A 57671-nucleotide genomic window follows, 5' to 3' on the forward strand; every position below is an offset into this window, starting at 1 on the left:
TGTTTGATGGCTTTGAACGAAGCAAAAATCATCCTGAAAACTTGAAATTTGTTTCATTCACGCATTATAGCGATACAGTACTTGCTGAAGTAGCATTCCATAGCATCGATTTGAAAAATACGATTGGTGAAGTATTGTCTAACAACAACCTACGTCAATTGCGTATTGCGGAAACAGAGAAATATCCACATGTTACATTCTTTATGAGCGGCGGCCGGGAAGAGAAATTTGGCCTGGAAGAACGGATTTTAATCAACTCGCCAAAAGTAGCGACATATGATTTGAAACCTGAAATGAGCGCTTATGAGGTAACAGACGCGTTGGTAGAGGCGATTGAAGCTGATCGTTTTGACGGCATCATCTTGAATTTCGCCAATCCAGATATGGTCGGTCATAGTGGTATGCTTGAGCCGACAATCAAAGCGATTGAAGCAGTGGATGAATGCTTAGGACAAGTTGTGGATGCACTTCTTGCCAAAGGTGGCGCTGCGATTATCACAGCAGATCACGGTAATTCAGATGAAGTGGTGACGCTTGAAGGTATGCCAATGACAGCTCATACAACAAATCCAGTCCCTGTGATTGTGACAAAAGAAAATATTGTTGTAAGAAGTGGCGGAATTTTGGCAGATTTGGCTCCGACCATGTTAAAATTACTAGGAGTGGACCAACCACTTGAGATGACAGGAAAACCATTATTTTAAAACCAAGGAGAGTAAAAAAATGCCAATTATTACAGACGTACAAGCTCGTGAAGTATTAGATTCACGCGGTAACCCAACAGTAGAAGTAGAAGTATTTACAGAATCAGGCGCTTTCGGACGTGCAATCGTTCCATCTGGCGCATCTACAGGGGAATATGAAGCAGTAGAATTGCGCGATGGCGACAAAAGCCGCTACCTTGGCAAAGGTGTTTTAAAAGCTGTAGACAACGTAAACAACATCATTGCACCAGAACTAATCGGTAATTATTCAGTGCTTGACCAAGTATCTGTGGATGAGCACATGATCGCTTTAGACGGTACAGAAAATAAAGGTAAATTAGGCGCGAACGCAATCTTAGGCGTGTCTCTAGCTGTAGCACACGCAGCAGCAGATTACCTTGATATGCCTCTATACCAATACATCGGCGGCGTAAATGCAAAACAATTGCCAGTACCAATGATGAACATTGTAAACGGTGGAGAACACGCGGATAATAATGTGGATATTCAAGAATTCATGGTTATGCCTGTTGGCGCTGAATCATTCCGCCACGCATTACGCATGGGTGCTGAAATCTTCCATTCCTTGAAAGCAGTCTTGAAAGAATCAAACTACAGCACATCTGTAGGTGATGAAGGCGGCTTTGCACCAAACCTTTCTTCAAATGAAGAAGCATTATCTACAATCGTGACTGCGATTGAACGTGCTGGCTACAAACCAGGCGAAGAAGTAATGCTTGCGATGGACGTTGCATCATCTGAGCTGTATTCAGACGAAGACAACAAATATCACTTAGCTGGTGAAGGCGTGACAAAAACATCAGAAGAAATGGTTGCATGGTATGAAGAATTAACATCTAAATATCCAATCATCTCAATTGAAGATGGTCTTGATGAAAACGACTGGGAAGGTCACAAAATGTTGACTGAACGCATCGGCAACCGCGTTCAATTAGTAGGTGACGATCTATTCGTTACGAATACGAAGAAATTGTCTCGCGGTATTGAAGAAGGCGTAGGCAACTCAATCCTAATCAAAGTAAACCAAATCGGTACATTGACAGAAACTTTAGATGCGATTGAAATGGCGAAACGTGCTGGCTACACAGCTATCATTTCTCACCGTTCAGGCGAATCTGAAGATACAACAATCGCTGACATTGCTGTAGCTACAAATGCAGGACAAATCAAAACAGGCGCACCATCTCGTACAGACCGTGTCGCAAAATACAACCAATTACTTCGCATCGAAGATCAATTGGCTGGTACATCGCAATACAACGGTATTAAATCATTCTATAACTTGAAAAAATAATAGAACGATTATTTAAAGCCTCCTATATTTTATAGGAGGTTTTTTTATTTATAGTGGCGAAAGATAGCTTATTGTCTTTTTAAGAAGCAATACGGGTTAAGCAGTATGAAACTAATTACAAAGTGAGGTTGATCTAAATGGAAAAGGTGACTCCATTCTTAATGTTCCAAGGTGGCAAAGCAGAGGAAGCAATGAATTATTACACGTCACTTATTGAGGATTCCGCCATTAAAAGTATTGTTCGGTATGGTCCAGGCGAAAATGGGGAAGAGGGAACCGTGATGCAGGCATTATTTTCATTAAAGGGCCAAGAGTTCATGTGCATAGACAGTGCGCCTGTTCACAATTTTACGTTTACACCCTCCTTCTCTATCTTCATTACGTGTGATTCGGAAGACGAGCTGACTTATCTTTATGAAAATCTACTTGCAGATGGAGAAGCGTTAATGCCACTAGATAACTATGGCTTCAGTAAGAAGTTTGGCTGGGTGAATGATAAATTTGGTGTATCGTGGCAAATTAATCTTCCAAATGATTAATTGAAATAGAGTTTACAGAAGGGCAATATACAATTTTAAATCTCTCTAAAAGCTAAAAAATCAATCAAAGATTTTTCTTAGTACACATTTCTTTACAGCCTCCTATCATTTGTGGGAGGCTTTTATTATAGGGAGAGGGCAATATACTCTCTGTTAAGATGAGGAATAAAACGTCCGAAACTAAAATAGGAGTGATTGAATTGACCATTAAAATGATTTTAGACGATAGAACGATACAATTAACTAATTATGAAGAAGAAAAAGTAAATGGATTATATCAAGTGTTAGTTGAGTTTGATGTGACAAGTGAAGAATATCATGATGTAGCAACACTGCTTTACAAAGGGACGTTTGATGTAAAGATACCGGAGAAAGATATAGCTTTTCGAGGGACCATCCATAACTATTCCACTTCTATTACAAACCTGTATAACGAAGGGGAAGTAGGACAGTATAAATTGACTCTGTTAGAAGTAAAGGATTGAGATGAAATGAGGTTAAGCATACTAGACCAGTCACCTATTTCTTCAAATCAGACCCCACGTGATGCATTGAATGAATCGATGAAATTAGCACAAACAGGAGAAGAGCTAGGTTATACGCGATACTGGATTTCCGAACATCACGATCTGCCTGGGCTTGCATGTTCTGCGCCCGAAGTGATGCTAAGCTACATTGGCGCACACACGCAACGCATTCGTATTGGGGCGGGGGCAATCTTATTGCCATTTTACCGGCCTTTTAAAGTGGCAGAAACCTTTCATATGCTAGCCACATTATTTCCAAGTCGCATAGACCTCGGTTTAGGACGAGCTCCCGGAGGATCAGCAGAAGCGACGAATGCATTGTCCGATAACTATTTGCAAAGTGTTTATAAATTTCCTACCGCGGTGAAGGAGTTACTTCATTTCTTAGACGACGACTTCCCAGCGGAAGCGGAATACTCTAAAATCTCTGCATCTCCTTTACCGGAACATCCGCCAGTACCTTGGCTTCTTGGTACAAGTAAAAAAAGCGCATTGCTCGCAGCAGAGAATGGCATGCCCTATACGTTCGGCCATTTTATGAGTGACAATGAAGGAGCACCAATCGTCAAAGAATATAGGGAAGCCTTTATACCACGCAAAGAAGGGCAAACGCCACAAGTCATCGTCACCGTCTCTGCGATTTGCGCTGAGAGCACGGAAAAGGCTGAAGAAATGGCACTAAGCTCCCTCATCTGGTCTTTGCAAAAAGACAAAGAAGAAGGGCTGCAGGGTGTTCCTTCCATTCAAGAAGCGAAGCAATATCAGCTGACGGAAAAAGAAACGGAATCGCTAAATAGTACGAGACAAAACATGATTATCGGGAATCCGCATGAAGTGAAACAGAAATTAGTTGAATTGCAAACAATATATGAAGCAGATGAAATTATGATCAATACCATTGTATATTCTCCAGAGGATCGAATTCAATCCTATCAACTAATTGCGAAAGAAGTATTAGGAGAGCTCAATTCTTTCTTTTTAAAATAGTGGGGAAGTCAGGAAGATGTTGCAAGGGTAGATGCTAATTCGTTTGTAGGGGTAATATCCCGCTTTCTTTTATAACTTATAATTAATAAAATATATAAATTTGTGTAAAAGCACTCTATCCCATAGGGAAGAGTGCTTTTTGATTAATTCAAAATAAAATAATTGAATTTTAGGTACAAGAAATAATTAAAAAAAGATATTAGTTTGCTCATTTGTGAGATTTTTGATTGGTGTTCGTTGATTTTGTTATATAGTAAATTCTTGAATTTCTCTTAATTCATTTGCGTGCTGGTGTAAACAACAAGATGCTTTCTATTTATTATTTATTAATAAGCAACATATAGTCAAAAAATAAGAAGTTGATTCAGAATTGCAGCTATCAAATCAAGACTTTACCTAAATCATTTAAGATTAAGAATATTCATATAAACATTAATCTTTACTTCTTTATGCCGATATCTAAAATTGAGGAAAAGCTAAGGAATAACAGAGATAATTAAATAATTGAGGTGAATATATTGAGTTTTCTCGAAGGAGTTTTAAACAAACACACCGTAACTGCACAATCTATCTTTTTCAATGTTAAGTTTATTATATTTTCATTTGGATTAATTTCAGCATTTGGATTTTTAATGGTATATTGCTTTTTATATGGCTATTATTTTAGCGGGAATAAAGTTATGAGTATTTCAAACTTTAATATTATTTCAAACCTTGTCCCATTTAGTCTACAAATGATATCTATGACTATTATTTTTTTTACTTGTATCTATTATATTTTATCTAGTCTTCTTTCTTTAAGCAGGAAAACAAAAGAAAATAAGTGGTGGCTTTATTGCTTATTTTTACTAACAATAATACTATTAAATATATTTATAACTCTCTTTTTTGCAAATGAATTGTCTTTTATTAGTTTTTTAAGTTTTCTTTTAGTTTGGGTATTTATAGGATTAATTGTTTGGTCTTTATATGTATTGATAAATTTTAGTAATAACTTTTATATTATGTTGAAGAGTATGTTTTTTGTTGTGTTTATTTTGTTAGCAATTTTAATTATTTCAATTAGTTTTTTAAAAATAGAATCTAAAATAGTAGATTTAATTATTACTCTACTAATCATTCCTCTATTTCTTTTAACGATTACTATTTTTCATAAATTCTATACCCATAAATTAATTGCATTTTTAAGCTATCTATCTTTTTTCTTTTTTTTATTTCTGGTAATGGGGTATTTTATTAATACATATATAATCAGAATTCCTTTTAAAATTTCTTTTATTTTGATGTTATCCTTGATTTTTAGTCTAATATTTTTAAATTTCTTTTTTAAAAAAGAAATTGATTTTATTCATCCAAAATTTAAAAGTCAAAATAAAGAAGCCGATATTAAATCTAAAGAAGAAATAAATGGAATAGATACTAACGAAAATACAAACATGCTATACCAATCAATTATTATTTTTTATAATTCGGTAACCAATAAAACAGATAAAAGAGACAAATTTATTTTAGCCTTTCTTTTATTCTTAATCTTTGTAAGTATCCCTAGACTTTCATTATTATGTGGCCAAAATATAAGGAATTTAAATGTATCTACGGAAAACACCTTAGAAATATGCTATATATATCAAAATGGAATTGAAAAAGGGATGTTAGGTAAATATATAATTGAGAATAATTCAACACTCTATATTTCAAATAATGATTGGCAATTGGAAATAATTAAACCTATAAATTATCATGTTAAGTCAATAAATTCAAAAAAAGAAAAAGATCTAGAGTGTTTATGTGAGAACTAAAAGCAAAGCAAAGCAATCAGGTTTACAGTTGCTTTATGGCCTTTAATTATTTTAATTTTTAAATTTTCAATCAAAAAATCTAGCAATGGTACTTCAAATTTTTACTTTTTTGTCGTAAAAGCTATAGAAGAATGTTAAAATATAAGATAACTATAGGTTCTCACCGATGATTCATACAACATGACCGGAATAGTGTTTCGTTTTCCAGTAGGCATAGCTTTTGGTGTTGATCCTAAATTATCAAAACATAGTCTTCAAAAACTTAGTTTGCATTACATACAGCCAAAACTGTCGTGATGTTTTATCTGGAGGTGGAACTTTCTATGCATACAGTCATAATGACGCTTCTTCTAATTGTATCATTAGGTTTGATTATTCTTGTGTTGCTGCAATCAAGCAAAAGCGAAGGGCTTTCAGCACTTTCAGGTGGCGCAGAGCAGCTTTTCGGTAAACAAAAAGCACGCGGAATGGATCTAATCCTTGCTCGTATAACAGTCGTGTTAGCTGTTTTATTCTTTGTATTAGCCATCGCCATTGCGAAAATTTAATGCATAAAATCGCCTAGCCGCTTTATGGTTAGGCGTTTTTACATATTTAGCTTATAATTAGTGGAATAGAGTGCGATTTGCGCTAGCAGATGAATGAGTTAGAAGGAGTGGACGCTTAATGAAAATCGTATTACCAGAACCATTCTTTTTCGAAGCAGGCCCACGCGCCGTATTACTATTGCATGGCTTTACAGGGAATTCAGCGGATGTACGGATGCTTGGCCGATACTTGGAAGAGAACGGCTACACATCACTTGCGCCTCAATACAAAGGACATGGCGTACCGCCGGAAGAACTGATACATACCAATCCAGATGAGTGGTGGCAAAGTGTACTGGATGCCTATCACACATTGTTGGATGCAGGCTACAAGGAAATTGCTGTGGCAGGATTGTCTCTTGGAGGCGTTTTTTCGTTAAAATTAGGTTATTCTTTTCCGGTTAAGGGAATTGTGACTATGTGTGCCCCGATGAGTATGAAGACGACCGATTTGATGTTTGAAGGTGTGCTTCAATACGCGGAACGATTCAATCGTTATTTTGAAAAAAATGATGAAGCGGCACAAAAAAGAATAGACTATCTGAAAGAACAAGGAATGCCATCCTTAAAGGAATTACGTGAACTCGTGTATGATGTGCGCGAACATGTAGATGAGGTATATGCACCGATTTTAGTGGTGCAAGGCAGGAAAGATAACGTGATTGATGTTCAATCGGCACCGTATATTTTTGAGACGGTAGAGTCGAATGATAAAAAGCTCAATTGGTACGAAGAGTCAGGGCATATCATTACATTAGATAAAGAACGTAAACAATTGCAAGAAGATATTCTAGATTTCTTAGAAACGCTTGATTGGTATGAGTAAAAAAAGTGACTTTGCAAATGCTACTTAAAGGAGGGAAGAACGATGAATACAGAATCAGTATTTGAAAAAAAATTATTAGAATTAATGAAAGACGAGGATTATAAGCCGCTGACTGTCTCTGAGCTAGAGGAACAACTTGGCTTGCAGGATGCAGTGGACTTCAAAGAACTTGTCAAAACGCTCGTTCAACTAGAACAGCAAGGAATGATTGTGCGTACAAGAACCAATCGTTACGGCATGCCTGAACGCATGAACTACCTGCAAGGGAAGTTTATCGGCCATGCGAAAGGATTCGGCTTTGTTGCACCAGCAGAAGAAGGCATGGATGATGTGTTTATCCCGCCAAGCGACATTAACGGTGCTGTCAATGGAGACACCGTGCTAATCCGCATTTCTTCAAATTCGTCAGGTGATCGCCGTGAAGGTTCGATTGTGAAAATTTTGGAACGTGGTATCACGAAGGTGGTAGGTACATTCCAAGCGAATAAAGGATTTGGCTTTGTCGTACCAGACGAGAAAAAATTGCCAATGGACTTATTTATTTCGAAGAACCATACGCTAGGTGCGATGGATGGCCATAAAGTAGTGGCTGAAATCATCGAATGGCCAGAAGACAATCGTTCTGCCACAGGGATGATTACCAAAATACTAGGCCATAAAAACGATCCAGGCGTTGATATCCTGTCGATTATTCACAAGCACGATATCACAGTAGATTTCCCGCAGGAAGTATTAGATGCAGCGAAGGCTGTACCGGAAGAAATCTCAGACAAAGACCGTGAAGGCCGCCGCGATTTGCGCGACCAAATGATCGTGACAATTGACGGTGAAACAGCGAAGGACTTGGATGACGCCGTAACTGTGACGAAAAACGATGATGGCACATACCGCTTAGGCGTTCATATTGCCGACGTCAGTTATTATGTGCAGGATGGCTCAGCTTTAGACCGGGAAGCATATGACCGCGCAACAAGTGTTTATTTAACAGACCGCGTGATTCCGATGATTCCACACCGTTTGTCTAATGGGATCTGTTCATTGAACCCGCAAGTGGATCGACTAGCGCTTTCATGCGAAATGACGATTAACAAAAACGGTGAAGTGATTGACCATGAGATCTTCCAAAGTGTCATCAAAACGAGAGAACGTATGACATATACGAATGTGTATAAAATTCTGGAAGAAAGTGATGAAGAATTAAAAGAACGTTATGCAGATCTTGTTCCAATGTTTGAAGATATGAGAGACTTAGCCAAAATCCTTAACAACCGTCGTATGAATCGTGGGGCAGTGGACTTTGACTTTAAGGAATCATATGTCACAGTGGATGAAGAAGGCTGGCCAACAGATATTCTGTTACGTGAACGTACAGTCGCTGAGCGCTTGATTGAAGAATTCATGCTTGTTGCCAATGAAACAGTGGCAGAGCATATTGACCGCATGAATTTGCCGTTCATCTACCGGATTCACGAAGATCCTAAACCAGAGAAATTGCAACGCTTCTTCGAATTTATTACGAACTTTGGCTTAATTGTTCGCGGTACAGGGAATACAGTAGAGCCAAGAGCATTACAGGAAATTCTTGAGTCTGTAAAAGATATGCCGGAATATCCGGTGATTTCGACGATGATGCTTCGTTCCATGCAACAAGCCAAATACAGCCCTGAATGTCTAGGCCACTTTGGTTTATCAACAGAATACTACACGCACTTTACGTCACCAATCCGACGCTATCCTGACTTAATCGTCCACAGATTGCTGCGTACGTATCTGATCAATAATGACAGAAGCCGTGAAACAGTCAGCTACTGGGGCGGACAAATGGATGAAATTGCTGAGCATACATCCAGCAGAGAACGCCGTGCAGTTGATGCAGAACGCGATACCGAATCGCTCAAAAAAGCGCAATACATGGCAGACAAGATTGGCGAGAAATTTACAGGTATCGTCAGCTCGATTACAAACTTCGGCATGTTTATCGAACTTGAAAATACTGTCGAAGGCCTTGTGCATATCAGCAATATGACGGATGATTATTACAACTTTGATGATCGCCAAATGATCATGGTCGGCGAACGAACTGGCCGCATCTTCCATATTGGAGATGAAGTCGAAATCAGCGTCCTAGAAGTAAACGTTGAAGAATCAGCGATTGATTTCGAAATCGTCGGCATGCCAGAAGCAAAACGCCGTACGAGAAAACAAGCGCCTGTAGTCATCCGTGCGAAATCAAAAAGCGGTGAGCAAGGCAGAGAAAAAGGCAAAAACAAGAAATATCAACCAAGCGGCGCGAAAGTGAATGGCAAAACCCGCAAGCAAGAACGCAAAGCCTCAGGGAAATCCGGCGGCAAAAAAGCGTATTATGAAGGCATTGCCAAGAAACAACAAAAACGCCGAAGCAAGAAGAAAAAATAAGAGAAGAGCGTTTCGCTCTTCTCGCATCCATATTTTATAGAGGTGAGTTACTATGCCAAAAGGTTCTGGAAAAGTATTAGCACAAAATAAAAAAGCCGGATTCGATTACTTTATTGAAGAAACCATCGAAGCAGGACTTGTCTTAAACGGCACAGAAATCAAATCCATCCGCCAGGGGAAAGTCCAATTGAAAGATTCCTTTATCCTTATCCGTAATGGCGAAGCCTGGATTTCCAACATGCATATCAACACATATGAACAAGGAAACATTTTCAACCATGATCCGTTGCGCGTACGCAAATTGCTGTTGCACAAAAAGCAAATCAACCAACTACGTGTCGATGTCAAACGTGATGGCTACACCATTGTACCGTTAAAAATGTACATAAAGGATGGCTATGCCAAAATCTTAATAGGTCTAGGTAAAGGTAAGAAAAACTACGATAAACGTGCAGACCTGAAGAAAAAAGAAGCCAATCGCGAAATGGCTCGTGCAGTGAAAGCGAAAAATCAATTCTAATATTTACCGCTTGAAGGTTAGCGTAAGCTGTACTATACTCTAATTCCGGCCTTGATCAGAAACAGTTCAAGAGCCGATGCTAAAAGCGTATGACTTGAATTTCAGCGCGATTTATCATATACTATCACTATAGCAATGCCAGTTCATAGTATGTCCTCATACTATTCCGAAACAGCTGTTCATTCAGCACCTTAATGGTTTTCCGCCTCTGCAAGTACTACTTGGCAGAATAGACGGAACCTATATTAAGGGGACGTTACGGATTCGACAGGGATGACTTGGACTTGAGTTGCGCGTCGGAGGTCTCGGCTTCGTCAACAACGGAAGTTATATAATAACTGGCAAAACAAACAACAACTTAGCTTTCGCAGCGTAAGCTCGAAACTGCCTGACTGCTCTATCGCCCATGTAGCGTAGCCGGGCTCAACTTTAGTGGGATACGGTTGCTAGTGCCACTTGAGCTAGCAGCAAGAGACTTCCAAGTTAGCGCACAGGACGCCTGTTTGTCGGCATAATGCTTGCGCGAATTCGCAAATAGACAAACTACACGCGTAGTAGCTTGAGTTACAGTGTCTTTGGACGTGGGTTCGACTCCCACCGTCTCCATATTACGAAATCAAATGGTTTCAATGAGTGTCAAAATCCTTGATATTTAAGGGTTTTGGCACTTTTTACATTTCATTGAATTTTAATGAATGTCATTTGAACGTAGTAAAAACGTAGTCAATCTCAAATGTTGAGATAGCTTTCAAACTTTTGAATGGCTGCTTCTTTTGCTTTTTCGGTTACGTGTGCGTAGATGTTCATAGTTGTTTTAACGTCACTATGTCCTAAACGATCTTGAACTTCTTTAATGCTTGCTCCCGCTTCAAAAAGTAAGGAGCAGTGAGTATGGCGTAAACCATGTGTCGCAACCGTATCTTTGTAAAATTCTGAATTATGCAATTCGTGTTGGTCGAAACATTTGGTACAAAGTCTGTAACAAACAGTTGGTTTGGGGGAATTAAGATTTTTAACATTTCTCCAGCTTAATCCCAGTGAAGAAAATAAAATGTTGTTATATAGTTGTAATCTTCAGTTACATATACGAGCTCACCATTTTCAAAATCCCAAAAATTTTCATCGTTTCTAAAACCGTAAATGAAGTATCTTTGTCCTTCTTCATACTTATAATCAATTTTAATTGCTCCAAATGTTTTTTTGAACGTTTCCCACGCTTCCATTTCTATCACCTCTAATAAGAAATATGGTCAAACTTTTAGAAAAATAGACAATCTAATGATGAATTTTTTAAGAGTATTATTCTATACTTGTATTTCTTATGAATTTCTTTTGAGATCGATAGTGTCTTATTTAAATAAGGCTTGTTTTTTATTGTATGTTTATTATTAAAAATTGAAGGATTAAGCAAAGTAATTCATACAAGATTGAACTTAAAGTTCAAAGCTTAGTGAATAAAATAAGAATTTTAATGAAAAGAAGGTCGAATTTATAACACCTTATTTTTCTCATTTTTTCTTATATTATTCTGTAAATGAAATTAACTTCTTTATTGGGATACAAGTATATTATTTATCATCTGAAAGAATAGGGGTTCCCTATGAAATTTTTAATATTTGTAGCAAGGTAATTTAAGAAAATGTAAAAAATTTTGTGGGGAAATTTTATTTCACCAGAATTTTGAGTATTGGGATGATGACTAAGAAAGTAGATACCCCTGCTATGCGTGGAAAAGGGGTATTTTTTTCTTTTTTATAATAGGGGGAAATATTTTAAGATTTCCATTTAAACTTTAGTAACTTCTAAAGATTAGCTACCAAGAAGTTAATGAATTTCAAAGTATGAGTTATCTAAAAATGAATCCTAATTTAAAGAAACTTATATCAAGTACAGTGGAAATTTATTATTTTATTACATTTGTTTAATGGTAAAATTTATATAGTGTCTTTAGGGGTTGAAAACTGCAAATACCAGCAAGAAGAGGTGAATTATGTATGGTAAAAGTATTTGATAGTCGCATTGAACAATTAAGCGATGATGTGGAATTTCACTATATTAATATTAAAGAATTTGATAAGGATTTAATAGATTATATTAATGGAAATTTTGTGAGAATTTGCAAAGGAAAAAATAATAAAAGTTCTTTAGATATTGTAAAGAAGAGAGCGGCAAAATTTTTTGAAAAAAAGGATGAAAGAACAAGAAACGGAGCAACGGCTGAATTTTTTTTACACTTATACTTAAGAAGTATCGATTATCAACAAGAATGTATGTTTTTAAATATGGAAGAAACATCTATTAAAAAAGGTTTTGATGGTTATTATTCTAAAGAAAATGAAGAATGGATTTTAGAAAGTAAATCGGGCAATTCTAAAACAAAAGGTATTTCTCATTCAAGTAAAATAAGTGAAGCTTACGTAAGTTTAAAGAAACAATTAAGCGGAGATTCAGAAAATGATCCTTGGCAAAACGCCTATCAACATGCAAATTCAAGGGATGTGGATACGAGTGAATCAATTGTTGCCATTTTACAAGGCTTTTCAGATGATTTTATTTCTGAAAAATTCTACTCTACAGAAAATTTCAATATTCTACCTGCTGCCACTGTTTTTTTAAATGGTGAATGGAAGGAATTTGATTTTGAAGAACTAATTCGAAAAGTAAGAAAGGCAGTGCAAAATTTTGAGTATAAAAAGTTAATGATAATTTGTTGCACCAAAAAATCTCTAGAATTATTTATGGATTTTCTAGGCGTTTCTATAAGGGAGGATAATAATGGATCGAACGGAAAAGATGCAATTAACATTAGTGAATAAAATCCCGATATTCAAAGAAAGTATAAGGAAGTTAACTATTGGAAATGAATTAAATCATAGAGAAAAGACTTATATTTTATCTGTTGCACTCTTATTTATAAAAAGCTTTGAATCTGATAAAAGGCACACTTCCTTCGTTGAATTTGGGTATTATATAATTTTAAAATATTCAACATCATACGATGATTATAAACCCTTGTATGATTTTGCAATAAATTTTGGCTTTTTTCCAATAGCTAAGGATATTCAAAATAAGGAATTAATTGAGGATTTTAAGTTAGTAGATGATTTAACCAGTTTACAATTGAATGATTATAATCACGAAAATTACACAGAAACATTTGAACAACAAAAAATGAGATTAGAATTATTAACACGAAGTGATCAAAATTTTATTAGTTATATTGCTCCCACTTCTTATGGGAAAAGTTCGTTAATTATAGAACACATTAGAAATAATTTAGATAAGTATCAAAAAGTAGGAATAATCGTACCTACCAGATCTCTTTTAGTTCAAACGTATAGACTGATAAGAGAAGCTAATATAGATCGTAGAATAATTACGCATGATGAAATGTATCATGGAGAAATAAGTTTCATAGGGGTATTAACTCAAGAAAGAGCATTAAGATTGCTAGAAAAAAATGATATATCCTTCGATATACTTTTTATTGATGAAGCCCATAATTTATTCGAAAGAGATTCTAGAAGTATTTTACTTTCAAGGCTAATTAGATATAATTCTAAAAAAAATAATAATCAAAAAGTAATATACCTCTCTCCATTAATTAGTGAGAGTAATAACTTGAGATTAGATTTTCAAGATGAAATCGTTGAACAAAAAGTCCAATACAATATGAAAGAACCAGAAATTTATGAATATAGGGAAAATAACGAGGTTTTTAAATACAATAGATTTGTTAACGAATTTTATTCAATTAGTAAAATTAAAAAAGTTGATAAAGAGCCTGAATATATAAATTATATAAAATTAAACAGTAATAATAAGAATTTTATATATCATAAAGCACCTAGAAAAATAGAGAACTTTTCTAAAGAATTATTTCAATATATGCCTCATTTAGATTTAAAATTTGAAACAAGAAATTTAATAGATGAATTAGAGGAATTAGTCCATAAAGATTTCTATGTTATAGAATTGTTGAAAAAAGGAATAATTTATTTGCATGGAAGAATGCCAGAGATTATAAAAGAATATTTAGAGTATCAATTTAAAAAAAACCCAGATTTAAATTATGTCATTGCAAATAAAGTAATATTAGAAGGCATAAATCTTCCTATTGATAATCTTTTTATTATGCATACTAATGGTTTAAAAGAAAAAGAAGTAACAAATTTAATAGGTAGAGTTAACAGGTTGAATGAAATTTTTGGTACAAATACAAATCAATTATACAAATTACTACCCACAATTCATTTCATAAATAGTAAATATAATAAAAAGAAAATTAAAATGGAAAACTTGATAAAGAAATTAAGAAGTAGTGTTTTTTCTGATGATATTAAAAATCCTATTTTATCAAAATTTGATACAGACAAGATAAATGAGGATAATGTAAGAGAAAAAATCAAAATAATAAAAGAAAATGAAGATTTAATCTTGACAGAATTAACGGATAATTTAGATGTTTTGAAACAAATTTTTATAAAATCTGGTTTAGAATCAATGTTGTCTATAAAAAAATATTATTTAGAGAAATTATTGAAGAGAATCGATAATATAAAGGTATCCATTAAATGGGGAAATTTAGATATTATAGATAAAATTTATTATTTTTATATATATGGTTTTAATAGAGAGACAATAATTGATTATGAGACTTATAGACTTAATTTTAATGATGCACGTAACTTTTATCGAGGGCATATACATGCTCGTAAAACAAAGAATTTAAAAGAGAATATTAATGGGACTTATAGGTATTTTAAACAGCGTATTTCAAATAAAAATGCTGTATTTTATATAGGTTTAAGCTATGGAGAAATTGCTATTTCAACAGACAGTTATCAAGATAAAAATAAAGAAGTTTATGTAGATTTAGCAACTAAAAGTGATGCTGAATTAATTAATTTGGCTATTATTAAACTAAAATTAGAAGATGATTTTATAAATTATAAATTAAATAGATTGATTGTTGTTTTATTTGAATTAAATTTAATTTCGGAAGAAGAATATAATAATTCATTATATGGAACTAATGATAAGAATAAAATTGATTTGATAAAAACAGGTCTATCTTTTAATTTAATCACAAAGCTAAAAAACGACGATCAATTGAAAAACATTACATTGGATGAAAATAATAATTTAGTGTCAAATTCAGAATTCTTCGATTACAAGAATCGTTTAAACGGTCTCTACAAATTTGAAATAGAAAAATATTTAACTTTTTAAAAGTTTATATAAAGGGCTCTAGTGCAAGTACAGGGCCTTTTATTATATAAGGAATATTAACGCTTTTTATTTTGACCACGAGTGAGTAAAACTCTATAAAGTCTGATGTTTTATTAGAATAACTTTAAATTATATCAATATTACCCTTAATAATTTTCAATATAGTGGTTATTTGAGCTGAATAACATTGTGAAAACACTTCTTCACCCCTGCAAAAATTTGGGTTGAAATAATTTAATAATAACAAGAAAAGTTCAGAGAGCCTTATTTTATAAGGTTTCTTATGAGCTTTTTATTTATAATACCATAATGATACCAAGATTATTTTTTATGTGAAATTTTCAAAAAATACTTAGGGTTTTAAGGGGGATAAATGAGTTATAACGACTTTTATCATTCTATTTAGAATAATTTTTAAGGAAATAAACTAGAAGACGAAGATGAAAAAAGAAGCTTACTAGGCGATCTCGATTTTTCGAGTGCTTTTTCTTTTTGCCATGTTAATCTTGATTAAGAAAGAGTTATTAAATAGTTTTTGAACAAACGTCTATACTGAACATAAAAGTAGCTTTGATGAGTTGCACCATAACAAGAAAATACCCTCAGCAACTATGCCAAGGGTATTTTTCTGTTATGTAAGTATGATGTTATCTTGTTCTATAATTTCGCAATATTGTTTCATCATCTTTTTGGTCATCTGGATTCATCGAATAGAAAAAGCTTACTTCCAATTGATTTTCAAAAACACTATAAATTTCAGGTCTTGCAAGCTTTGTTTTCTCATCATTAAAAGGACTTCGCTTCCCGCCAGTTTTTCTTACATCGAACAAATACCTTCTATTGGGGTCTTTCGGGTCATTTTCTACTACATAATTTAATAAATTATTCTTTTTTAACCCTTCATCTTTTCTGGCATGATTAAACGTTTGAGGTATAACTGTTCCTAAAGCCTCATAAAGAGCTTGAAATAAATTGCCATTTTTTGAGTATTCAATGCCAAAAAACTCTCTGATTTTTTTTACATCATTTTCGAGAAAACCATTTGAGTTTGTCCATGTTTCAAACTTATCCCCTATATTTTTGTTTTCTGTTCGTAAAAATATCAATTTAGTAAGTGCAAAATTCGGTTTCTTGTCTTGATTAAAAACTTCTACTACAACAAAATAACTTTCATTTTTATATCTAAATTCAAAAATATCAAAATTTTCATTTTTAGAAACCATGTCATCTCTCAACAACTTAAGATTTTCTAGTAACGCCATTTATATTTCCTCCAAACATTCAGTATACTCTAATCATATTTTATCAGTTTAGGAAAATTAATCAAATAGACCTATAAAACGATTGCTATGCTTCCTTTATTCTAATGAGCTATATACTTACCTTAAAAAGAGACAACGCAGGTCCTTTTGCTAAAATAAAATATTAATAAGAGTTATCCTCTAACGACACATTATGTAAAATATTGTGTATGGAGTTTGTGTTATACTCTTTCAAAAATAGATAGAGGTGTTGTATGAATTTTATTGACGATGATTATCAGAAAATAATAAGTGATATTATTAATGACACTTTTTATATTAACAGTTCAATTAGAGGTAAGTTAGCTGGAATTAGAACATATAGTGAGGTACTTATCAGAAAAATTTTAGATATTGAACCTAATAGTTCATTAACGTTAGGTAATATCACGTATATTCCTCCCCGCCCAAATCAGTCAAATCCTTATCGAGAACGAGGTATCGAAAAATTAGGTAGAGAACGTTTTCAATATTTGGTTGATATTGTGGAACGAATAAAACCACTTGGAAATCAGGGGACACATACTCAGCGTATCGAAGAATATACCGAAGCTGAATTAAATTCGGTAATTGATGCTATGTTTGATTTACTTGCATTCTTTTTTATCGAGTATTTTATAAAATATTCTATGACACTTGATACCCAAAATGAAGTTTTACGTGATTTTTCTTTGTTACCACCTGTTATTAGATATAAGACATTAAAGTATTTGTACGAAAAGGACTCCTCGAATATTCAGGTTCTCAACAAATATATTTTAGCGATTATTAAATATAAAGATAAAAATGAGGCATATACATGGCTCAAAAAACGAGAAAAGAATATTAGGGCGATAGACTATCTCAATGATGAAGAAATAAAAAATTATATTGTAAATCATGGAGTTGAAATTAAGCCAAATATTTATGCTTTAAGTATTAAGTTCCCTGAGTTTGATAATATGTATGATTTACTTTTGGATAAAATAAATGATTCTAGAACATCAATTAATGAAAATGGAAAAATGTATAAAAATTTTGAGCAAGCCATAAGTCATTATAAGGATCAAAAACATAGTTCAACGTCTCAGGAACTTAAGGAACTTCATTCTATTATGGATTTTGTGTATCTTGGTAGAAGTTCAAATTGATGTGATTTATCAATACCTACTCAATATATTTTTGTAAAATATGATACGTAAAGAAAGAAGCTGATTTATTATGTCAGCTTTTTTTTTGATTAAAATTATAAAACTAAAATCAACAGAATAAGTAAATAACATTGAAATGTTGATTGTACTCTTTATGTTTTATAAAGCTTATATTATAATCGAAGGGAAATATTGTATATATTTTCTGGATATACTACTTTAACTAAAACTACATAGATAAAAGAGGTAAATATATGAGTATTAGAAACGCTTTACAAGATATAATGATAAGAAAACAGAGTGGAGCTAGTGTTGATGAATTAGTTACAGAAACACTTGTAAAGGAGTTAGAAGCTTTACCTGTAGTCATGGCAGATGGAAATTTACATATTTATGGTCGTACCGCAACAGGTGGGCAATCGTTTGTTCCTTGGGTGGGAATAATGAATAAAAAATTAACAACAACTGTTACGCAGTCAATTTATCTAGTTTTTTTATTTTCTCAAAATGGAAAAAAAGTTTCTTTTTCATTAAATCAGGGCGTAACTTATCTTGATGAATTAAGAAAAGAGATAAATGATAAATCTGTAAAAAAATTAGACTTTTTTGAAGCAAGTTCAAAGGTTTTATTAGAAAAAATTGATGATCAAGATGGATTAGTCACTGGGAAATTAAACTTAGTAAACGATCAAAAAAAAAATTCTAGTGGTCGTAGTTACCAACATTCTAACATTATAGCGAAAGAGTATGAAGTAAATAATTTACCTAGTGAAGCAAAAATTATTAATGATATAGAAATAATGCTTAGAAAATATGAAGAACTTCAAGGGAAGATAGGAGATTATAATTCATTTATCAAGAATAATTTTTATAAAGCTATCCGTTATCTTGATAATAAAGCAAAACAAAAAGAAATTAGAGAAAGTGAACTTAAACTGACTAGCCCAGATGAAGTAGTTGTATTGTCTACTGAAAATACCTTTGATGAAAATAGAAGGTCTAATAATTCGGGTGGAGGTTCATCGGGACGGGGAAATACTATTTCTGATAAGAACTTAAAAGTACAACTAGATCAACAAAATAGAGTCGGGGATTTAGCCGAGTTAGAGGTTCTAAATTATTTTAAAGAGAAAGTTAGAGAAAAGTTTGGAGAAGATAAGGCCAAAGAAGTCGTTCAAATGTCAAAAAAAGTAGGACATGGACTTGGCTATGATATCAAAGCGTTCGATTTAGATAAAAATACTGCTCAAGAAATTCATATTGAAGTTAAAGGAACAACGTCTAATAGCTATAAACAACCTTTTTTTATGAGTATTAATGAAATAAGAAAATTAGTGGCTAATGAACGTTTACGTATTGTTAGGGTATTAGGTGTAGGCAGTGGACAATCTAAATTTATGATTTATGGTGGATTTGAGAATTATGTTTCGCTAGATGAACTATTAACTAATAAATTTAACGCTGAGCCAATTAACTTTAAAATAAATGGCATCAAAATTAATTAGAAGTATTTCTTCCTGTAATTTATTTTACTGTAAATAAATAAGATACTTTCGGTCTGAAAACGTAAAATGACCGATTCCCTAATTAATAAAGTTGCCTCTACCAACCACATGAATTGAAGTTACTAACGAAACGATTCTATTTGGTAATACTAATACATTTAATAGACTTTTTAGAGAGTATAAAAATACAAATCCTATCAATAGGATTTGTATTATGCTCATAATATAAAGATAATAACAAAATTTGCCCCCCAACAACGTTAATTTTGGGTAAACCGTAGTCAAAATCGTATTCAATGTATTGAGAAAAGTACTGTAAACCCTCGAAAACACTGTTATTATGGCCTTTTCTTAGCGGATTGGTTCGACTCCCACCGTTTCTACACATTGGAAATATTATAGTTTCAAAAAGTGTCAAATTCCTTGATTTATCAAGGTTTGGCTCTTTTTTTTATTTCAAAAACTTTTAACTTATATCAAACGGGGTCAAAATTGGGTCAAAGATTTAGCGTGAATTGATGTATGAGAGTGTGAGGTAGGATTGTACCTTACATACTTATCATATTATGTATTGGGTTTGAAGACAAATTAGAGTTTGCAGAAAAAAAAGAACAAGTCTAAAAAAACGTAAGCCCTTAATCAAACACGCATATAAATAGTTTGGCACTCCCGGAACGACATAATAAACGAAGGAGGTGCCATTCTTATGCCAACACTGAATAGTAGCATACTTTATGGAATGAAAAGAGCATGGCTGTAAGAACCATGCTCTTTTTAAAAAATATATTAAGAGATTTTTTTATCGGTGTGATGAGGAAATAGTTCTGCAATTTGTCTCTTCCAGCCATCAAGATGCACAAAGCGATGCTTATGGATATCAGAAGCAATAATTTCGGCTTTTGTCATTTTGGAAAGCTGTTTCCAATCGCCTTCAAATACATACGTGGCATTGCCATATTCAGCGTTTTCGAAGATATAAAGATTCTCCCTCGTAAAGCCAAAAATGATGTATCCTTGATAACCATTGTCTCCGATTGCATGGAAATCTGGATTGTATTTAGAAATTGTTTCAAGTCGTTCAGCAATAATGATTTTTTTACCCTTCGATTTACTGTTGAGTACAGGTGTAAGATGATGTTTGAATGTCTCCCACGGCATTTCTCCCTCAGGAAGTATATCCCAGCCAAGTTTGACCGTTCTTGGCACTTCGTATCGTTCCAAATTCTCCTGAAAGATTTCAGCTTGTTTAAAAATCGCCAACATAAGATTGATACGATGGACGATGTCCGTTTCTTCTGTTTGACCTTTAGTAATAGTATCTCCAGCAATCACAAACTTGTTTTCACCTGACTGTACAATCATCAACTCTACCCATGGGGCTGGAATCCATTTTCTCGGATAACGTTGGTAGGGAATATCCACGGTACGAGAGTGAGAATTTCCATCCCAGTCAGTCCATGACCAATATTGCTGACGGTAAACAGTTTCTTTGGGCTTGTCCTTTTGTGGCACATCTTTTCCGTTTACGTTGAATTTACTAACAGGACCAAATTTTGGTGCGGGTACTAGGGATTCACCTGATAGTAAAGTTTTAAATCCAATTTCTTGTAGCTTCACTGCAATTTCTGCCGTGATAGCAACTCCAATATTTGCCTTACCACCTTCATTGATGTGAGACATATATTTCTCTGAATTTCTAATTCTTTTTTTTCCTGTAATTTTCAAGTTGCATTCTCCTTAAAATTTAATATTTTAAATGGAGTAAGCAATGTATCTATTTAATTATAAAAATCCAACCCTCCTAATTCTGCTCCATTAGAGGGTTATTTCAACTAATCATATGTATTTTACATCTATAAGTAATACTCGAACGAAAATCGAACGTAATGTGAAATTTGCAAATAACACAAATTACCTCTTGCTTTCGATCTTCGTTTTATTATAAGATATAAACGTATTATCCTACATAATAAATTGAGTTAGAAAATAACCAAATCTGATGTTACCAGCATCAGACCAAATGAAGAAAAGATTTAATAGAGTACATTTTTACTCCATCTTATAATATATTATAAGATGGCTATTTGTGTTGTGTCAATATTAAAATATGAATTTTCGAAATTTTTATGCATAAAACTTCTGTGCGATTCATAGGAGTTTTTTGCCGATTTTAGGGGCTGTTAAAGTGAATAAGTAGTACAGACGCAACAAAAAGGGTGAGTTGCATAGAATGCATAGAATACCACTTTTATTCTATCTGCTATGAAAATGATATTCAATGCATTAGGGATGTAAGAAAAGTATCTCCTTCAAATTGATACGTACCTAGAGACACTGCTCATTTTTTTATGCGTTGGTTTGATTACGTGCTTACAAAGAAACTTGTTTTAGTAATTCATATATCGAATATAGTTTTCAAACGCATTATTCTTGATTTCATTTATATTTTTTTTGAATTTTATTGCACCAGTCCCACGCTTTTAAAGGAAAGAAATATTATTTTGTTTATCAGAAAATACAAGGTTATCAGTACTTATATTACAATGCAAATCAGATTGAATTTGCTTCCATTCATTTAAAATTGTAAGTGTGCGATCATCAATCTTTAATAGTCTATGATCAGATGTTTTAGTAGTTGAAATAATTAATTTCCCATTTTCATCATAGGTGACAGCTTTGTTAATTGTAATTTCCTACTTATAAAAATTGATGTCACTCCATTGTAAGGAAAAACCTTCTCCTCGCCTAATACCTGTATAGCATAGCAGCCGTAAATATGCATACTTTTTTATATCTTCATTTTTAGTAGCTTCTAAAAACTCTATGAAATAGATTTTCCTTGTAGCTCTTGAATATTATCGTTTTTGTTTTTGTAAAACTTTATGTCTCCCATTTTAAATCTTCCACATTAAATATCTATTTATTTTTTAACTTCACTCTCCAAAGAAATTCTCCCTTAACAAGTAAAAATCCTTTGTGATAGATGGCAGTATACTCGTTATCATCAGCATCGAATAATATTACTTTATATGTTAGTGTTTTTTGGGTAACTCCATCTTCATCAACTGCTAATGGAAAGCATTGTGATGAGGTGAAGCCAAAATGAAAGTCAGTTACAATTTCATCTTTAGGTGTTAATTTTAGTTGGAAGTCTGCGCCTTCGTGGTTGTCTTTTATCCCGTATAATCTATGCTCAGTTAGTTTAGTTTCACCTTCGTATATCTCTAAACAGCCCCACACGATTGTTGTTGTTTTATCACTGTGGTTACTTAATATGCATTTTAACTCAGCGTAGCCCAATTCAGGTTTTGTTGCATATAAGAAGCCATCTGAAATCTGTAACTTCACTTGTCCCTCGTTGTACATTTTATCTAAATCTGCGCGGGTGGTGAAATCGTTTGTAGCACCGCGTCTAATTTTCATGAAGCCTTTATTTAAAGTTCCATATTGTTTCTTTAAAAGATAAGGCCGCTTTTCAGGTCTGATTTCTATTACATGAAATCGCTTTTCTTGATAGGAAATAGCATGCAACTTGAAGGATAAGAAAGGTTCAATGTTTTCGAAAATTAGTTGTTCTATTATAGACTGATCTGTGAATGAGTCTAGTCCAACTAAATCCTTAACACCATTCCCCTCTTTAACACCACAGACAATATATTTAGAATTTTTACTGTGAGCATTCGCAAAAGCAATTACATCTGTAAGTAGGTCTACATAACGCTCCTTTACATAAAACGTCTTCTTGAAATCCAAAATTTCACTTTCACCTAACGTTAATAATTGCTCGAATTGGTCCATATTCACATTGCATCATTCACTTTCTAATTATTATTCGATTAATCGCATTTTTTCTATATAATAGTAAGTATACTAAAAAAGAAATATTAAATGTAAAAGTTATGAAAAAAGTAGGTAAATAGGAGCGCAACAACAAACTTAGGCTTAAATTTAGTTAACAGGTGAAATATAGCTGTTTAAAAAACCTTAGTTACCTTAAATAAGGAAGCTAATGTTCTATATTGGTGGATGCCAAAAGCAGGAATAAATGATAAAAGCTATAAGGAAATTATTAGTTTCTCAAAGCTGATGAAGAGGATTGATTATTTTTATAGGGTTTAATTTTATTAGTCATTTCAATTTATCTACAACTTTTACAGTTCATAGTAGTATTTATGAGAATGCATTAAAATAATATAATAAAGAAATTGTTTTACAAAGTGATAAGGAGTAAAGAAATGACAGCTATCGAAATACTATCATGGCCTTTTGTACAAGAAAGTATCAATCAAATCAACAACAAAGAACAGTATTTAAATTACCCAGTCATTTATGTTTTAAATGGCAATAAAGAAGCTTATATTGGTGAAACTGTTTATTTTAAAAATCGGATGAAAGCTCATTTAAAGGGACGTAAAAATATTAAGCAAGTAAATTTGATTAAGCATGAACAGTTCAATCGTTCAGCAACGTTTCATCTAGAGACAAAGCTGATTAACTACTTTCTAGGTGATGAAAAATATACGCTTCAAAATAAAAGTAAAACGGCTAGCGATTTTACTCACAACTACTACAACAAGTCTTACTACGATCAACAACTATTTAAAGAACTTTGGCAAAAGCTACATGAACAAAAGCTTGTCGACAATGAGCTGCATGTGATTGAAAACAAAGATATTTTTAAATTATCTCCATTCAAAGAATTATCTTTAGAACAACTTGATTTAAAAGATAAAGTACTCGAGTTTTGTGAGAAACGAGTAATTCAAAACTCAAGTGAATATGGAAGTCTATTAGTTATTGAAGGTGAAGCAGGGGTTGGTAAAAGCGTTGTGTTAAGTTCTATTTTTAACACGATTCAAGAAAGAGTAGAAGAAGCATCTTCAAATTTATATCGTACAGAAAATTATTTAGCTGTGAATCATGAAGAAATGTTTAAAACGTATAAAAATATAGCTAAACAGGTGAAACATTTAAAAGGAAAAAACTTTGCAAAGCCTACATCTCTGATTAATACGTTACAAAAAGAGGGAAAAAAGGCTGACATAATTTTCGTTGATGAAGCGCATTTATTGTTAACAAAGCCAGATACTTATAATAGCTTCTATGGCAATAATCATTTAGAGGAGCTATTGAAACTAGCGAAAGTAGTTGTTATCATCTATGACCAAAACCAAGTGCTGAAACTAAAGAGCTTATGGGGAGCGGTAACATTAGAAGAGCTCAAAAAATTAAGCACTTTTCATGAAGAATACCAGTTAACAAAACAATTCCGTATGCAGGCGAATGATGACGTAATCAATTGGATAAACGAGTTCAAGCATAAAAAATTAATGCCGCTTCCTAAAGATACTAACTATGAATTTAAAGTATTTGAGTCGATGAAAGACATGCATTATGAAATTAAAGCCAAAAATACAAAGTACGGTTTAAGTCGTGTTGTATCAACGTTTGATTACATACATAAAAAAGACGGTGGGACATACTACGTGAAGGAATCAAATGGTGAGTATCAACTCCCATGGAATACAACAAGTACAAAATATACATGGGCTGAAAAAGCAGAAACTGTACATGAGGCTGGTTCAATTTATACGATACAAGGTTTTGATTTAAATTATGTTGGGGTCGTGCTTGGGCCCTCTGTTCAATATGATACTGTTAAAGATGAAATCATCATTAATACGAGTAAGTATATGGATAAAGGTGCGTATACAGGTATGGATGGAATTGAAAATATAAAAGAAGCAAAGGAAAAAATAGTCCTTAACTCAATCAATATCTTATTGAAGCGTGGAATTAAGGGTCTGTTCATTTATGCAAGTGATGAAGCATTGAGGAATAAACTTTTAGAATATCAAAGTAGGTGAATAGGATAAGTGACCTAGATTTTTTTTCTTATGAGAAAATTATCTAGAATGATAAATGTTTTGATTATAAAGACGCTGATTAATAAATTTTACTGAGTTTAGTATTATCTAAATGGGATTTTTTTAATATAGGATTTAAAGAGAAGAAGGAGATTAATTATAAGTGAAACTTTTAATAGATATAAAAAAAATAAAAGATGCTCCCGTAGAAGCAACACACTTTTCCGATAGTGAAAATTTCACGAATTTAAAAAATGATTTAATTTATGGAAATCCTTCAACTTATTTAATTTCAGGGTATCGAGGTGTTGGGAAGACCTCATTCATAAATGCATTGAAAAAAGAAGTGGTAAGTGAGTTAAAGAAATTAGAAAACGATAATAATAATAACCTAGTGGAAAGAAAAAAAATATTTATTAATCTTAATATAGGAAAGTATAGTAGTTTTGCAAATATTTTAAGGAACATAATTAGAGAGATTTACTGGGGAATTACAAATAATGAAATTTGTAAAGAAATCTTAGAAGAAGATCCACAATTGTTTGTGGAATTAAAGTTAATATATGATCGTACTTTTGAGAATGTTGAAGCAAAAGATATAAAAATTGAATTAGAAGAAAATTTTAAGTCATATGTTATTAGTTCAGATTTTAAACAATTAGTTTTAAGAATGTTAATTATACTATCTGGAAGTGTCTCTTTAGTTAACTTCATTAAAAACAATGATTGGAAAACATATTTTTTTTCTATAATATTATGTGTTATTTTTATTCTTAGATATGAGTATTCTATTAAAAGAATGGATTCTAAAACAATGGAAATAAATCGGACAACATTTTACGATGATGAGGTTGCAGAATTTCAATTAACACGAATAATTAAGGAATTATATAAATCAGGTATAGAATTAGTGTTTATTATTGATGAATTGGATAAGCTTGAAAAAGAAGAAGATATTATTGCACTAATTAGTGAATTGAAACCTCTTATGCTTTCGGGATATTCAAATTACTTATTAATATCTGGACAGAAAATGTTATATAGATATTTAATGGCAGATGTTTTAGATGATAACGTTTTTTCAAGTATATTCTCTCGAAATATACATATTCCTCTTTTGAACAGAAAAGGTTTTGAGGAGTATTTTAGTTCTTTAATAGGACATTCTATAAATGATAATGATAATTACGTTATCAAACAGTACTTAGATTCAAATATATTACTTTCAAATAGAATATTAAGAAAGTTTATAAGTTTAATTAGGAATGACATGAGATTCGATGGAAATGGTAATAGTTATATTGAGATAAAAGCTGATAACGAGATTTTAAAAACTAACGCGAAAATTTCAGAAATACTATATGATGTAGAAAAAGAAATAAGGGACAAGACAAACGATAATTTAGAAGATGGAATTAGAGATTTTTTGATATCTAATTTATATATAATTATTAAAAATATGAAAAGAATTCGTCCACTTAGTTTTGAGATTGAGAATATATTAAAAAGTAAAAGTTTCAAAGATGATGAATTTGCTTCAGCATATATAAGTTATTTAAAAGGTAATGCACAACTCATAATCGACAAAATGTTAGAGGTTAATTTATTAGAGGTTGTAGATAATGAAGATACCCAGGAAATAGATAAAAACATAGATAGTACTAGGTATAGATGGACAGAAAATGCTGTTTTTAATCAACAAATTAATCAATATGGATATTTAGAAGAGTTTATTAAATTTGAAACATGGTTACGTGATATATCTAATCAATTGGTAAGTAATTCGATTGTAAGGATCAATCAGCATTCTAATTTTTATGCTTTGAATGGAATTTTTAAAACATTAATAAATCATGGAATTATTTCGAAAGAATTAGAGGAAGATTTTAAATATTTGCAAAACATTAGAAATAACATAGTTCATGGTCATAAACTTAATAAAATTGAAAAAGAGCATTTAATTACATTTAGTAATGATTTGAGAAAAATTAAAGGCATTACATTTGAACAAATTATGATATCAGTTTTGAAGGAAGTTAATGATAATAAACTCGTTAACTCGAATAATCACTTTTATGCAGTCGATGCAGTTATTAATGATGTGGCATTTGAATTTAAATATTTTAAGTATAAAATAAGCTTAGTGCAATGGATTGAGAAGTTTACTAAGCAGGAATTTATAAAAAGTTTAAAAGAGTTAAGAATAATAATATTGTATGAAGGAAATGGAAATATAGAGATGGAAAAGAGAGAAGTCAGATTAATTTTAGAAAAACAGAATAATATTAAAATAGAAATTTTTAGAGAAATTGAATTAACAACATTAATACAATATTTAAAAGTTAGTAATGATTAATAAGAGTTCACTTTGTATATCCAAATCTTAATTATTGATAGTCTATAACATCAATCTCATCATAAAGATTGTTAAATAACTACTGCAAGCGAGTATGGAGTTCAATAAATTGTGTTTTAAATAAAAATTAATATCAAAAGGCTTAATTGGTCGTATAGAAGACTTGCATGTATTTATTGATAAATTTGGTTGCGATAAAATGTCTGATTTAATTGCAAGGTTAATTAAGAAGAAATTAGTAGAGTATACTATTCAACAAAGTGAGAAATATAATATAAAAAGAGATTTTGAGATAACAAAAAATATTGGAATCACAATACACATCGCTGGGACGAATATACGGCATACGTGCCTAGTATAAAAGGCCATGATGGGAGAGCATTTCCTGACGTACTTGTACCAAAAAGATATGTAGTAACTTCATACTTATATGATGCAGATAAGTATTGGGAAAAGATAGTCAGCCGAAGTAGACAAGATTTTCACAAGACAGAACAAACCTCTCTTTATATTAATAAGGCTAATAGTAGAGGTCAACTTAACAAAAGGGATATTTTGGAGCATGAATCTCTAGGCAGGAGTCCAAAAGAATATCTTATAGATTATACGATTAATGATTACCTGTTATAAATAGTTTTAGGCAGGGAATTAAAAATACTCAAAGATCTAATGAGAATAATGCTTTAAGTGATGACGAAATAGATCTAATTATTAATGAATCTTTAGGGGATTTTCCATCAAAAGCAATTACGAAATAGTACCCTTTATAGGTACTATTTTTATTGTTTTAGCTGAATATTCATTGACCTAATAAATGATTAGAGCTTCTTTAGATGTAGAGTTACTGAACCTTTTAACGTAAAGTTTAGGAATATATTTTTGAAAAGCTTTTTAAGGAGACATACTAAACACGAAGAAACAAAAAAGGATGTTAATGAAGCAGGAAAATCAATTGCACTTTCTGAGAGTGTTTTTAAAATTGTATTCAAGAGATTTCTAATCTTAACTACCTAAGCCACTCTGAAATGTTGGTTTTATGTGAATCATGCAAAGTGGATTATACTGTTTTTTTTGTATAGGGTTTCTAGAGATTCAACGAATGATTTAATTCTTTTGATATATTAAGGAGATTAGCTCTTTTTTAAGCTGATATATTACAAATAGTTAAATCAAAACCTTATTAGCTGTTAATACATCTGATAGAACAGTTGTGAAATATTTATCGTTGGATTTTGTAGTTTCTCCATTTAATGTATAAAATAGAAAGATAGATTATTAGGTCGGAGATGAAATAATTGAGTAATTATATAGTAATGCAAGGCCGTACATATAAAGAAGAAAAAGAGGTAGGTATTATCTGGAGTCCCCAGTTTGATAAAGCTGGGAATACTCCACACTCATGGAGTAGAATGAAGGATGTAAAAAAAGGGAATGTGATTTTCCATTATGTAAATGGCTTTATTATTGCGGTCAGCATAGCAACAGCAAATTGTACGGAAAGCGAAAAACCTACTAACTTACAAAAAAAAACTAATTGGAATCAAGAAGGCTATATGGTAGCGCTTAATTATCATGAATTAGAAGTACCGCTTCGTATTTCCGAACATTTTAAAACTATTCAACCATTATTGCCTTTAAAATATTCTGCATTTCAGGCCAGTGGCCAAGGAAATCAAGGATATTTATACCCCTGTAATGAGGAATTAACGATCCAACTATTAGAGTTTATTGGGGTGACGAATTTAATTGCTCCCAGTAAAGAACAATTGAGCTTTTCTATGGATGCAATAGAGATAAATGATGATAATCCATTATCACCGATAATTACTAAAACTGAATCAGAGGCAAAGGCTAAAATACGAATTGGACAACATAAATTTCGAGAAAAACTAGAACCAATATGGAACAACACCTGTCCGGTTTGTGGAATTAACCTAAGAGATATTTTACGTGCCAGTCATGCAAAGCCTTGGAAAGATAGTACAAATGAAGAGAGACTAGATCCATACAACGGAATACTACTTTGTTGCAATCATGATTCTTTGTATGACAGGGGATATATCTCGTTTGACTCACACGGAAATATATTGATCTCAAAAGAAATTGCTGAAGACGATTATTGCAAATATGGTTTAAGTAATAATATTAAAATAACGACAACAACTCAACATAAACCATATTTTAAGTGGCATATTAAAAATATATTCAAAGGATAATTTTAGACCTAACTAAACAAATGATATAACTTTGTGTTTTATTAAAATTTAAATTAGGAAATTTCTAATAGTGTAAATCCGATTAATTTATCTAAAGAAGGAATGAGTTAGATGAAGAATTTTAGGACTCTTGATCAAGCAAAAAAAGATTTATTAGTAATCCAACGTTATATTGATTTAGTTGAATCATATGAACCAATTACATTTACTCAACAAATTATCCATACGTATGCACTACTGGGAAGTATTCAAAAAACTGCTGAAGCAATGAGTAAGAATGGAAATAGAATTACAGCTGAAGAAGTAACTACACATATAACTAGTAGTACAGCCTCTGACGATACATTACATAAGCTTATAAAAAGTCTCTATCGAAAAAGAACTAGAAAAAACAGATAGATAATATTTTATATATCTTATCGATTTTAAATAATAAACTTATGAGAAACTTCATTTAAAGGATTTGATGGCTAACTCTTAAAAAAGCTCTTTCTTTTCTATGCTCTTTTAGGACTTATTCGAAATAGTTGATTTAAGAAATCATCAAAAGTCTCAGCAATTATATGAAATTCCCATTCTTCTTCACCTGAAAGATAGTTCTCAACTATATATACAATAGTTGGATGTTCCTTTTCCTTTCGATAGTCTAGAACGAGCCATTCATGAAAGTCTGTCCAAAGAACAATTAATCCTAGTGGAAGATTTGCTTCTTCCAAAAACTCTTGGGAAGTTAATAAACTTATATCATCTTTTTCAAAATGAATTGGCTCTATGCTAGGAAGTGCGTCTTTGTATTCCGTGTAATAAGGAAAGTTTAATTCGCCGCCATTTTGCTCTTTCATCAGTTGAATAAATGATGATGGGAAGTGAACATCCAATATATTTTCAGCTCTTCTTATTATTTCATCGTTAATAGGGTATTCGATACGATTATTTTTCGGTTTTTTACTCCAAAAATTCTCGCCTCTATAAAAATCTTTATTCAACATATGAATCACCAGGCATTTAATATTTCTACTGATTATAACGTACTATAAGGGTTTTAACACATTGTAAAGCAGGTGTTATATGTCTAATTCTTCAGTGCCAGGCATCAAAATAAACGTGAATGTTATAACATGCATGTTTGTATTAACAATCAGTACAATTTAAATATCTTGAATCAAAATAGATGAGAGAAGAAATGCATACTCAAAGGTGTATAGTAAATAACAAAAAAAGATGGATAAAATATTTTATGAATCCATCTTTTCTGATTTTTTTGAAATAGTATAGTTTGGGATCAAACGAATTACACCACCCATTTGATAGATCGTTCATGGTTAAAGAACCTTTCGCTAGAGGGATTCGGAGCAGTACCACTTGAACTTCGGCAATAGGCTCCCGCGTTAGCGTCATAATGCCTTTATATCCTGTTTTTTTGCTAAATATAAAACTCTAAAGTTGTCGAAAAAAACCATAATCTAGTATATATTTAGCACTATTTTGGTATTATTCAATTACATAGAAAGGGTTTTTCTTTATAATGAATGGTAATAAATGAGAGAGGGTGTAAAAAGGTGAAGTATATTAAATATGTATTAGGTTTAACCAGTCTCCTAGTAATACTTTTCATCGAAGCACAACTGCCAGCTTCCGCAACAACTTTCCCTGCCCAAGGATTAATTGCCGATACAGACGGCGATATGGGTGAAATATCAGGAAACTTTATTTTTAATTGGAGCAAGTCGGACTGGTATGATGAGGAAGATAATCCAGGAAACGATCCCATGCAATTTAAGCTTTTCTTAAATAATGGGTCAACAAAACCATTCAAAACGTATACCGGCTACCGCCATAATGATTACCATTTTGTTTATGCCATTCCTAAAAATACAAAGCTCCCAAAAAATGAAACAATATATTTTAGAACTTATTACGCTCGGGATAACTCAGGGAAATACTACGAAACTAGTTATGACCCTTATAAATTCCAGGTTATTGACAATATCGACAATGAGAAGTTAACACGCAGCGCTTCCGTAAAATTTCCAGAGGGATTCAATGTCAGAATTAATCCGCGAAAAACGATTTCGATGATTTCACATGATCGCTCCTTTAAAGTGTTCATATCTTATGCTGATAAGAATGGAAAAACGATTGAAAAACTAGGCGTCATGTCAGTTACATTCAAAAACAAAGTAATTCGAATGCCAAAACTTCCGGCAAAAGCCAAATCATTAAAAATCTTTGCGATTGAAGGAAACAGGATTTCGAAAGATCCAATCGTTGTACCACTTTCTAATACAGCCAAAATAATGGAGAGTTATCCGAAGAACCGTTCCTTCAAAGATATCAATAAAGAAGCAGGTATCTATGCGGGAAAACTCAAATGGGATGGCATGGGCAATGAAGACAAATTCTCAAAGTACACCATTTATTCATTTGAGCCACCACGTGTAACTAGTAATCTATGGAGGGCTGCCGCTAATAACCTAGTCAAATTAGGAGAAGTGAAAGCAATGGGGAAAAAACGTTATCAGTTTACATTGCCTCCAACGAAAAAGCCTTATTTAAACTGGTGATTCTTCCCGAGATTAAAGGACAATATATATCAGCACTAGATGTGGATATCCATCAAACGAATAAATATTATAATCAAAGAATCCGGCGCTATAAAGTAACAGATAACTACTCTTCAACAAAGGAAAATCTAACCTTAACAAAGAACATGTTGTATTACCTTGATAAGACAAATTTCCTTGGATTCCAAATACCGGAAGACCAATACTTCCCTATTACGTTAAAATTATATGACTCAAAAGAGGGTACCGAGCCATTCCAAACTTTTACTCAAAAACCAAAAGATAAATATTATTTGGGGTCCACTCGATTTCCGCTAGCGATCAAATCTAAAGACCTGTATGTCGAATTTTCAAATAAACTGGGACATACTAGTAACCGAATTCACTACAAAGTCGATCCAAAAGAAACCCAGGTCACGCCAAAACTAACAAGTAAAGACGTTGTATTCTTTAACAGAAAAAATCAAAGCGATTATATTCTTGTAAAGAATGTGACACGCGGAGATGTCGTTTACGCTGGGTATGGCAGGGCAGAGGTGAGAAGAGAGCAAATCCGCAAAGATGGCTCTTTTAAAATTACAACAAGCCTAGACGATAATGGCGGCACACTCAATATTAAGTATCAAAGAAATGGTTACTTTACCTCTGAGGAAGCAGCGATTCCTTATGGAAAAGCGAAATAATAAAGAAGGATAGCCGCTTAAGTGGCTATCCTTTTTTTGCATAGTTGGAAAACAATCATAGCTTTTCAATAGCTATAATCCCAGGTGTCCCCGCGATATCTCATGTGATTAAACGTTTATTTTAAGAGAACTTCTGTAACTCTTTTCGCATACCATTGGTAAAATCGTTCTGCATCTTGGATTGGTATGTCTGATAGGGATTCGTATCGCACGGGTTTTGCTCGGTTGATAAAGCCGATTGTGGCAAGACCCATCCATTGTTGCAATTTTGATCGTTTCACCGACACTTCAGCAATTTTGTCGCGCCGCGTGATGAACGTTGTTTTTTCGAACATTCCTTGGCTTAGTTGAATTTGACTGCCCGTAAGCGCATAACGTGTGTTGTGATAAACAATCAACCGCCTGGCTACTATGAAGGCTAGCAAAACGGCAGATGCGATGGCCCAACCATATGTAAAGTCCAACAATGCAGGTTTGAAATACACAAGAAGGATAGTCGCAATCAGCCAGAACCAATACGGTTTTAGGAGTCGGGCGGCCAATGATTTGCGCGGCAGCTTCTTCATTTGTTGGCACACTTCGTAGTCTGGCAGCAATTCGGAAATGATCGAATATGTTCGTTGCATAGGCAAAAACGGATAGAGTGTGCTGACTTCGTTGTCATTATCCCCGAGGTCTCCTATGCTAATCAACTTCACTTCTGCTAGTCCGAGCAACCGTTTCATAAACGATTGTGTAATTTCCACAGCTTGCACACGGTCTTTCGCAATCGAAAAAGCTGTTTCATCCAATACCCCTTTTGAAATATAAATCCGTTTGTCATCAGAAGCAATTTCATACTTTCCATACTTCACGAACGTGATAAGAATGCCCACACTGATAGACAGCATTATTACGATTGCTAGGAATCCTGCAATCATCCATCCAGATGATAGAATTGACTCGAACCAACCTTCTGCGGCTTCTTCAAGATGAAAAAGTGCACCGATTTTTGCTAATAATGAAGAAGCAATGGCAAGGAAGAATAGGAAACTGAGTGAAGTAAATGATGCTTTCACAAGATCTTGGTGTGTCGGCGTAAAATGAATTACTCGCTCCGTTTCGTTCCAACGGCCACCATCGGGCTGTGGTTCATCATTCATAATTTGGGAATCCGGATGGCTAGTCCTTTTCACCAAACTTTCTAATCGATCTGCTTCTGACCGGGTCAGCACGGGAAAGGGAACATTCGCATTCACACCTGACGTGCCTGTTTCAAAAGTGATGGAAGTCATACGCAATAGTTTATGCAAAAAGGATGTATATCGTTGTACGTTCTGGATTTTTTCATAATTGACCGTGCGTTCTGTCTTTTCAAATATGCCCGATTTCAGATGAAACGCCCGATCATCTGTGCCGTATCGATTCGTAAACAGCTTCCATATGCTTGCGACTACTGTGTAGACAAAAGAGACAAGCAAAACCCAGCCCATAATATGGAAAAAGGTAGAATCTGAGCCTTTATTTAAAAAGAGAATCACAGCAAGAATTCCAAAGTTCTTAAAAAAACCAATGATATCAAAAAGTACTGTCAGTGGGTGGTAGTGTTTCATATCCATTAATCATCCACTTCCCTGATTTTTGCCATCCGTGCAATCTGGTTTCGAACTTCAACTGCTGTATCCTTTGGCAGAGCCGGAATTTCATGGCTCGATCCCATCGTCTCAATAGCCAGTGAATACAGGCCAAATTTACGTAAAATGGGTCCCTGATTCATTGAAACAGCTTGAATCTTTGCCATCGGTACCAATTCATGACTCTCGTAAAATGCTCCTGCTTTTAATTGCAAAAATTCCTCGTCGATGCCATAGCGGAAATGGCGCACTAAGAAAACAGGACGTAGCCCCACAGACCAAACCGCAGACAACAGAATCAATTCGGCTAATACAAACAGTACCCAACTCACCCAGTTCCACCACGAAAAATAGGTTGCTATACCATACAAAAAGGCAACTACACCAAGCGAAATCGTATGTGAAACCGCCGATCCCCAGCGCAGGGCGGGCACGGCTTCTTTTATTAACCGCATTTCTGGTGCTTTAATTTCATTTTCCATTGTAACCCCTCCAAGCGGTCATTTCTCCTTATTACAACAAATTTCGCAGTTGTTTTCAAGGTGTGTTGAAGAATAGAAGGGTTTCCAGGATTCTGTTTCCCTAACAAGTTTTGCTATAAATTATGAAGCTAGCGTAGCGGGGGCACAACTTCATTTTGCGATTGTAAATAGAGGGGGAAGAGTTGTAAAACTTGTGAGAACGGTTGTAAATACGTGCTGAGCGGTGGTAAATATCCCGAATTCGGCTGAAAGCATACGCTGGCATATCGAAATGAGCTGACTTTTAGTAGTTTACCAGAAATTTCTGTATAATTAGAATATACATTCAAAGGAGGAGAATGAAATGGAGCAAACAAAAGAATACATACAAACTTGGGATTTGGATCAGATTTTTACTGGGGGAAGTCAATCTCTGAGCTTAAAAGAGACCATATCAAAATTAACGAAAGAAATATCGAAGGTAGATGAAAGTATCGAGCGTTTTGTTCCTGACAATGCTTCAGCAAATGATTTGGTAGTAATCCTCAATCAGTTGGGATCATTACAGAAACAATTGCGTGATGTCTTTGCCTTCATTGGCTGTCTCAGTGCACAAGATGTAAATGATTCAGAGGCAACAGTATTAGTAGCAAAGTCTGGAGACTTAAGCGCAAAAATGGGGACAGTAAGCTCTAAACTAAATCAAAAGCTAAAAGATATTAAAGAAGAGGCTTGGGCACAAATGATGCAGTCTCAAGAATTAAAAGAGATTGCTTTTTCACTCAGCGAAGCAAGACGTAAGGCAAAAGAAATGTTGCCGATAGATCAAGAAGTATTAATCAATGATTTGGCTGTTGATGGCTATCATGCATGGAACCAGATGTACGATACGATTGTTGGCAGTATGTTTGTCACTGTGGAGGAGAAGGGTGAAAGTAAACAGTATTCTATGGGACAAGCATCCAATATGATGTCTAATTCTGACCGCAATGTGCGTAAAAAGACATTTGATTTAATCCAACAGGAGTGGCAGAGAAATGCTCCATTGTTTGGGCAATCATTAAATCATCTGGCTGGATTCCGACTACAAGTGTATAAGCATCGTGGATGGGAAGATGTATTAAGAGAACCACTGGAAAATAATCGAATGCAAAAAGAAACGCTGGATGCCATGTGGACGGCGATTGAGCAGAATAAAGAACCATTTGTAGCATTTTTAAATAGAAAAGCAAAGTTACTCGGTGTGGAAAAACTGAGTATGTATGATATTGGCGCCCCTCTCGGAAAAAGTGAAACAAAAGTATCTTACACCCAAGGAGCTAATCGGATCATCGAGCAGTTCCAGAAGTTTAGCCCCCAAATGGCCGATTTTGCGAAAATGGCATTTGAAAATCGCTGGATTGAAGCAGAAGACCGAGCGGGGAAACGCCCAGGAGGATTTTGCACAAGCTTTCCAAATAAAAAACAGACACGAATCTTTATGACATATTCAGGAACAGAATCTAATATTGCGACACTGGCCCATGAACTCGGACACGGTTTCCACCAACATGTGATGAACGATTTGCCAATCCAAAATCAACGGTACGCTATGAATGTGGCAGAAACTGCCTCGACTTTTGCGGAAATGATTCTGGCAGATGCAGCAGTCCGACAAGCAACATCAAAAGAAGAAAAAGTAGCATTGTTAGAAGATAAAATACGCCGAGGTATCACCTTCTTTATGAATATTCATGCTCGCTTCTTATTTGAAACAAACTTTTATGAGGAACGTAAAAATGGCATGGTCCCGGTAGAAAGGCTCAATGAATTAATGGTTACCGCACAGAAAGAAGCATATTGTGATACGCTTGATGAATATGATCCAATGTTCTGGGCTTCCAAGTTACATTTCCATAAGACGGGTACGCCATTTTATAATTTCCCTTATACATTCGGTTATCTGTTCAGCCTTGGCATCTATGCACATGCCTTGGAACAGGGCAATGACTTTGAAGATGAATATATCGCACTACTACAAGACACCGGCCGTATGACGGTGGAAGATTTGGCGAAAAAGCATTTAAATGTCGACCTAACGAAACCAGACTTCTGGGAAAAGGCAATTCATTTATGTATTGAGGATATCAATGAATTCATGCAACTTACGGAATAATGGGAGTAAATATTGTGAAACAAAAGGAGTAACTAGAAAATTCCAGTTACTCCTTTTTGTTAATGGTATTTAAAAATCCTCAGTTTTTTCATTTGAAACGGCAGAAGAGTTATTTTCTAATGGCAGGATTGATGAAAAGAAGTTTATTGATAGAGTTCCAGACTTAGAGTGGTAAAATAATACATGCAACTAGCTTGAATAGAACTTTTTTATAGAAAAGAGTAATGAGCTATTAAATCAAGGAGGCAACTATGAATAATGATTGGTCTAAATTAAAACGCTCTTCAAATGGAATTCCTACGTATGATTCATTAATTCCTTATATTTTAGAAGTTATAAAAAATGGGGAAGAAGCGACCAACGTGGTTATAAAAAAGAGGGTTTGTGAGTATTTGAATGTACCTCAACACATTTTAGAAGAGAAATACCCCAATTACCCTGATAGCGAAAGTATACTACATAACCGATTTAGTTTTGCCTTTAGTGATTTATCTAAAGCTAATGCAGTTGACCGCGTTAGAAGAGGCGTTTATAAAATAAATAGTAATGGGGAATTTTTATTAGATAAATATGGAGATCAATTAACTAAAAAAGTCTTAGAAGAACGTCCTGAATACATGCAATATATGAATGAATTGAAATTGCGTAATGAAAGAACGGGTGGAGCCACAATTGAAAATGTGGAGGAAAATGATAAGCCGAAAATTGAAATTGGGAGCCTAGTTCAGACTATAAACAATGAAATCGCGATTGAACTTCTGGATATTGTTCGTGGGAGCGATCCTATATTTTTTGAAAAGCTAGTAGTGGATTTACTAGTAGCCATGGGGTATAGCGGAGAAAATGGCGAAGCTAAAGTAACCAGCCAATCAAATGATGGTGGGATAGACGGTATTATCAATCAAGACCCACTAGGAACAAGCACTGTATACATACAGGCAAAGAGGTATAAAGAAGATAATGTGGTTGGAAGATCAGCCATCCAAGCATTTTATGGAGCTCTTGCCGGTGTAAATGCAGATAGAGGGGTGTTTATTACAACTTCTCATTACACTAAAAATGCAAAAGAGTTTGCCAAGAACCAAGGGATTGTATTAATTGATGGCATCCAGTTAACTGATTTAATGCTGAAATATCGAGTGGGAGTAGAGGTAGCTCACCAATATACAGTATTTAAGATAGATGGAGATTATTTTGAGGAATAAACTAACCTAGCTTATTATTATAAAATCTGTACATACGAAAGTGCTCTATATAAAACAGCCTAATTTTTATGATTAGGCTGTTTTTTTTATAGAAATTAATTTTTAAAAAACTTTATTTAGTGGGCAATATATTTCAATTTTTAGTTTGGTTTAATTATTTTTCATTTTTTGACGTTATGTATAAATAGACATAAATGATAAAATCAATTGTTAAAAATGATAAACCTATGATTAACGTATAGTATTTGAAGAAATCTCCAGTAGAATAGCCACCTGCATAGAATGCATAGAGAAAGATGAAAACAATTCCTAATACAGCACAAGCCCTTTGAATTTTTTCCATGGTGTGTTCTCCTTTAGGTTAATAATTGAAAAGTGAGTATTATTTATAGATATTGGTAAATCAACCACCTTTATTATATATCACCTCTAACCATAAGAAGTACCAAAAAACTTGCAATAGCATGTGATAGAATGAAGCGATAAATGAAATTACATCTTAAGGAGCATACGAATGATGCGAGAATTAATTTATCCATGCACTGAGGATACGAATGAGGAAATTGATGATGCTCTAGAAAGAGAAAAGGTTAATTACGAAGTAGGGATTGCCCTTTTTGACACGGGAAAAGATATACTGGCGTATTGTACATTGCACGTGTCGGAAGAAGAATACAATAAAGCAGCCAGTATTATTGAACGCTATTTTTCTCTCGAACAATCAGTAATTGAATATACGCATGCTGAGAAACTGGATCGTCGTCATAATAGATTGGTTAGTTTTAAACTATACGGTAATTTTTTCCTTTTATGGTTTGGAGTTATATTTACTATCAGCGGATTATCAGGCGATCCGAACGTATTATCATATGCAGGAGCCCTAACAATTTTGATTTGGTCTGTTCTGGTTGGATGGTGTGCGATTAAGAAACGTTCAAAATATCATCTTCTCTGGAACATTCTAATAGGAATAATTGTAGTAATTGGTCTTTCGTTTAGCTTGTTCACACTTTATGCCATGTTATTTATGTCTTAATTGTTTTTGTCTCTTATTTTGGCCTATGAATATATTCTGAGGAGGTTATCAAAATGGAAACTCAATGTTGTTCAAAGTGTAAGGGAGAAGATATAAAAAATGGATTTCTTGGTGCAGGTGTTCAAATGGTACGAATGTTTCCTGAAGAAAGAAGAGGAGCCTCATCACCTGTATCAGCGGAATATTGTTGTCATGACTGCGGATATATAGTGTCTCTCTTTGTTGATCAGCCAAAGAATGTGAGATAGTAAAAGAAAAAGGACATGGCTTAATACCATGTCCTACATACAGATAGTTTAGCCCCGTCCAGCTTGGAATGAAGGATATTTTGTCATACCGCCATCCACAAATAAGGTAATCCCTGTTACATAGCTTGCTTCTGAGGATGCTAAGAATGCAGCTACAGATGCTACTTCCTCTGGCTTACCGATGTAACCCATTGGAATCATGCTTTCAACGTCAGCACGTTGTACAGGATCAGCAAATTTTTCTGCGTTGATTGGCGTATTCATGGCACCTGGTCCAATATTATTAACGCGGATTCCTTTTGGCGCGTATTCAAGAGCTAATGTTTCAGACATTAATTTAATACCGCCTTTACTTGCTGCATAGTGAACAAATAATGGCCAAGGAATCATTTCATGCACACTAGACATGTTAATAACGTTCCCTTTAATATCATTTTCAACAAAATACTTGATGGCTTCACGGCTTCCTAAGAAAGCGCCTGTTAAATTTGTATCTAATACTTTGTTCCAGTTATCTAAGGATAACTCATGCGAAGGTGATGGATTTTCAACACCTGCGTTATTAATCATAACGTCTAAGGTGCCAAATTCTTTAATAGCCGTTTGCACAAGATTTACGACGTCTTCTTCTTTTGTGACGTCCCCTTGAACAGTAATGGCTTGTCCGCCTGCTGCTTCTATTTCTTTTTTGACCTCTAATGCTTCATCTTTACTTTTGTAATAGTTAATTACAACTTTTGATTGCTCTTGGCCAAAACGAACGGCCATAGCGCGTCCTAAACCTGTTGATCCACCTGTGATGACAACTACTTTACCTTTTAAATCAGTATACAAAATAATTCCTCCTCGTGTTAATTTGATTCATATTCCATCCTTAACTTTTCGCTAATCCAAGGAAGACTCCACCTAAAACAATGAGTACAATCCCGATATAAATAGCAATCAGCTGAGTTTTTGTCTTCTTCTCTCCAAGTAAGAAGATACCGCCAAGCGTTGATATAACTATTCCCATTTGGGACAATGAGAAACTTGTGGCGACGCCAACTTTAGGTTGGGAGATGAATAAAAACATGTTTCCTGCCGCCCAGATGAGACCGGGGATAATATTGCGAATGGCATATTTATTAAAGGGTTTATGCTTGTACGTCAGGATTAATCCACCAATAACCATACCGATGGCTTGTGGGAATAAGGCCGACCATCCGCTGACATCAAACAAGCGAGCGACTACTACATAAACCAGATATCCGATGGTTGAAACAATCAGTGTCAAAACACCTTTTTTAAATTGTCCTGATTGTTCTTCATTTTTTCCTGATTCTAGTGACGTTAACACGATACCAATCACAATGAAGATAAGGGCTAAAACACCTAAAATAATCGTTTTTGCCGTTGACCATTCATGGAAAACGATGACGCCAAACAAAGCTGTGGATACCAACTGCATACCAGTCGAAATGGGCATTGTTTTGGAAACGCCGATATAGTCAATCGATTTTAGCTGATTACTTTGTCCCAGTGCCCAAAATAAACCGGAAACAACGCCTACAATAAAAATTAGCGGCGTTAATTCGGGCCGGACTACTAGATAAATCACAGCTGAAAAAATCAGTGCGCCTAGTGTAGTCCCTAGGGTTTGCGTGTATGGGCCTCCACCTAACTTGACATTGAACAAAACGATGCTTCCCCAGAAAATAGCGGGAAGTATGGCTAAAAAGATATCCATTTGATAGTAACCTCCTTTCCCAAACGAATTATTATCTTTTCCTAGAATAGACACCGTTATGTATCTGGTGTTTAAATTCTTTTAACGTGCGGGTCATATTTACAGGAATCAGATTCTACTTTCGTATTATTTGATGCATACAAAGAAACAATGCAAATATGACAGGTAAATGTTTCTGATTCTATAAAAAAAGAAGCACTCCTATTGATTGCCCATAAAGCCATATTCTAAAACTTAGTCTTAGGCTTAAACAGGAAATCAATTTGAGAGCTGTAAATTCATTCATATTTTTAGCGGGGTAAACTCTACGTATATAATGCTTTGTGAATGACATATTTGGCTTCTTCCACATTTTTTTTATTGACCAAGATGGCATACTGCGTTTGATATTTCGAGTTAATCCCGAAATTTCCAAAGCTTCCTCGACTCGATCCAAGGCCAAACCAGCCAGAAGACAAGTCTTTTATCTTATACGTATATTTGATGCCTCCTGTTGCTAAGGCACCTCTTACCTTTGCTAAATCTTCTAGAGAATATGTAGCATAAACTTCTTCTTTGAAGAACGCCATATAATCCCTCCTCTAGTGAAGATTATTCGTTGCAGTTTTTAAAGATACCTCTCCATTTTCCAGCTAAGTTCAACTAATCTGCAAAAAATTATAAGAGCTGCGCATGATAAAAAAGGAATTCTCCATTTTCTTAGAGAATATATAGTACTAATGTTTTCAGCAATACACTGAAACAAATTCCATCAGCTTTCGAGGAGGTTCACCATGACAAAACCAATTATCGGTATTACTAGCTCATACATAAAACAGGGGATGTATATGGAAGGTACTTATGTACATCACGATTATCAAAAGGCCATTTTTGAAGCGGGAGGCGTGCCGATCGTTTTGCCTGTTGCGCCTTCTGATGTACTGGATCGTTATGTGGATATGTGCGATGGCTTTATTTTTAGCGGCGGGGAAGACGTGGATCCACGATTTTATAATGAAGATCCTCATCCTAAACTGGGCTTCTTTTATACAGAACGCGATGAGTCGGAGCTTTATTTGATCAAAAAAGTGTTAGAAAAGAAGAAGCCTGTATTTGCGATTTGCCGTGGAATTCAGCTGCTCAATGTAGCATTGGGCGGGACTGTCATTCAAGACATTCCTTCTCAAAGAAAAAGTGCCATGCAGCATTCTCAAACAATCCAACGTGATAAAACGAGCCATGTGGTTCAGATCAATGAAGACAGTAAGCTGCATCAGCTGTTAAACAGGGAAACTGTAATGGTCAACAGCCTGCACCATCAGGCGATCAATCAGCTAGCCGATGGATTGATTACTACAGCGACTGCTCGAGATGGCATGATTGAAGCGGTAGAACTAGAGGGGAATCCATTTGTGATGGGCATTCAGTGGCATCCCGAATCTATGGTGCGGAAAGATAAAACCATGATGGTGTTGTTTGAGGAATTCGTTCGAGAGGCAGGCTCGTCTACTAAATCTTAAGTCAGAAGGAGAAGATCATGGACTGGATTGTCGGGATAGCACTCATCGTCCTCGTTTTCTTTTCAAGCAGTATTATTGAAAGGCATTTGAAGGATATTAAGAAACAAAACAATGAATTGATCAAACTTTTAAAAGAAAAGAATAGTGAAAAGTCATAAGCCTTTCCGCTCTAGCGAAGGCTTTTTTTATTGATAGTTGCTTCGCTTTTATAAAAATCAAATGTTTATCTCTGCATACAAAGAGGCTATAGAAGGAATAATAGGGATAATGTATTCTTTATGCTGCATTAACGGACAGTGAATCGAAGAGATAAACTTCCCGTAAGCCCGATTGGTTCAACTAACACTCCATAGAGGGTGAGGTTTCACTTTATACAAATTGTGAGGAGATGATTTTTTGAAGGCTGTAACGTTTCAAGGAATAGAAGATGTGAAAGTAAAAGAAGTTCAGGATCCAACTATCCACAAAAAAGATGATATTATTGTTCGCATTACTTCCACGGCAATTTGCGGCTCTGACCTACATATCTACAAAGGGTCAATGCCAGCTCAAAAAGATATGGTGATTGGACATGAGCCAATGGGGATCGTGGAAGAAGTGGGACCTGACGTGACACGCGTGAAAAAAGGCGACCGTATTATCTTGCCTTTCAACGTATCATGCGGGGAGTGCTACTATTGTAAAAATGAAATGGAGAGCCAATGCGACCATGCCAACGAAAATCCAGAAGTAGACGCGGGTGCTTACTTCGGCTATACAGAGCGGTATGGTAACTATCCGGGCGGACAAGCGGAATATTTACATGTACCATACGGGAACTTCATGCCATTTGTCATTCCTGAATCATGTGAGCTTCCAGATGAAGCATTGCTATTTTTATCTGATGTCATTCCAACAGCTTGGTGGAGTGTTGAATCAGGTGGTGTAAAAAAAGGTGACACTGTCGTCGTATTAGGCTGCGGACCTGTTGGCTTAATGACGCAAAAGTTTGCATGGATGAAAGGTGCTAAGCGAGTAATCGCAGTCGATCATGTACCGTACCGCCTGCAGCACGCGAAAAAAATGAACAATGTAGAAATTGTCAATTTTGATGAACAAGACGAAGCTGGATTATATATCCGTGAAATTACAAAAGGCGGAGCGGATGTAGTCATCGACTGTGTCGGCATGGATGGAAAGAAAAACGCTCTTGAAGCAGTTGGACAAAAGCTGAAAATCCAAGGTGGTACGACGAGCGCATTGAAGATTGCAAAGGAAGCCATCCGTAAATTTGGTACACTGCAAGTAACTGGCGTGTACGGCGCGAAGTACAATCAATTCCCACTCGGCAATCTATTTGAACGAAACATCATTATGAAAATGGGCCAAGCACCTGTCATTCATATGATGCCAATGCTGTTTGATATGATTACGAAAGGTGAGTTTGACCCGACTGAAATCATCACGCATAAGATTGCATTGGATGAAGCAGATAAAGCATACAAGATTTTCAATGATCATGAAGATGAATGTATTAAAGTTATCTTACAACCGTAAGAAAAACAAAAAGGGATCTCACATTGATCCCTTTTTGTTTTGGAGAAATTTATTATGCCATTTGGTGAAAATAAGGAGTGCTAAAATAGTGCCGATAAGCGCCATGGTCATATCCCATTCCGAATCCCACTTGTCACCCTGTAAGCCAAGGAAGCCTTTGGCAAATGATTTTCCTTGGATCATCTTATAGGTAAGCATTTCCACGATTTCATATAGTGCAGAAATCATCATCAGAATGCTAAAGCAGTAAAAAGTGAGCCAAAACCCTTTTCGAATATGAGCAATACGTGTTAAGACTTCACGAAAGATGATGGCTGATAATCCCATCATCAAGTGGCCTAAGCGATCATAGTAGTTGCGCTTTAAATCATACTTCTCTTTTAACCAATGAAAGAACGGCTCGTCTTGAAAGGTGTAATGTCCGCCGATGAATTCTAGGATGGCAAGAATAGCCAGAAAGGTATAGGAAAGAGAAGTAAAGGTAAATTTTTTATATGTAAAAAGAGCAACGATTACAATAAGCGCAAAAGGACCAGCATCCGCAGCCCAGCCGCCATAGGATTTTGGATTAATTAAGGACCAGATCATAAAGCCAAGAACAATAATAGCTAAAAAAAGGTGATAATAATTCCTTTTGTTTTCTTGCAAGGTGATCCCTCCTCTTTTCTTTCAGTATGCCCATATTCACATAGGGTAAGTCATTTAGTTGGAACAATGGGGAGGTCACAGCGTCTTATAGAAATAGCTAAACTTTTGTCTGAATAGCCCCAAGGTACTCCTTATGGCATAATAAAGTTAACTAGTTGTAAGAGGTGGAAATGTGGAAAAAAGAAAACGATTATTACAAGGTATTTTAGTGATAGCAATTATAGAGATTTTAAGTTTTTATTTTATTGGCAGAGACTATCTGTTTATCAACGGTTTAGATAATATGATTGCCTATGTGGTGACAGGCGGTATATTCTTTGCGGTGAGTTACTTTTTATTAGTGGAAGTGAGCAACTTCCGTAAAAAGTATATATTGATCGGGATTGCTTATGTGTTATTGGTAATCGCTCCGTTTGTTTATAAAAATCATCTCCCGCACTTCAAAGTGGAGGATGCTGAGCAAATCATTCTACGTACAGAAGGTGGACGCGTAGTGAAAGACCGAGAGCTGGGACAAACCATGTTGAATTACGCAGGCGAAGAAGTATACATTATTGCATTGAAGAAAGACGGCAAATTGAAACGCTTTGCCTTTAACCCAACAACAGAAAAGTACTTTTCAATTACGGATTAGAGAGGGGAACATCTAATGGCAGAACATCTATTTAAATTAAAGGCAAACTGGCCAGGAGGACGTAACGAGGTAGGCGAGATTGAAGCGGGACAACTGAAAACCCAAATTTCAATCCCACCTGAGATGGACGGACCTGGAATTGGCACCAATCCAGACGAAATGCTGCTGGGTGCTGCTGCTACATGTTATATTATCTCACTAGCAGCCATGATTGAACGAGCAAACCTCAAAACCATCTCGCTCAACATGGAATCAGATGGAGTGGTGGACGTCACAAACGGCGTATTCACCTATAAAAAAATCACCCACAAACCCAAAATTATCATCCCAAGCTCCTACACAGAAAAAGAAGAGCGCCATATCGTAAAACTAGCAGAAAAAGCAGAAAAAACCTGCATGATCAGCAAAGCTATCCAAGGAAACGTAGAATTGGCATTAGAAGTTACGATAGAGGTAGAACAATAACAGCAATTAAATAAAACGAAAACATAGCATGGCCATTCTTCGTGATGAGCCATGCTATTTTTGTGATTGAAAGCCGCGAATTAGCATTTATCATTTGGAAATGAATTGAAGTGGAAATAACGTAGACTCCTGCGGGATGGCGAGATAGGTGAGACCCCGCAGCGTAGCGAGGAGGCTCAACGCTCGCCCGTGGAAAGCGAAGTTGTTACCTCTTCTTCTCTAACCATTTTTTTAGTTGCCTTCAACTTAGAGGCTTACGCCATGCTCGTGGAAAGCGACCGCCTGTAGCGGAAATCAACATGACATAGCCAACAAACCCTTCCAATTCTTCATTTCACCCCTTTAACACATTAAAAAAGCAGTCTGCTAGCATGCGACAAATTTTGCCTATTTCCATAGAAAAAGCAGAAAATTTGTGTAATGATAGGGTTAACAATACAAAGGGGGTACTGTTATGGGAATATCAGATGAAAAAGTAATTCGTTACAGAGGGAAAGAACTACATACAAAAGGGTGGCTACAAGAAGCAGCACTTCGCATGCTCATGAACAACCTAGATCATGAAGTAGCAGAGCATCCAGACGAGCTAGTTGTCTACGGGGGCATTGGGAAAGCCGCTCGTAACTGGGAAGCATTCGACGCTATCGTCAAATCACTGAAAGAACTAGAAAACGATGAAACACTACTTGTACAATCAGGCAAGCCAGTAGCCATTTTCAAATCACACGAAAATGCACCGCGCGTTTTAATCGCCAATTCAAATATCGTGCCAGCCTATGCGAATTGGGAAACATTCCACGAGCTAGACAAAAAAGGCTTGATGATGTATGGCCAAATGACTGCGGGAAGCTGGATTTACATCGGCTCACAAGGAATTGTACAAGGCACATACGAAACATTCGCAGAGCTAGCAAAACAACACTTCAACGGCTCGCTTGCACATACGATTACAGTAACAGCAGGCCTTGGCGGAATGGGTGGAGCACAACCTCTAGCAGTCACAATGAATGGCGGGGTATGTATCGCAATTGATGTCGACGAAACAAGAATTGACCGTCGTATCGAAACACGTTACACAGATGTGAAAGTCAAAACATTAGATGAAGCTATTGAAATGGCTGAAAAAGCAAAAGCAGAAGGTAAAGCGCTTTCAATTGGTTTGCTAGGAAATGCTGCTGAAATTCTGCCAGAAATGATTGCACGCGGCTTCAAACCGGACGTGTTAACAGACCAAACTTCTGCGCATGACCCATTAAACGGCTATACACCTGTAGGCTATACACAGGAAGAAGCAAGTAAATTGCGTAAAGAAAATCCAGATGAATACGTGAAGAAGTCAAAAGATTCAATGAAAAAACATGTAGAAGCTATGGTTAACATGATGGACCTTGGTTCTATCACATTTGACTATGGTAACAACATTCGTCAGGTTGCTTTTGATGAAGGATTTGAAAGAGCATTCGACTTCCCAGGCTTTGTACCGGCGTATATCCGTCCACAGTTCTGCGAAGGAAAAGGACCATTCCGCTGGGCTGCCTTATCAGGAGATCCAGAAGATATTTACAAATTAGATGAAGTCTTATTACGTGAATTCAGCGATAACGAGCATTTGTGCAATTGGATTCGTATGGCACGTGAAAAAATCGAATTCCAAGGCCTACCATCACGTATCTGCTGGTTAGGATACGGAGACCGTGCGAAATTTGGTCGCATTATCAATGATATGGTGGCTTCAGGTGAAATCTCAGCGCCAATCGTTATTGGCCGCGATCATTTAGACTCTGGATCTGTTGCTTCACCGAACCGCGAAACAGAAGCAATGAAAGACGGCTCTGATGTGGTAGCAGACTGGCCAATTCTAAATGCACTAATCAATGCCGTTGGCGGTGCGACTTGGGTATCTGTCCATCATGGCGGCGGTGTCGGCATGGGCTATTCATTGCATGCGGGCATGGTAATCGTAGCAGATGGAACAAAAGAAGCTGAAGAACGAATCCAACGTGTATTAACAACAGACCCGGGTATGGGTGTTGTAAGACATGTGGATGCTGGCTATGAATTAGCAGAAAAAACAGCGAAAGAAAAAAATATCAAAATACCAATGATGAATAGGAAGGGTTTAAATGTCTAAAGCAGTTTGGATTCAACACGCAGCACAGCTAGTGACGATGCATTTGCCGGAGCATGTCGGACCACGGACTAAAGGGGATATGTCTGAGTTGGGATTGATAGAAGATGGCTCCGTATGGCTTGAAGATGGAGTTATTCAAGCAGTCGGTACGACATCAGAATTGAAAGAAATCTATGAATCTAGAGCACAAGAAGCAGAGATTGTAGATGCAACAGGACATCTGATTACACCAGGACTTGTGGACCCGCATACACATGTGGCATTTGGCGGTAGCCGTGAACGTGAATTTGAAATGCGTTTAGAAGGCGCTACGTATATGGATATTATGAATTCTGGCGGCGGTATTCATGCCACAACAAGAATGACAAGAGAAGCAAGTGAAGAAGAATTGATTGAGCAAACTTCAAAACGTCTTGATTCATTCCTAGCGCACGGTGTCACAACAGTCGAAGGGAAAAGCGGCTATGGCCTGGATTTAGAAACAGAAATGAAGCAATTGCGCGTTATGAAATATTTGCAAGAGCATCATGCTATCGACTTGGTTCCTACATTCATGGGTGCACACGCAGTCCCAGCAGAATATAAGGGCAAAGAGGAAGAGTATGTCAAACTCATCATTGAAACGATGCTACCAAAAGTAGCGGAGGAAAAGCTAGCTGTATTCAACGATGTGTTTTGTGAAGTAGATGTGTTTACACCAGAACAGTCGAAACGAATTTTAGAAGCTGGCAAGGAGCTTGGACTTACTCCAAAAATTCATGCTGATGAAATCAAACCGTATGGCGGCGCTGAATTGGCAGCAGAAGTGGGCGCAATCTCAGCTGAACACTTATTAAAAGCATCTGACGAAGGAATCGAAAAGATGGCAGAAGCAGGAGTCATCGCATGCTTGCTACCTGCAACAGCTCTTTATTTACGAGAAGAAGCCGCTCGTGGCAGAGTGATGGTAGACCGTGGAGTGCCTGTGGCCATTTCAACAGATTGTAATCCAGGCTCTTCTCCAACGACTTCAATGCCTTTAGTCATGAACCTAGCTTGCATTTCAATGCGCATGACGCCTGCAGAAAGTCTTTGTGCTGCTACTTATAACGCAGCCTGCGCTATTGGCATGGAAGATAAAGTCGGTTCGATTGAAGTAGGCAAACAAGCGGATATCGTACTTTGGGACGTAGAAAATTATCAAAAATTACAATACCTATTTGGTGTAAACCACGTACAACAAGTATGGAAAAAAGGCGTACAGGTAGTAGGATAATTATTTCAGAAGGAGATGTAGAGCATCTCCTCTGATTCTGAATCAGACCTAGAATCACTGCTGTAATCTCGCAACACTTTGCAGTTATAAAGAAATTCTCATTGGCTGATACAAGATTCATAGATCATCAGAGGTAGACATGAAGGGAGCAAGGAGCAATGGTAGTATTAAACGGCAGCCAATTAACAATTGAACAAATGAAAGCTATTCTTTTTGAAAATGAAGGCGTTGAAATCGCTGAATCTGCTCGAGAAGCCGTAATCAAAAGTAGAACGGCTGTAGATCAAATTGTACAACAAAATAAAACGGTTTATGGCATTAACACAGGGTTTGGTAAGTTCAGCGATGTGAGTATAGCAGAAGAGGATACGAGACTTTTACAGCTTCACTTAATCCGTTCGCATGCATGTGGTGTTGGTGAACCATTCAGCGAAGTAGTATCGCGTGCTATGGTCGTTCTTCGATTGAACGCATTATTGAAAGGGTTCTCAGGTATCCGCTTAGAAGTACTAGAGCGCTTAGCTTACATGGTTAACCATCGCATCCACCCAGTCATTCCACAGCAAGGCTCTCTTGGGGCATCTGGCGATTTGGCGCCATTGTCACACCTTGCGCTTGTGCTAGTAGGAGAAGGCCTAGTATTCCAAAGCGGAAGACATGTGCCGTCTGCAGAAGTATGGCGCGATGAGCTTCTATTGCCAATAGAGCTAGAAGCAAAAGAAGGCTTGGCGTTGATCAATGGTACGCAAGCAATGACAGCTCAAGGGGTAGTCGGTTATATTGAGGCAGAAAAGCTTGCTTACGATGCAGAGTGGATTGCAGCTATGACTGTCGAAGCTTTGCGCGGTATTACTGACGCTTTCCATCCAGCAATTCATGAAGCAAGAGGCTATAAAGAGCAAATCGAAGTAGCAGAAAGAATGCTAGAGTGGTTGAAAGACAGCAAGCTTACAACCGTGCAAGGTGAATTGCGAGTGCAAGATGCATATTCACTACGCTGCATCCCGCAAATCCATGGTGCAAGCTGGCAGGTGCTAAACTATGTTAAAGAAAAACTAGAAATTGAAATGAATGCAGCAACAGATAACCCGCTTATCTTTGATGATGGAGAAACAGTTATCTCAGGTGGTAACTTCCATGGACAACCGGTTGCATTTGCGATGGATTTCTTGAAAATAGGCATTGCTGAATTAGCGAATGTATCAGAAAGAAGAATCGAAAGACTTGTAAATCCGCATCTAAATGATGGTTTACCACCTTTCTTAAGCCCACAGCCAGGTATGCAATCAGGTGCGATGATTATGCAATATGCAGCAGCCAGCCTTGTTTCTGAAAATAAAACATTGGCACATCCGGCTTCAGTGGACTCTATTCCATCATCAGGCAACCAAGAAGATCATGTAAGTATGGGAACAATTGGATCAAGACACGCATACCAAATTATACAAAACAGCCGTCGCGTACTAGCAATCGAAGCCATCTGTGCAGCGCAAGCAGTTGAATATAGAGGCGTTGAAATGATGTCACCAAAATTGGGTGGCAAATGGCAAGACGTGCGAAATGTTGTGTCTAGTTTTAATAGAGACCGTAACTTCAGCGTAGATATTGAAAGTGTTGCGAGTTATTTGGGACGTATTACTGTACAATAATATAAAGTGTTAGATAAATAGAAGAGACGATTTTGCATATGTGTTATGCAAAATCGTCTCTTTATTTATGTTTATTGAAATACCCAATTGAATTGAAATATCACCTATATTGAGTGATAATCTTGACGTTATCCATCAACAATATGTAGGGTAGAGTAAAAGTATGATAGAATAAACTAATTATACCCAATTACTCTTAGGTTAAAGTGCAATAATATAGAGAATGAAAGAAAGATAATAAATTACATAGCGATGACAAAAGAAGAAATATCCTGAATGAGGAGGTTTTGTAAATGTTTAAACGTACGCTATATTGCTCTATTTGCAACCGAGAAGTTCGTGATGGGGAAGAAATTTACGCGAAGATGAAAGCTCCGAAGCAATCGATTATGGTCGAAATTAAATCTTATTTAAAAAAAGAAAGTATGATTTTTTGTACAAATTGTATTAATAAAGTGAATTAATGAATTGATGTGTACAGAAAGTTTCTTAGTTTTATGGCGGTACAGCAAGGTGGTATTGCAATGAAGAATATTAAGGATGCTTTAAGTATAGCTTTAGGGTTAATTATTATTAAGTTAGTTTTCAGACTGATTCCGCCTTGGGATGGGTTTACAATGCTCTTTGAAGATGGTATCTGGATGGGGATAGGCATTATTTTAACTTCTTACATTTTTCTATTCCTTGTCGTATACATAATAATTATTATTAGAAGGCGTAAAAAAGCTGATGGAAATTAACTTATGCTTGTTTCTCAATAATAATATAAGGTTTTAAAGGTAATAAAAGCTTACTTTTAAAGTGAGGGATAAATATGATTGTAATGATAATTGTCATCGCATTATTCATAGGGATCGGTATTATATTCATCAATGGCAAAGGTTCCTCTTTGATTGCAGGCTTCAATACAATGTCACCTGAAGAAAAAGAAAATTACGATACGGTTGCACTTTGCAAGTTTATGGGGAAAATGATGTTTGTATTATCATTCTGTATGTCGTTCTGGCTTCTCAGCGAGGTGTATGCATCAGATTGGCTATTCACCGTAGGAATCGTTTTATTCATTGGTGTTGTAGCATTTATGCTCATTTACGCTAATATGGGAAATAGGTTTAAGAAGTAAAGGATATTGTTTTTGAAGCATCTTAGAGTGGCGGTCTCGTCACTCTATTTATTTTTTCAAAGAATGATGAATGTATTCTATTAGGCTTAGAAGTTATCAGAGGTAAACGTTCAAAACGATTTTTGTTATAATCATAGTATACTTGTATTTAGAATGGAGATTTTTATTTTGGATAAGCAACCACATTTATTGCTCATTGATGGAATGGCGCTATTGTTTCGTTCGTTCTTTGCGACAGCACCCATGCATCAATTTTTTAGAAAAAGTGATGGCACGCCGACTAATGGTGTCCAAGGATTTGCCAGGCATGTACTAAGTGCACAGTCAATTATGCGCCCAACACATATTGCTGTTTGCTGGGACATGGGGGTTCATACATTCCGTAATGAATTGTTTGATGGATATAAAGCGAATCGCCCAGCTCCTCCGGACGAACTTAAGCCGCAGTTTGATATGGCAAAGGATGTATCCGAGATGATCGGTTGGCAAAACTTCGGTATTGTCGGCATGGAAGCGGATGATACGATAGGGTCGATTATCGACCAATGGAGCGACAAGGCTAGAATCACAGTCATAAGCGGGGATAAGGATTTACTTCAATTATTGAATCCTTCCACTACCATTGCATTAACTAAAAAGGGCTATACAGAATATAACATTTATAATGAAGAACGATTTATGGAAGAGTATGCTATTGATCCGCCACTTTTTGCGGATGTTAAAGCATTCATGGGAGATCCGAGCGATGGGTATCCAGGTGTGAAAGGAATTGGTCCAAAGACAGCATTGAAACTGATTCAAACATACGGTTCTGTTGATGGTGTGTTAGCATCTATCGATGATTTGAAGCCAGCACAACGCTCTAAAATCCAAGAGCATGAAGAAATCCTGAAACTGTCGCTACAATTAGCCAGAATTAATAAAAATGTACCGATAGATGGTACACTTGATGATTGTGAACTGCCTATTTGGGATCATTCAAAATTAGAGCAGCTTACAATGGAAGGCTATTCACTCATTTCTCGTCATGCTCGCTCCCTCATGTTTTAGGGGAATTAGCTTAAAGAAACGAAGAATAGCGCGGTTCTTATGATAAGAGATTTCACGGATTTGGCTATCCTGATAAGGGCTGCCATTATCATGGATGATTAAAATTAAATCATCCTTTTTCTTTTCAAAACCTATCATTGGCACATAATGATAATCAAAATCGCCTTTTGTAAAAAAATGAAGGCTAAAGTAGCGATCAAATTTCAGAATTACAGGACGTCCTTCATTTATTTCATTTAAAGCATCATCAACACTACATTTGCGCACGTCATAGGATGGGCTCAGCAAATTCCGTAAGTTTCGGGTCAAGCGATAGGAGAACAAGCCAATCGGCGTGCATCCTAGCAATTGGTAGAGTTCGTTGATGCTTTTATGTTCTTCTTGAAGTGAAAGGTAGCGAAGAATCACAAATACGGTAGTAGGTCCGCATGCGGAGTTACGGTACTTCTCAAGGATGGATGGTGCATATTGTGATTGGCCAACTAGGGGCAACTGTATTCGCATTTTTTACCTCCATTAAAATAATTAGAGAACGATTGAAAAAAAGGCCTACTGTTAGAAGTAGGCCTTTTTTGTGTCTTAAGCTTGTTGTGCGTCTAAGAATGCCATTACATCAGTTGGCGTTTTTGCATTTGCTGAGTGCAAGTGAGCTAATTTTTCGCCGTCTTTGAAAATCAATAGGCTCGGAATACCCATTACTTGATATTTTTCAGCAAGCTCAGGGAAATCATCACGATTGATTTCATACCATGTATATTGGTTGTAGTCTGAGATTATTGGATCAATAAACATATTCATGCGTGTGCAATCTGGGCACCAGCCTGCAAAGAATTTCACCACAACGGGTTGTGCGGATGAAATGATTTCGTTAAATTGTTCTGCTGTTGTAATTGGTTGCATTATTTACACCTCATAGTCTTTATTATATAAACTCTTTGCCATTTGAGTAAGCCAAAAGGAAAAGTCTCATTTATATCTAGTATGTTATCACAAAATGCTCGTATACAGGTAATTACCTGTTTCACAAAAGAATAGCGTGAGGTGCAAGGTTTTCCTTCAATAAAAAAGCCGCCATTATCTTAAATAAAGGCGGCTAGACTTATTCGTATAACGTATGTTCAAGTTTCCCGTCAGCATAATAAACATCAAGTATTCCATCATGTTTATTTACATAAGGCTTCCCTTTAGCAAGTAAATCTTCTTTGGAGCTTTCAGTAAAAATGGCATGCTCACTGTCTGATTTTTTCAAGACCCAATCATGGTCGCTTGGCTTTGCTTCGAAGCGAGGGCGGTCATTGCTGCTTCCTTCCACATATTCATGTGCTTTTGCAGTTGCAATGGCAATCGCGCGACCTTCTTCATAGCCCTCATCCAGCAGGGCATTGGCGATTTCAATCGCTTTGTTTCGGACATCTGTTTCTAAATTTTTCATGGAAGCGGGATAATCCTTTTTAGTCCATGGCATATAAAACACCTCCTGCTGGCTAAATTCCCGTTATAGCAAAGTGATAAACGCTGGAGGCTTACTAAACGAATGACAGCCTATTTTTACGTTAACTTGGAAAGAAACATTGTAGCAATGCCAAAGTAAATAAGCAGCGACAAGATATCGTTGATTGTCGTAATCAGAGGTCCTGACGCCACTGCGGGATCTACCTTAAATTTATTCAAGATAAGTGGAATTACTGTACCCGCTATTGTGCCGATGATTAAAGTACATAAGAGTGAGGAGCCGACAACAAGTCCAAGGATCATACTTCCTTGCCAAATAAACGCGATGATAGATATGACTACTCCGCAAATAATGCCAAGGCTCACCCCAACAATTAATTCTCGGAGAATAAGCTTTAATGCGGCCCTAAATGTTATATCCTCAGAAGCAAGTCCGCGAACTACTACGGCGAGCGACTGTGTCCCCGTATTGCCCGTCATACCTGCGATAAGTGGCATGAAAAAAGCGAGTGCTACAACTGCTTCTAGTGTTGCTTCGAAACGAGAAATGATACTTCCTGAAACTAAACCAATGAATAATAGCAATATAAGCCATGGAAGCCGTCGGTAAGTAGCGACAAATGGCTTCGTGTGAAAGTCAATTTCTTTCCCTGAAGCAAACAGCATTTCAATATCACGATTAGCTTCACTCACTACAATATCAAACACTTCATCTGCACGAATGATGCCTACTAATATATTATCCTCATTTACCACTGGCAGTGAGACGAAATCATAGCGGCCGATCATTCTAGCAACCTCCGCTTGAGTTGTTGTATCTAGCACCTTGGCGATGGATGTCTCCATCACATCTGCAATACATTCGTCTGGCTGCGCTAAAAGGAGATCACGATAGGAGATAACGCCAATGAGCTGCTTTTCATCATTAATAATATACACGTAGTTCAAGTAATGGGCGAAATCCTTATAATGCTTTAATTTATCGATAGTTTGCGAAACAGAATATGATTGATGTACCCACACATAGTTAGTGACCATAATACGGCCGGCTGCATCCTTAGGATATTTCATCCTTTTACGTATATTTCTTTTTTCTTCTTGCCTCAATTCAGCGATTAACTTTTCTACTTGCTTATCAGGAAGATCAGAAAGTAAATAGGATAGATCCTCGCTTTTCATTTCATCCAGCAGTTCTGTTGACCGGATAGGACCGACAACTTTTAATACATGCAGCTGTTCTTTTTTATTTAAGAAAGCCAGCATTGAAATCAGTTTTTCGGTTTCGATTGTTTCTAAAAAAAGCGGGATTCGCTTTCGAGGTAGCCTTCGATATTGTGCTGAAAGTTCTCTTGGTTCCATTGAATCAATTGCCTTTGACAACGATTCAATGTTTCCATCGCGCAATAATTGGATAAGCGCTCTCGCGATATGGTCGCGGCTTTGTGGTTGTTTTTCCATTGCCATATACACCTCGCTTGTCATTCATTCTTTAAATAGCTTTCAACTCTCTATGCCCTTTCAGGGGAGAATGAAAACAATAGGAAAGAAACCTATAACGACATAAAAAAGAACCATTCCTATTCATGGAAGAATAGAAACGGCTCTCAATGTCGAATAGATTACCCTAGAAAGAATTTTTACGGATTCTATCTGTAATGATTGTTTCCCTTTCACCAACTGGACGTACTGTTTCATTGGTTACGTTAGGATCATTTGTTAGGTTAGGGTTATTAGTTACAGTAGGATCATTAGTCACATCAGTCGTACGACGGACTGTTGTATTTGTTGGAGTATAATGATCAGAATCCACAAGGACTAAGATTTTACCGTTTTCGAAATCCTCATTATAACGTTGTGCTTCATCATCCGGAATACCCATACCGATTAATGCACCTGCCAAACCACCAACACCTGCACCAGCTGCGGCACCTGTAATACCGGCGATAATTGGGCCTGCTGCTACGATAGGTCCAATCCCAGGGATAGCTAATGCACCAAGACCTGTCAAAATACCACCAAGACCGCCTAGCACACCACCTGTCGCTGCGCCTGTTGCAGCTCCTTCGCCTGCCATCGTATCCGTTTCTTCTGTTACATTCTCCATTTGTTGAGTATCTTGACTGATAACGGATATTTCATCAGCTGTATAACCTTGTCTTTTTAATTCTTGAATTGCTGCGATTGCTTCATTATCTGTGTCATAAACACCTACGACTTGTCTTTTTACCATTATGAAAATCCTCCTTTATTTTTGTAAGAACTAACTCTATTGAATAAATACCCCCTTAACTTGAGAGTAAAACGTCTTTAAAAGTTATTAGTAAATCGTTCAATATCAATACCTTAAAAATGTGAACACACCTTTACTTTACAGCGTAGCGGAAGACGGCGACTCCTGCGAGAAAAGCTTGAGCTGAAAGGCCCGCAAGAATGAAGTGATGAGGAGATTGAAGCCAAGCCCGCGGAAAGCGCCGTCTAGAGCGAAGCGAATTATCAGTAGACTAGACTTTAAGAAAGTAGAAAAAGTAAAAACTACTTATCTATACATTTTTTATAAAAGTCAGATTTTTTCATTGCGAAAATTCAATTAATAGTCTAAAATAAATGACAGATAAGGAAGTTTTATTTTTTTTGATTATAAAATGAATGAGTATTCATTCAAAAGGGGAAAGGGAGGATTCGCTCATGGCTTATCATATTAGAAAAGCGGCT

The 57671-nt window shown here is 35.6% G+C and carries 54 protein-coding genes, 1 other RNA gene and 1 pseudogene (2 of these 56 running past the window's edge); 38 read left to right on the forward strand and 18 right to left on the reverse strand.

Going from position 1 to position 57671, the window contains the following annotated elements; genetic code table 11:
• From gpmI to ssrA, 11 genes are all read left to right on the forward strand, one after another.
• Positions 1-704 carry the end of a 2,3-bisphosphoglycerate-independent phosphoglycerate mutase gene (gene gpmI / locus RCJ93_RS11085; protein WP_446739019.1) on the forward strand. It extends 823 nt beyond the left edge of the window, so 704 of the gene's 1527 nt are visible here — the last part of the coding sequence; its start codon lies beyond the left edge, outside the window; its stop codon occupies positions 702-704.
• Between the two features lie 19 nt (positions 705-723).
• Positions 724-2019 (forward strand): phosphopyruvate hydratase, encoded by a 1296-nt coding sequence (eno, locus tag RCJ93_RS11090; RefSeq protein ID WP_147196315.1) that lies wholly within the window; start codon positions 724-726, stop codon positions 2017-2019.
• A gap of 137 nt (positions 2020-2156) precedes the next feature.
• Complete coding sequence (locus RCJ93_RS11095; protein ID WP_446739020.1) at positions 2157-2558, forward strand: VOC family protein; 402 nt, start codon at positions 2157-2159, stop codon at positions 2556-2558.
• A 200-nt stretch (positions 2559-2758) separates the two neighbouring features.
• Positions 2759-3043 (forward strand): DUF3219 family protein, encoded by a 285-nt coding sequence (locus RCJ93_RS11100; RefSeq protein ID WP_150285045.1) that lies wholly within the window; start codon positions 2759-2761, stop codon positions 3041-3043.
• 6 nt (positions 3044-3049) lie between these two features.
• Positions 3050-4072 carry an LLM class flavin-dependent oxidoreductase gene (locus tag RCJ93_RS11105; RefSeq protein WP_446739021.1) on the forward strand — a complete coding sequence of 341 codons (1023 nt, stop codon included), beginning with the start codon at positions 3050-3052 and terminating at the stop codon, positions 4070-4072.
• Positions 4073-4590: 518 nt separating this feature from the next.
• Positions 4591-5871: a hypothetical protein gene (locus RCJ93_RS11110; protein ID WP_150285047.1), complete on the forward strand. Its 1281-nt coding sequence runs from the start codon at positions 4591-4593 to the stop codon at positions 5869-5871.
• A 323-nt stretch (positions 5872-6194) separates the two neighbouring features.
• Positions 6195-6419 carry a preprotein translocase subunit SecG gene (secG, locus tag RCJ93_RS11115; protein ID WP_066789434.1) on the forward strand — a complete coding sequence of 75 codons (225 nt, stop codon included), beginning with the start codon at positions 6195-6197 and terminating at the stop codon, positions 6417-6419.
• 118 nt (positions 6420-6537) lie between these two features.
• Entirely contained in the window at positions 6538-7284 is a 747-nt protein-coding gene (locus RCJ93_RS11120; RefSeq protein ID WP_446739022.1) for an alpha/beta hydrolase, read from the forward strand.
• 42 nt (positions 7285-7326) lie between these two features.
• Positions 7327-9699: a ribonuclease R gene (gene rnr, locus RCJ93_RS11125; RefSeq protein WP_446739023.1), complete on the forward strand. Its 2373-nt coding sequence runs from the start codon at positions 7327-7329 to the stop codon at positions 9697-9699.
• Between the two features lie 52 nt (positions 9700-9751).
• Entirely contained in the window at positions 9752-10219 is a 468-nt protein-coding gene (gene smpB, locus RCJ93_RS11130; RefSeq protein ID WP_147196328.1) for an SsrA-binding protein SmpB, read from the forward strand.
• A 249-nt stretch (positions 10220-10468) separates the two neighbouring features.
• Positions 10469-10828: a transfer-messenger RNA gene (gene ssrA / locus RCJ93_RS11135) on the forward strand.
• 120 nt (positions 10829-10948) lie between these two features.
• On the opposite strand, the pseudogene RCJ93_RS11140 reads toward ssrA, so the two are convergent.
• Positions 10949-11146 (reverse strand): annotated as a pseudogene (locus RCJ93_RS11140) (tyrosine-type recombinase/integrase); the annotation flags it as partial.
• Positions 11147-11247: 101 nt separating this feature from the next.
• A complete protein-coding gene (locus tag RCJ93_RS11145; protein ID WP_446739024.1) occupies positions 11248-11442 on the reverse strand; it encodes a hypothetical protein in 195 nt (64 codons plus the stop codon).
• Between the two features lie 771 nt (positions 11443-12213).
• Between RCJ93_RS11145 and RCJ93_RS11150 the strand changes: the two genes are divergently transcribed.
• Both RCJ93_RS11150 and RCJ93_RS11155 read left to right on the forward strand, forming a co-directional pair.
• A complete protein-coding gene (locus RCJ93_RS11150) occupies positions 12214-13035 on the forward strand; it encodes a hypothetical protein (RefSeq protein WP_446739025.1) in 822 nt (273 codons plus the stop codon).
• A complete protein-coding gene (locus RCJ93_RS11155; protein ID WP_446739026.1) occupies positions 12995-15451 on the forward strand; it encodes a DEAD/DEAH box helicase in 2457 nt (818 codons plus the stop codon). The genes RCJ93_RS11150 and RCJ93_RS11155 overlap by 41 nt, the downstream gene beginning before the upstream one ends.
• 647 nt (positions 15452-16098) lie before the next feature.
• Here the strand turns inward: RCJ93_RS11155 and RCJ93_RS11160 are convergent.
• Positions 16099-16713, reverse strand: coding sequence for a DUF6037 family protein (locus RCJ93_RS11160; RefSeq protein ID WP_446739027.1), 615 nt, complete (start codon positions 16711-16713; stop codon positions 16099-16101).
• A 254-nt stretch (positions 16714-16967) separates the two neighbouring features.
• Here RCJ93_RS11160 and RCJ93_RS11165 point away from each other — a divergent pair, with 254 nt between their 5' ends.
• Together RCJ93_RS11165 and RCJ93_RS11170 are read left to right on the forward strand one after the other, a co-directional pair.
• Positions 16968-17882 (forward strand): hypothetical protein, encoded by a 915-nt coding sequence (locus RCJ93_RS11165; protein ID WP_446739028.1) that lies wholly within the window; start codon positions 16968-16970, stop codon positions 17880-17882.
• 254 nt (positions 17883-18136) lie between these two features.
• The gene (locus RCJ93_RS11170; RefSeq protein ID WP_446739029.1) at positions 18137-19387 is read left to right on the forward strand and encodes an MrcB family domain-containing protein; all 1251 of its coding nucleotides are present in this window, start codon (positions 18137-18139) and stop codon (positions 19385-19387) included.
• A 786-nt stretch (positions 19388-20173) separates the two neighbouring features.
• On the opposite strand, the gene RCJ93_RS11175 is transcribed toward RCJ93_RS11170, so the two are convergent.
• Both RCJ93_RS11175 and RCJ93_RS11180 read right to left on the reverse strand, forming a co-directional pair.
• On the reverse strand, positions 20174-21112 hold the full coding sequence (locus RCJ93_RS11175) for a hypothetical protein (RefSeq protein WP_446739030.1): 939 nt from the start codon (positions 21110-21112) through the stop codon (positions 20174-20176).
• 1191 nt (positions 21113-22303) lie between these two features.
• Positions 22304-23185 (reverse strand): AlbA family DNA-binding domain-containing protein, encoded by an 882-nt coding sequence (locus RCJ93_RS11180; protein WP_446739031.1) that lies wholly within the window; start codon positions 23183-23185, stop codon positions 22304-22306.
• Positions 23186-23622: 437 nt separating this feature from the next.
• Between RCJ93_RS11180 and RCJ93_RS11185 the strand changes: the two genes are divergently transcribed.
• The 4 genes from RCJ93_RS11185 (at position 23623) to RCJ93_RS11200 (ending at position 30225) form a co-directional block, all read left to right on the forward strand.
• Complete coding sequence (locus RCJ93_RS11185; RefSeq protein WP_446739032.1) at positions 23623-25254, forward strand: DUF2075 domain-containing protein; 1632 nt, start codon at positions 23623-23625, stop codon at positions 25252-25254.
• 163 nt (positions 25255-25417) lie between these two features.
• Positions 25418-27610: a P-loop NTPase fold protein gene (locus tag RCJ93_RS11190; RefSeq protein WP_446739033.1), complete on the forward strand. Its 2193-nt coding sequence runs from the start codon at positions 25418-25420 to the stop codon at positions 27608-27610.
• Between the two features lie 1295 nt (positions 27611-28905).
• On the forward strand, positions 28906-29826 hold the full coding sequence (locus tag RCJ93_RS11195; RefSeq protein ID WP_446739034.1) for an HNH endonuclease: 921 nt from the start codon (positions 28906-28908) through the stop codon (positions 29824-29826).
• 111 nt (positions 29827-29937) lie between these two features.
• The gene (locus tag RCJ93_RS11200; RefSeq protein WP_446739035.1) at positions 29938-30225 is read left to right on the forward strand and encodes a hypothetical protein; all 288 of its coding nucleotides are present in this window, start codon (positions 29938-29940) and stop codon (positions 30223-30225) included.
• Between the two features lie 98 nt (positions 30226-30323).
• On the opposite strand, the gene RCJ93_RS11205 is transcribed toward RCJ93_RS11200, so the two are convergent.
• Positions 30324-30812 (reverse strand): SMI1/KNR4 family protein, encoded by a 489-nt coding sequence (locus RCJ93_RS11205; protein ID WP_446739036.1) that lies wholly within the window; start codon positions 30810-30812, stop codon positions 30324-30326.
• Between the two features lie 573 nt (positions 30813-31385).
• On the opposite strand from RCJ93_RS11205, the gene RCJ93_RS11210 reads away from it, so the two are divergent.
• Positions 31386-32390, forward strand: coding sequence for a hypothetical protein (locus RCJ93_RS11210; protein WP_446739037.1), 1005 nt, complete (start codon positions 31386-31388; stop codon positions 32388-32390).
• A gap of 41 nt (positions 32391-32431) precedes the next feature.
• A complete protein-coding gene (locus tag RCJ93_RS11215; protein ID WP_446739038.1) occupies positions 32432-33073 on the forward strand; it encodes a hypothetical protein in 642 nt (213 codons plus the stop codon).
• A 116-nt stretch (positions 33074-33189) separates the two neighbouring features.
• Here RCJ93_RS11215 and RCJ93_RS11220 read toward each other — a convergent pair whose 3' ends face one another.
• Together RCJ93_RS11220 and RCJ93_RS11225 are read right to left on the reverse strand one after the other, a co-directional pair.
• Positions 33190-34671, reverse strand: coding sequence for a PH domain-containing protein (locus RCJ93_RS11220; RefSeq protein WP_446739039.1), 1482 nt, complete (start codon positions 34669-34671; stop codon positions 33190-33192).
• A complete protein-coding gene (locus tag RCJ93_RS11225; protein WP_446739040.1) occupies positions 34671-35168 on the reverse strand; it encodes a PH domain-containing protein in 498 nt (165 codons plus the stop codon). The genes RCJ93_RS11220 and RCJ93_RS11225 overlap by 1 nt, the downstream gene beginning before the upstream one ends.
• Positions 35169-35511: 343 nt before the next feature.
• Between RCJ93_RS11225 and RCJ93_RS11230 the strand changes: the two genes are divergently transcribed.
• The gene (locus RCJ93_RS11230; protein ID WP_446739041.1) at positions 35512-37302 is read left to right on the forward strand and encodes a M3 family oligoendopeptidase; all 1791 of its coding nucleotides are present in this window, start codon (positions 35512-35514) and stop codon (positions 37300-37302) included.
• Positions 37303-37553: 251 nt separating this feature from the next.
• Positions 37554-38507: a restriction endonuclease gene (locus tag RCJ93_RS11235; protein WP_446739042.1), complete on the forward strand. Its 954-nt coding sequence runs from the start codon at positions 37554-37556 to the stop codon at positions 38505-38507.
• Between the two features lie 154 nt (positions 38508-38661).
• Here the strand turns inward: RCJ93_RS11235 and RCJ93_RS11240 are convergent, their stop codons facing one another.
• Positions 38662-38850: a hypothetical protein gene (locus RCJ93_RS11240; protein WP_446739043.1), complete on the reverse strand. Its 189-nt coding sequence runs from the start codon at positions 38848-38850 to the stop codon at positions 38662-38664.
• A gap of 171 nt (positions 38851-39021) precedes the next feature.
• Between RCJ93_RS11240 and RCJ93_RS11245 the strand changes: the two genes are divergently transcribed.
• The gene (locus RCJ93_RS11245; protein WP_446739044.1) at positions 39022-39543 is read left to right on the forward strand and encodes a hypothetical protein; all 522 of its coding nucleotides are present in this window, start codon (positions 39022-39024) and stop codon (positions 39541-39543) included.
• A gap of 53 nt (positions 39544-39596) precedes the next feature.
• A complete protein-coding gene (locus RCJ93_RS11250) occupies positions 39597-39791 on the forward strand; it encodes an acetyltransferase (protein WP_446739045.1) in 195 nt (64 codons plus the stop codon).
• Between the two features lie 48 nt (positions 39792-39839).
• Here RCJ93_RS11250 and gdh read toward each other — a convergent pair whose 3' ends face one another.
• The 3 genes from gdh to RCJ93_RS11265 all read right to left on the reverse strand — a co-directional run bounded on the left by gdh (position 39840) and on the right by RCJ93_RS11265 (position 42086).
• Positions 39840-40625 (reverse strand): glucose 1-dehydrogenase, encoded by a 786-nt coding sequence (gene gdh, locus RCJ93_RS11255; RefSeq protein WP_147196344.1) that lies wholly within the window; start codon positions 40623-40625, stop codon positions 39840-39842.
• A 40-nt stretch (positions 40626-40665) separates the two neighbouring features.
• Positions 40666-41517: a GRP family sugar transporter gene (locus RCJ93_RS11260; protein WP_446739046.1), complete on the reverse strand. Its 852-nt coding sequence runs from the start codon at positions 41515-41517 to the stop codon at positions 40666-40668.
• A 305-nt stretch (positions 41518-41822) separates the two neighbouring features.
• A complete protein-coding gene (locus RCJ93_RS11265; RefSeq protein ID WP_066789349.1) occupies positions 41823-42086 on the reverse strand; it encodes a hypothetical protein in 264 nt (87 codons plus the stop codon).
• A 204-nt stretch (positions 42087-42290) separates the two neighbouring features.
• Here RCJ93_RS11265 and RCJ93_RS11270 point away from each other — a divergent pair, with 204 nt between their 5' ends.
• The 3 genes from RCJ93_RS11270 to RCJ93_RS11280 all read left to right on the forward strand — a co-directional run bounded on the left by RCJ93_RS11270 (position 42291) and on the right by RCJ93_RS11280 (position 44552).
• A complete protein-coding gene (locus RCJ93_RS11270; protein ID WP_446739047.1) occupies positions 42291-43016 on the forward strand; it encodes a gamma-glutamyl-gamma-aminobutyrate hydrolase family protein in 726 nt (241 codons plus the stop codon).
• A gap of 17 nt (positions 43017-43033) precedes the next feature.
• Complete coding sequence (locus RCJ93_RS11275; protein ID WP_249774666.1) at positions 43034-43174, forward strand: hypothetical protein; 141 nt, start codon at positions 43034-43036, stop codon at positions 43172-43174.
• A gap of 238 nt (positions 43175-43412) precedes the next feature.
• On the forward strand, positions 43413-44552 hold the full coding sequence (locus tag RCJ93_RS11280) for a zinc-dependent alcohol dehydrogenase (RefSeq protein WP_150285072.1): 1140 nt from the start codon (positions 43413-43415) through the stop codon (positions 44550-44552).
• 18 nt (positions 44553-44570) lie between these two features.
• Here the strand turns inward: RCJ93_RS11280 and RCJ93_RS11285 are convergent, their stop codons facing one another.
• Entirely contained in the window at positions 44571-45200 is a 630-nt protein-coding gene (locus RCJ93_RS11285; protein WP_446739048.1) for a DUF2238 domain-containing protein, read from the reverse strand.
• Positions 45201-45372: 172 nt separating this feature from the next.
• On the opposite strand from RCJ93_RS11285, the gene RCJ93_RS11290 reads away from it, so the two are divergent.
• The 9 genes from RCJ93_RS11290 (at position 45373) to RCJ93_RS11330 (ending at position 53507) form a co-directional block, all read left to right on the forward strand.
• The gene (locus tag RCJ93_RS11290; RefSeq protein ID WP_446739049.1) at positions 45373-45834 is read left to right on the forward strand and encodes a hypothetical protein; all 462 of its coding nucleotides are present in this window, start codon (positions 45373-45375) and stop codon (positions 45832-45834) included.
• Positions 45835-45849: 15 nt separating this feature from the next.
• Positions 45850-46299, forward strand: a complete 450-nt coding sequence (locus tag RCJ93_RS11295) for an OsmC family protein (protein ID WP_446739050.1) — start codon at positions 45850-45852, stop codon at positions 46297-46299.
• Positions 46300-46753: 454 nt separating this feature from the next.
• Positions 46754-48430, forward strand: coding sequence for a urocanate hydratase (hutU, locus tag RCJ93_RS11300; RefSeq protein WP_066789333.1), 1677 nt, complete (start codon positions 46754-46756; stop codon positions 48428-48430).
• Entirely contained in the window at positions 48423-49685 is a 1263-nt protein-coding gene (gene hutI / locus RCJ93_RS11305; protein WP_446739051.1) for an imidazolonepropionase, read from the forward strand. Before hutU ends, hutI begins: the two co-directional genes overlap by 8 nt.
• A 158-nt stretch (positions 49686-49843) precedes the next feature.
• Positions 49844-51334: a histidine ammonia-lyase gene (hutH, locus tag RCJ93_RS11310; protein WP_150285076.1), complete on the forward strand. Its 1491-nt coding sequence runs from the start codon at positions 49844-49846 to the stop codon at positions 51332-51334.
• Between the two features lie 293 nt (positions 51335-51627).
• Positions 51628-51798 (forward strand): hypothetical protein, encoded by a 171-nt coding sequence (locus RCJ93_RS11315; RefSeq protein ID WP_446739052.1) that lies wholly within the window; start codon positions 51628-51630, stop codon positions 51796-51798.
• Positions 51799-51858: 60 nt separating this feature from the next.
• Entirely contained in the window at positions 51859-52074 is a 216-nt protein-coding gene (locus RCJ93_RS11320) for a hypothetical protein (protein WP_446739053.1), read from the forward strand.
• A 74-nt stretch (positions 52075-52148) separates the two neighbouring features.
• Positions 52149-52457 (forward strand): DUF3784 domain-containing protein, encoded by a 309-nt coding sequence (locus tag RCJ93_RS11325; protein WP_446739054.1) that lies wholly within the window; start codon positions 52149-52151, stop codon positions 52455-52457.
• A gap of 153 nt (positions 52458-52610) precedes the next feature.
• Entirely contained in the window at positions 52611-53507 is an 897-nt protein-coding gene (locus RCJ93_RS11330) for a 5'-3' exonuclease (protein WP_150285078.1), read from the forward strand.
• On the opposite strand, the gene RCJ93_RS11335 is transcribed toward RCJ93_RS11330, so the two are convergent.
• From RCJ93_RS11335 to RCJ93_RS11355, 5 genes are all read right to left on the reverse strand, one after another.
• Positions 53469-54011 carry a C39 family peptidase gene (locus tag RCJ93_RS11335; RefSeq protein ID WP_446739055.1) on the reverse strand — a complete coding sequence of 181 codons (543 nt, stop codon included), beginning with the start codon at positions 54009-54011 and terminating at the stop codon, positions 53469-53471. The two genes, RCJ93_RS11330 and RCJ93_RS11335, sit on opposite strands and share 39 nt — an antisense overlap.
• 75 nt (positions 54012-54086) lie before the next feature.
• On the reverse strand, positions 54087-54407 hold the full coding sequence (locus RCJ93_RS11340) for a thioredoxin family protein (protein ID WP_147196371.1): 321 nt from the start codon (positions 54405-54407) through the stop codon (positions 54087-54089).
• A gap of 199 nt (positions 54408-54606) precedes the next feature.
• The gene (locus RCJ93_RS11345; RefSeq protein WP_251647427.1) at positions 54607-54972 is read right to left on the reverse strand and encodes a hypothetical protein; all 366 of its coding nucleotides are present in this window, start codon (positions 54970-54972) and stop codon (positions 54607-54609) included.
• 83 nt (positions 54973-55055) lie between these two features.
• The gene (mgtE, locus tag RCJ93_RS11350) at positions 55056-56417 is read right to left on the reverse strand and encodes a magnesium transporter (RefSeq protein ID WP_446739056.1); all 1362 of its coding nucleotides are present in this window, start codon (positions 56415-56417) and stop codon (positions 55056-55058) included.
• Positions 56418-56583: 166 nt separating this feature from the next.
• Positions 56584-57189, reverse strand: coding sequence for a general stress protein (locus RCJ93_RS11355; protein ID WP_084246938.1), 606 nt, complete (start codon positions 57187-57189; stop codon positions 56584-56586).
• A gap of 455 nt (positions 57190-57644) precedes the next feature.
• Here RCJ93_RS11355 and RCJ93_RS11360 point away from each other — a divergent pair, with 455 nt between their 5' ends.
• Positions 57645-57671: the 5' end (the start) of a 3-hydroxyacyl-CoA dehydrogenase NAD-binding domain-containing protein gene (locus tag RCJ93_RS11360; protein ID WP_446739057.1), read on the forward strand. 2364 nt of this gene lie beyond the right edge of the window; 27 of the gene's 2391 nt are visible here — the first part of the coding sequence; the start codon lies at positions 57645-57647; its stop codon lies off the right edge, out of view.

The organism is Rummeliibacillus sp. BSL5, assembly GCF_052928305.1.

Excerpts from the sequence above, each read along its gene's own strand:
- RCJ93_RS11145 (WP_446739024.1), bottom strand. The coding sequence starts at position 11,442 with ATGGAAGCGTGGGAAACGTTCAAAAAAACATTTGGAGCAATTAAAATT.
- RCJ93_RS11270 (WP_446739047.1), top strand. The coding sequence starts at position 42,291 with ATGACAAAACCAATTATCGGTATTACTAGCTCATACATAAAACAGGGG.
- RCJ93_RS11315 (WP_446739052.1), top strand. The coding sequence starts at position 51,628 with ATGTTTAAACGTACGCTATATTGCTCTATTTGCAACCGAGAAGTTCGT.
- RCJ93_RS11250 (WP_446739045.1), top strand. The coding sequence starts at position 39,597 with ATGGAAACTCAATGTTGTTCAAAGTGTAAGGGAGAAGATATAAAAAAT.
- mgtE (WP_446739056.1), bottom strand. The coding sequence starts at position 56,417 with ATGGAAAAACAACCACAAAGCCGCGACCATATCGCGAGAGCGCTTATC.
- RCJ93_RS11355 (WP_084246938.1), bottom strand. The coding sequence starts at position 57,189 with ATGGTAAAAAGACAAGTCGTAGGTGTTTATGACACAGATAATGAAGCA.
- RCJ93_RS11240 (WP_446739043.1), bottom strand. The coding sequence starts at position 38,850 with ATGGAAAAAATTCAAAGGGCTTGTGCTGTATTAGGAATTGTTTTCATC.
- RCJ93_RS11245 (WP_446739044.1), top strand. The coding sequence starts at position 39,022 with ATGATGCGAGAATTAATTTATCCATGCACTGAGGATACGAATGAGGAA.
- eno (WP_147196315.1), top strand. The coding sequence starts at position 724 with ATGCCAATTATTACAGACGTACAAGCTCGTGAAGTATTAGATTCACGC.
- RCJ93_RS11170 (WP_446739029.1), top strand. The coding sequence starts at position 18,137 with ATGAGTATTAGAAACGCTTTACAAGATATAATGATAAGAAAACAGAGT.
- RCJ93_RS11155 (WP_446739026.1), top strand. The coding sequence starts at position 12,995 with ATGGATCGAACGGAAAAGATGCAATTAACATTAGTGAATAAAATCCCG.
- RCJ93_RS11335 (WP_446739055.1), bottom strand. The coding sequence starts at position 54,011 with ATGCGAATACAGTTGCCCCTAGTTGGCCAATCACAATATGCACCATCC.
- RCJ93_RS11185 (WP_446739032.1), top strand. The coding sequence starts at position 23,623 with ATGACAGCTATCGAAATACTATCATGGCCTTTTGTACAAGAAAGTATC.
- secG (WP_066789434.1), top strand. The coding sequence starts at position 6,195 with ATGCATACAGTCATAATGACGCTTCTTCTAATTGTATCATTAGGTTTG.
- rnr (WP_446739023.1), top strand. The coding sequence starts at position 7,327 with ATGAATACAGAATCAGTATTTGAAAAAAAATTATTAGAATTAATGAAA.
- RCJ93_RS11265 (WP_066789349.1), bottom strand. The coding sequence starts at position 42,086 with ATGGCGTTCTTCAAAGAAGAAGTTTATGCTACATATTCTCTAGAAGAT.
- hutI (WP_446739051.1), top strand. The coding sequence starts at position 48,423 with ATGTCTAAAGCAGTTTGGATTCAACACGCAGCACAGCTAGTGACGATG.
- RCJ93_RS11260 (WP_446739046.1), bottom strand. The coding sequence starts at position 41,517 with ATGGATATCTTTTTAGCCATACTTCCCGCTATTTTCTGGGGAAGCATC.
- RCJ93_RS11160 (WP_446739027.1), bottom strand. The coding sequence starts at position 16,713 with ATGGCGTTACTAGAAAATCTTAAGTTGTTGAGAGATGACATGGTTTCT.
- hutU (WP_066789333.1), top strand. The coding sequence starts at position 46,754 with ATGGGAATATCAGATGAAAAAGTAATTCGTTACAGAGGGAAAGAACTA.
- RCJ93_RS11235 (WP_446739042.1), top strand. The coding sequence starts at position 37,554 with ATGAATAATGATTGGTCTAAATTAAAACGCTCTTCAAATGGAATTCCT.
- RCJ93_RS11220 (WP_446739039.1), bottom strand. The coding sequence starts at position 34,671 with ATGGATATGAAACACTACCACCCACTGACAGTACTTTTTGATATCATT.
- RCJ93_RS11225 (WP_446739040.1), bottom strand. The coding sequence starts at position 35,168 with ATGGAAAATGAAATTAAAGCACCAGAAATGCGGTTAATAAAAGAAGCC.
- RCJ93_RS11095 (WP_446739020.1), top strand. The coding sequence starts at position 2,157 with ATGGAAAAGGTGACTCCATTCTTAATGTTCCAAGGTGGCAAAGCAGAG.
- RCJ93_RS11330 (WP_150285078.1), top strand. The coding sequence starts at position 52,611 with ATGGAGATTTTTATTTTGGATAAGCAACCACATTTATTGCTCATTGAT.
- RCJ93_RS11150 (WP_446739025.1), top strand. The coding sequence starts at position 12,214 with ATGGTAAAAGTATTTGATAGTCGCATTGAACAATTAAGCGATGATGTG.
- RCJ93_RS11200 (WP_446739035.1), top strand. The coding sequence starts at position 29,938 with ATGAAGAATTTTAGGACTCTTGATCAAGCAAAAAAAGATTTATTAGTA.
- hutH (WP_150285076.1), top strand. The coding sequence starts at position 49,844 with ATGGTAGTATTAAACGGCAGCCAATTAACAATTGAACAAATGAAAGCT.
- RCJ93_RS11295 (WP_446739050.1), top strand. The coding sequence starts at position 45,850 with ATGGCAGAACATCTATTTAAATTAAAGGCAAACTGGCCAGGAGGACGT.
- RCJ93_RS11105 (WP_446739021.1), top strand. The coding sequence starts at position 3,050 with ATGAGGTTAAGCATACTAGACCAGTCACCTATTTCTTCAAATCAGACC.
- RCJ93_RS11275 (WP_249774666.1), top strand. The coding sequence starts at position 43,034 with ATGGACTGGATTGTCGGGATAGCACTCATCGTCCTCGTTTTCTTTTCA.
- RCJ93_RS11230 (WP_446739041.1), top strand. The coding sequence starts at position 35,512 with ATGGAGCAAACAAAAGAATACATACAAACTTGGGATTTGGATCAGATT.
- RCJ93_RS11165 (WP_446739028.1), top strand. The coding sequence starts at position 16,968 with ATGAATTTTATTGACGATGATTATCAGAAAATAATAAGTGATATTATT.
- RCJ93_RS11320 (WP_446739053.1), top strand. The coding sequence starts at position 51,859 with ATGAAGAATATTAAGGATGCTTTAAGTATAGCTTTAGGGTTAATTATT.
- RCJ93_RS11180 (WP_446739031.1), bottom strand. The coding sequence starts at position 23,185 with ATGGACCAATTCGAGCAATTATTAACGTTAGGTGAAAGTGAAATTTTG.
- smpB (WP_147196328.1), top strand. The coding sequence starts at position 9,752 with ATGCCAAAAGGTTCTGGAAAAGTATTAGCACAAAATAAAAAAGCCGGA.
- RCJ93_RS11325 (WP_446739054.1), top strand. The coding sequence starts at position 52,149 with ATGATTGTAATGATAATTGTCATCGCATTATTCATAGGGATCGGTATT.
- RCJ93_RS11120 (WP_446739022.1), top strand. The coding sequence starts at position 6,538 with ATGAAAATCGTATTACCAGAACCATTCTTTTTCGAAGCAGGCCCACGC.
- RCJ93_RS11340 (WP_147196371.1), bottom strand. The coding sequence starts at position 54,407 with ATGCAACCAATTACAACAGCAGAACAATTTAACGAAATCATTTCATCC.
- RCJ93_RS11345 (WP_251647427.1), bottom strand. The coding sequence starts at position 54,972 with ATGCCATGGACTAAAAAGGATTATCCCGCTTCCATGAAAAATTTAGAA.